The 57,671-nt window shown below is 70.1% G+C and carries 45 protein-coding genes, 2 tRNA genes and 1 riboswitch (2 of these 48 only partly in view); of the genes, 23 read left to right on the forward strand and 24 right to left on the reverse strand.

The window, feature by feature from the left end:
* A protein-coding gene (locus tag JNUCC0626_RS16240) for an alpha-amylase family glycosyl hydrolase (RefSeq protein ID WP_394620593.1) crosses the window boundary here: on the reverse strand, positions 1-645 show its beginning. It extends 864 nt beyond the left edge of the window; the window shows 645 of its 1,509 coding nt (coding positions 1-645); its start codon is at positions 643-645; its stop codon lies beyond the left edge, outside the window.
* Positions 642-1,601 carry a TIGR03885 family FMN-dependent LLM class oxidoreductase gene (locus tag JNUCC0626_RS16245; RefSeq protein WP_394620594.1) on the reverse strand — a complete coding sequence of 320 codons (960 nt, stop codon included), beginning with the start codon at positions 1,599-1,601 and terminating at the stop codon, positions 642-644. Before JNUCC0626_RS16245 ends, JNUCC0626_RS16240 begins: the two co-directional genes overlap by 4 nt.
* Positions 1,602-1,744: 143 nt before the next feature.
* Here JNUCC0626_RS16245 and JNUCC0626_RS16250 point away from each other — a divergent pair, with 143 nt between their 5' ends.
* Together JNUCC0626_RS16250 and JNUCC0626_RS16255 are read left to right on the forward strand one after the other, a co-directional pair.
* Positions 1,745-2,140 (forward strand): SsgA family sporulation/cell division regulator, encoded by a 396-nt coding sequence (locus JNUCC0626_RS16250; RefSeq protein ID WP_394620595.1) that lies wholly within the window; start codon positions 1,745-1,747, stop codon positions 2,138-2,140.
* A gap of 115 nt (positions 2,141-2,255) precedes the next feature.
* Positions 2,256-2,723, forward strand: a complete 468-nt coding sequence (locus JNUCC0626_RS16255) for a hypothetical protein (protein ID WP_394620596.1) — start codon at positions 2,256-2,258, stop codon at positions 2,721-2,723.
* On the opposite strand, the gene JNUCC0626_RS16260 is transcribed toward JNUCC0626_RS16255, so the two are convergent.
* The 3 genes from JNUCC0626_RS16260 to JNUCC0626_RS16270 are packed head-to-tail and all read right to left on the reverse strand — an operon-like array spanning position 2,717 to position 4,881.
* Positions 2,717-3,859, reverse strand: a complete 1,143-nt coding sequence (locus tag JNUCC0626_RS16260; protein ID WP_394620597.1) for a tetratricopeptide repeat protein — start codon at positions 3,857-3,859, stop codon at positions 2,717-2,719. The two genes, JNUCC0626_RS16255 and JNUCC0626_RS16260, sit on opposite strands and share 7 nt — an antisense overlap.
* Positions 3,860-4,420: a GNAT family N-acetyltransferase gene (locus tag JNUCC0626_RS16265; RefSeq protein WP_394620598.1), complete on the reverse strand. Its 561-nt coding sequence runs from the start codon at positions 4,418-4,420 to the stop codon at positions 3,860-3,862.
* Complete coding sequence (locus tag JNUCC0626_RS16270) at positions 4,417-4,881, reverse strand: FxsA family protein (protein WP_394620599.1); 465 nt, start codon at positions 4,879-4,881, stop codon at positions 4,417-4,419. The genes JNUCC0626_RS16265 and JNUCC0626_RS16270 overlap by 4 nt, the downstream gene beginning before the upstream one ends.
* 131 nt (positions 4,882-5,012) lie before the next feature.
* Between JNUCC0626_RS16270 and JNUCC0626_RS16275 the strand changes: the two genes are divergently transcribed.
* On the forward strand, positions 5,013-6,401 hold the full coding sequence (locus JNUCC0626_RS16275; RefSeq protein WP_394620600.1) for a KamA family radical SAM protein: 1,389 nt from the start codon (positions 5,013-5,015) through the stop codon (positions 6,399-6,401).
* A 92-nt stretch (positions 6,402-6,493) separates the two neighbouring features.
* Here JNUCC0626_RS16275 and JNUCC0626_RS16280 read toward each other — a convergent pair whose 3' ends face one another.
* The gene (locus JNUCC0626_RS16280) at positions 6,494-7,729 is read right to left on the reverse strand and encodes an MFS transporter (protein ID WP_394620601.1); all 1,236 of its coding nucleotides are present in this window, start codon (positions 7,727-7,729) and stop codon (positions 6,494-6,496) included.
* Between the two features lie 45 nt (positions 7,730-7,774).
* On the opposite strand from JNUCC0626_RS16280, the gene JNUCC0626_RS16285 reads away from it, so the two are divergent.
* From JNUCC0626_RS16285 to JNUCC0626_RS16305, 5 genes are all read left to right on the forward strand, one after another.
* Positions 7,775-8,419 carry a GNAT family N-acetyltransferase gene (locus JNUCC0626_RS16285; RefSeq protein WP_394620602.1) on the forward strand — a complete coding sequence of 215 codons (645 nt, stop codon included), beginning with the start codon at positions 7,775-7,777 and terminating at the stop codon, positions 8,417-8,419.
* Between the two features lie 37 nt (positions 8,420-8,456).
* Positions 8,457-8,530: transfer RNA gene (locus JNUCC0626_RS16290), tRNA-Gly, on the forward strand.
* A gap of 39 nt (positions 8,531-8,569) precedes the next feature.
* Positions 8,570-9,898 (forward strand): SDR family NAD(P)-dependent oxidoreductase, encoded by a 1,329-nt coding sequence (locus tag JNUCC0626_RS16295; RefSeq protein ID WP_394620603.1) that lies wholly within the window; start codon positions 8,570-8,572, stop codon positions 9,896-9,898.
* Positions 9,899-10,037: 139 nt separating this feature from the next.
* Positions 10,038-10,997 carry a ribonuclease inhibitor gene (locus JNUCC0626_RS16300; RefSeq protein WP_394620604.1) on the forward strand — a complete coding sequence of 320 codons (960 nt, stop codon included), beginning with the start codon at positions 10,038-10,040 and terminating at the stop codon, positions 10,995-10,997.
* An 81-nt stretch (positions 10,998-11,078) separates the two neighbouring features.
* Positions 11,079-11,852: a class I SAM-dependent methyltransferase gene (locus tag JNUCC0626_RS16305; protein WP_394620605.1), complete on the forward strand. Its 774-nt coding sequence runs from the start codon at positions 11,079-11,081 to the stop codon at positions 11,850-11,852.
* Positions 11,853-11,862: 10 nt separating this feature from the next.
* Here the strand turns inward: JNUCC0626_RS16305 and JNUCC0626_RS16310 are convergent, their stop codons facing one another.
* Together JNUCC0626_RS16310 and JNUCC0626_RS16315 are read right to left on the reverse strand one after the other, a co-directional pair.
* Entirely contained in the window at positions 11,863-13,617 is a 1,755-nt protein-coding gene (locus JNUCC0626_RS16310; RefSeq protein ID WP_394620606.1) for an AAA family ATPase, read from the reverse strand.
* Positions 13,614-14,999, reverse strand: coding sequence for a vWA domain-containing protein (locus tag JNUCC0626_RS16315; RefSeq protein ID WP_394620607.1), 1,386 nt, complete (start codon positions 14,997-14,999; stop codon positions 13,614-13,616). Before JNUCC0626_RS16315 ends, JNUCC0626_RS16310 begins: the two co-directional genes overlap by 4 nt.
* 24 nt (positions 15,000-15,023) lie before the next feature.
* Between JNUCC0626_RS16315 and JNUCC0626_RS16320 the strand changes: the two genes are divergently transcribed.
* A tRNA-Trp gene (locus JNUCC0626_RS16320) sits at positions 15,024-15,099 on the forward strand.
* Here JNUCC0626_RS16320 and JNUCC0626_RS16325 read toward each other — a convergent pair.
* The 7 genes from JNUCC0626_RS16325 to JNUCC0626_RS16355 are packed head-to-tail and all read right to left on the reverse strand — an operon-like array spanning position 15,097 to position 23,798.
* Complete coding sequence (locus JNUCC0626_RS16325) at positions 15,097-15,915, reverse strand: hypothetical protein (RefSeq protein WP_394620608.1); 819 nt, start codon at positions 15,913-15,915, stop codon at positions 15,097-15,099. The genes JNUCC0626_RS16320 and JNUCC0626_RS16325 overlap by 3 nt on opposite strands.
* Positions 15,916-15,970: 55 nt before the next feature.
* Positions 15,971-16,789, reverse strand: coding sequence for an ECF transporter S component (locus JNUCC0626_RS16330; protein WP_394620609.1), 819 nt, complete (start codon positions 16,787-16,789; stop codon positions 15,971-15,973).
* Positions 16,786-18,381 (reverse strand): ABC transporter ATP-binding protein, encoded by a 1,596-nt coding sequence (locus JNUCC0626_RS16335; protein ID WP_394620610.1) that lies wholly within the window; start codon positions 18,379-18,381, stop codon positions 16,786-16,788. The genes JNUCC0626_RS16330 and JNUCC0626_RS16335 overlap by 4 nt, the downstream gene beginning before the upstream one ends.
* Positions 18,378-19,487, reverse strand: a complete 1,110-nt coding sequence (locus JNUCC0626_RS16340) for an energy-coupling factor transporter transmembrane component T (protein ID WP_394620611.1) — start codon at positions 19,485-19,487, stop codon at positions 18,378-18,380. The genes JNUCC0626_RS16335 and JNUCC0626_RS16340 overlap by 4 nt, the downstream gene beginning before the upstream one ends.
* Positions 19,484-20,401 carry an ABC transporter substrate-binding protein gene (locus tag JNUCC0626_RS16345; protein ID WP_394620612.1) on the reverse strand — a complete coding sequence of 306 codons (918 nt, stop codon included), beginning with the start codon at positions 20,399-20,401 and terminating at the stop codon, positions 19,484-19,486. The genes JNUCC0626_RS16340 and JNUCC0626_RS16345 overlap by 4 nt, the downstream gene beginning before the upstream one ends.
* Positions 20,398-21,240, reverse strand: a complete 843-nt coding sequence (locus tag JNUCC0626_RS16350) for a hypothetical protein (protein ID WP_394620613.1) — start codon at positions 21,238-21,240, stop codon at positions 20,398-20,400. The genes JNUCC0626_RS16345 and JNUCC0626_RS16350 overlap by 4 nt, the downstream gene beginning before the upstream one ends.
* Positions 21,237-23,798: a hypothetical protein gene (locus JNUCC0626_RS16355; RefSeq protein ID WP_394620614.1), complete on the reverse strand. Its 2,562-nt coding sequence runs from the start codon at positions 23,796-23,798 to the stop codon at positions 21,237-21,239. The genes JNUCC0626_RS16350 and JNUCC0626_RS16355 overlap by 4 nt, the downstream gene beginning before the upstream one ends.
* 316 nt (positions 23,799-24,114) lie before the next feature.
* Positions 24,115-24,232: riboswitch (cobalamin riboswitch) on the forward strand.
* A gap of 31 nt (positions 24,233-24,263) precedes the next feature.
* Between JNUCC0626_RS16355 and JNUCC0626_RS16360 the strand changes: the two genes are divergently transcribed.
* Positions 24,264-25,268, forward strand: a complete 1,005-nt coding sequence (locus tag JNUCC0626_RS16360) for a prenyltransferase/squalene oxidase repeat-containing protein (protein WP_394620615.1) — start codon at positions 24,264-24,266, stop codon at positions 25,266-25,268.
* A 70-nt stretch (positions 25,269-25,338) separates the two neighbouring features.
* Here the strand turns inward: JNUCC0626_RS16360 and JNUCC0626_RS16365 are convergent, their stop codons facing one another.
* Complete coding sequence (locus tag JNUCC0626_RS16365) at positions 25,339-26,343, reverse strand: ADP-ribosylglycohydrolase family protein (protein WP_394620616.1); 1,005 nt, start codon at positions 26,341-26,343, stop codon at positions 25,339-25,341.
* 123 nt (positions 26,344-26,466) lie between these two features.
* Here JNUCC0626_RS16365 and JNUCC0626_RS16370 point away from each other — a divergent pair, with 123 nt between their 5' ends.
* The gene (locus tag JNUCC0626_RS16370) at positions 26,467-31,371 is read left to right on the forward strand and encodes a tetratricopeptide repeat protein (protein WP_394620617.1); all 4,905 of its coding nucleotides are present in this window, start codon (positions 26,467-26,469) and stop codon (positions 31,369-31,371) included.
* A gap of 193 nt (positions 31,372-31,564) precedes the next feature.
* On the forward strand, positions 31,565-32,740 hold the full coding sequence (locus JNUCC0626_RS16375; RefSeq protein WP_394620618.1) for a lipase/acyltransferase domain-containing protein: 1,176 nt from the start codon (positions 31,565-31,567) through the stop codon (positions 32,738-32,740).
* Positions 32,741-32,751: 11 nt separating this feature from the next.
* On the opposite strand, the gene JNUCC0626_RS16380 is transcribed toward JNUCC0626_RS16375, so the two are convergent.
* The 4 genes from JNUCC0626_RS16380 to JNUCC0626_RS16395 are packed head-to-tail and all read right to left on the reverse strand — an operon-like array spanning position 32,752 to position 36,902.
* Entirely contained in the window at positions 32,752-33,060 is a 309-nt protein-coding gene (locus tag JNUCC0626_RS16380; protein WP_394620619.1) for an aldehyde dehydrogenase family protein, read from the reverse strand.
* A gap of 32 nt (positions 33,061-33,092) precedes the next feature.
* A complete protein-coding gene (locus JNUCC0626_RS16385; RefSeq protein WP_394620620.1) occupies positions 33,093-35,105 on the reverse strand; it encodes an iron ABC transporter permease in 2,013 nt (670 codons plus the stop codon).
* Between the two features lie 2 nt (positions 35,106-35,107).
* Positions 35,108-36,061: an ABC transporter substrate-binding protein gene (locus tag JNUCC0626_RS16390; protein ID WP_394620621.1), complete on the reverse strand. Its 954-nt coding sequence runs from the start codon at positions 36,059-36,061 to the stop codon at positions 35,108-35,110.
* Between the two features lie 22 nt (positions 36,062-36,083).
* A complete protein-coding gene (locus JNUCC0626_RS16395) occupies positions 36,084-36,902 on the reverse strand; it encodes an ABC transporter ATP-binding protein (protein WP_394620622.1) in 819 nt (272 codons plus the stop codon).
* 184 nt (positions 36,903-37,086) lie between these two features.
* Here JNUCC0626_RS16395 and JNUCC0626_RS16400 point away from each other — a divergent pair, with 184 nt between their 5' ends.
* From JNUCC0626_RS16400 to JNUCC0626_RS16435, 8 genes are all read left to right on the forward strand, one after another.
* On the forward strand, positions 37,087-38,130 hold the full coding sequence (locus JNUCC0626_RS16400) for a DUF1996 domain-containing protein (RefSeq protein ID WP_394620623.1): 1,044 nt from the start codon (positions 37,087-37,089) through the stop codon (positions 38,128-38,130).
* Positions 38,130-38,645, forward strand: a complete 516-nt coding sequence (locus JNUCC0626_RS16405) for a DUF305 domain-containing protein (protein ID WP_394620624.1) — start codon at positions 38,130-38,132, stop codon at positions 38,643-38,645. The genes JNUCC0626_RS16400 and JNUCC0626_RS16405 overlap by 1 nt, the downstream gene beginning before the upstream one ends.
* Positions 38,646-38,791: 146 nt before the next feature.
* On the forward strand, positions 38,792-41,362 hold the full coding sequence (locus JNUCC0626_RS16410; protein ID WP_394620625.1) for a helix-turn-helix transcriptional regulator: 2,571 nt from the start codon (positions 38,792-38,794) through the stop codon (positions 41,360-41,362).
* Positions 41,359-43,617 (forward strand): helix-turn-helix transcriptional regulator, encoded by a 2,259-nt coding sequence (locus tag JNUCC0626_RS16415; protein WP_394620626.1) that lies wholly within the window; start codon positions 41,359-41,361, stop codon positions 43,615-43,617. The genes JNUCC0626_RS16410 and JNUCC0626_RS16415 overlap by 4 nt, the downstream gene beginning before the upstream one ends.
* 79 nt (positions 43,618-43,696) lie before the next feature.
* A complete protein-coding gene (locus tag JNUCC0626_RS16420; RefSeq protein ID WP_394620627.1) occupies positions 43,697-45,742 on the forward strand; it encodes a hypothetical protein in 2,046 nt (681 codons plus the stop codon).
* Between the two features lie 4 nt (positions 45,743-45,746).
* Complete coding sequence (locus JNUCC0626_RS16425) at positions 45,747-47,954, forward strand: helix-turn-helix transcriptional regulator (RefSeq protein WP_394620628.1); 2,208 nt, start codon at positions 45,747-45,749, stop codon at positions 47,952-47,954.
* A 343-nt stretch (positions 47,955-48,297) separates the two neighbouring features.
* Positions 48,298-49,506 (forward strand): MFS transporter, encoded by a 1,209-nt coding sequence (locus JNUCC0626_RS16430; RefSeq protein WP_394620629.1) that lies wholly within the window; start codon positions 48,298-48,300, stop codon positions 49,504-49,506.
* Between the two features lie 172 nt (positions 49,507-49,678).
* Entirely contained in the window at positions 49,679-49,993 is a 315-nt protein-coding gene (locus JNUCC0626_RS16435; RefSeq protein WP_394620630.1) for a LuxR C-terminal-related transcriptional regulator, read from the forward strand.
* 13 nt (positions 49,994-50,006) lie between these two features.
* Here the strand turns inward: JNUCC0626_RS16435 and ispG are convergent, their stop codons facing one another.
* The 3 genes from ispG to ispH are packed head-to-tail and all read right to left on the reverse strand — an operon-like array spanning position 50,007 to position 53,907.
* A complete protein-coding gene (gene ispG / locus JNUCC0626_RS16440; RefSeq protein WP_394620631.1) occupies positions 50,007-51,146 on the reverse strand; it encodes a flavodoxin-dependent (E)-4-hydroxy-3-methylbut-2-enyl-diphosphate synthase in 1,140 nt (379 codons plus the stop codon).
* On the reverse strand, positions 51,143-52,933 hold the full coding sequence (locus tag JNUCC0626_RS16445; protein ID WP_394620632.1) for a 1-deoxy-D-xylulose-5-phosphate synthase: 1,791 nt from the start codon (positions 52,931-52,933) through the stop codon (positions 51,143-51,145). Before JNUCC0626_RS16445 ends, ispG begins: the two co-directional genes overlap by 4 nt.
* Before the next feature lie 23 nt (positions 52,934-52,956).
* Positions 52,957-53,907, reverse strand: coding sequence for a 4-hydroxy-3-methylbut-2-enyl diphosphate reductase (gene ispH, locus JNUCC0626_RS16450; protein WP_394620633.1), 951 nt, complete (start codon positions 53,905-53,907; stop codon positions 52,957-52,959).
* A 268-nt stretch (positions 53,908-54,175) separates the two neighbouring features.
* Here ispH and JNUCC0626_RS16455 point away from each other — a divergent pair, with 268 nt between their 5' ends.
* Complete coding sequence (locus JNUCC0626_RS16455; protein ID WP_394620634.1) at positions 54,176-55,078, forward strand: SAM-dependent methyltransferase; 903 nt, start codon at positions 54,176-54,178, stop codon at positions 55,076-55,078.
* 99 nt (positions 55,079-55,177) lie between these two features.
* Positions 55,178-56,008, forward strand: coding sequence for a methyltransferase domain-containing protein (locus JNUCC0626_RS16460; RefSeq protein ID WP_394620635.1), 831 nt, complete (start codon positions 55,178-55,180; stop codon positions 56,006-56,008).
* A 52-nt stretch (positions 56,009-56,060) separates the two neighbouring features.
* Here JNUCC0626_RS16460 and JNUCC0626_RS16465 read toward each other — a convergent pair whose 3' ends face one another.
* A complete protein-coding gene (locus JNUCC0626_RS16465) occupies positions 56,061-57,281 on the reverse strand; it encodes a cytochrome P450 (RefSeq protein WP_394620636.1) in 1,221 nt (406 codons plus the stop codon).
* Positions 57,282-57,561: 280 nt separating this feature from the next.
* Here JNUCC0626_RS16465 and JNUCC0626_RS16470 point away from each other — a divergent pair, with 280 nt between their 5' ends.
* Positions 57,562-57,671: the 5' portion of a polyprenyl synthetase family protein gene (locus JNUCC0626_RS16470; RefSeq protein WP_394620637.1), read on the forward strand. The gene runs 919 nt beyond the window's last position; 110 of the gene's 1,029 nt are visible here — the first part of the coding sequence; the start codon lies at positions 57,562-57,564; its stop codon lies beyond the right edge, outside the window.

A 57,671-nucleotide genomic window follows, 5' to 3' on the forward strand; every position in this document is an offset into this window, starting at 1 on the left:
GAGGTAGTCGTGCGGATCGGGCAGCGAGAGAGCGTCCATCGGATCGTTGTGCTCCAGCAGGAACGGGACGGCGTCGACGCGGAACCCGCTCAGGCCCAGTTCCATCCAGAAGCCCATGATGCGGGCGATCTCGTCGCGGACCTGCGGGTTGGACACGTTGAGGTCGGGCTGGTGCTTGTAGAAGCGGTGCAGGTAGTACCTGCCGACCTCCTCGGAGTACTCCCACAGCGAGTTCTCCTTGTCGGGGAACGTGATCCCCTGCGGTCCGTCGTCCTGGGGTTCGTCTGCCCAGACGTACCAGTCGCGTTTCGACGGGTCGTGGAACCACGGGTGCTCGTCGGAGGTGTGGTTCACGACGAGGTCCGCGATCACGCGCAGGCCACGGTCCCGTGCGGCGCGCACGAACTCCACGAAGTCGCCGAGCGAACCGAGCCGTGGGTCGACGTTGTAGAAGTCGGTGATGTCGTAGCCGTCGTCGCGTTCGGCCGTTGGGTAGAAGGGCATCAACCACACACACGTGACGCCGAGTGCGTGAAGGTGGTCTAGGTGTTCGGTGGCGCCGCGGAAGCCATCGGGAGTGAAGGTCTCCACGTCGAGGCAGTAGAGGACGGCGTTCTTCCACCAGACGTCAGACGTGCGGATCACGCGGTCACCTCCGGTAAGACGTGCTCGCCGAACGCGTCGATGAACGCGGTGAGGTCCTGGCCGACGTGGTGCAGGTAGATCTCCTCGAAGCCGAGTTCGGCGTAGGTGTGGAGCTGCTCCGTGTGCCACTTCAGGTCCGATGACACGTTCACGACCTTGGCGACCTCTTCGGCCGTGACGTGCTCGGCGGCGATGTCGAAGTGTTCGGCCAGTTCGAGGTCCCAGCACACGGGCGGGCGGAACACGTTGGTGCGCCACTGCTCGTGGGCGGTCTTCGTCGCCGTGTTCTCGTCGGGGTCCCAGCTCAGGTGCACCTGGAGGTGCAACTTGCCGCGGCCACCGGCGTCGCGGTAGGCGTCGGCGAGCGTGCGCAACCGGTCCGGTGGCGCGTTGACGGTGATCAAGCCGTCGGCCCACTCCGCGCACCAGCGGGCGGTCTCGGGGCTGACGGCGGCGCCGATCAGCAGCGGCGCCTCGTCCGGCCGCGTCCACAGCTTCGCGCGGTCGACCGTGACCAGCCCGTCGTGGCTGACCTCCTCGCCTTCGAGGAGTGCGCGGATGACGTCGACGCACTCGCGCAGCCGTCGCGTGCGGACGTCCTTGCGCGGCCAGCCGTCGCCGGTGATGTGCTCGTTGCTCGCCTCACCGGTGCCCAGGGCGGCCCAGAACCGGCCGGGGTACATGGCGGCGAGGGTGCCGATCGCCTGGGCGGTGATCGCCGGGTGGTAGCGCTGGCCCGGCGCCGTGACCACGCCGAACGGCAGGTCCGTGGCCTGCAGCGCCGAGCCGAGCCAGGACCAGGCGAACCCGGACTCGCCCTGCCGCGCGCTCCACGGCGAGAAGTGGTCGGAGCTCATCGCGGCGCCGAACCCGGCCTGCTCGGCCCTCGTCACCGCGTCGAGCAGGCGGGCGGGACTAATCTGCTCATGTGACGCATGGATGCCGTAAACGGTCATGCGCTGCCAGGTACCCAGGAAGTCCGTGAGGGAAGCACGGCCAGGTCAGAGGGTCTCCGAAAAAATCTTCGACGAGTTCTTGAACCACCCCGAGACCACGTCCGTGTTGATGGCAGCACCCTCACCGCGGAGGAGGAACGGCGATGTTCAACGAGACTCGGGTTGGCACTGCCACCGTCGTTGAGTTCATCCGGCCGGACGGCTCGGTCGAACCGATGAGCGTCGACCTCCAGTACCGATCAGACGATCCGCACGCCGTGACCATGCGTTTCCAGGCGCGCGACCAGGAGTCGATCTGGCTCGTCGGCCGCGAACTGCTCGCCGACGGCATCCTGTCGCCGTCCGGGCTCGGCGACGTGCGGCTGCGGCCCGGCGACGGGGACGTGCTCGTGCTGGAGCTCTTCACCGAGGACTCGCACGCCGTGTTCCACCTGTCGGCGGCGGAGCTGCAGAAGTTCCTCGACTCGACGTACGCGGCGGTGCCGGCCGGGCGTGAGGTCCTCGACTTCGAACTGCTGATGAAGGACCTGCTCGGCTGAGCGTTCCGGCCTGTTCCGCGTCGTTCCGGAACAGGCGTTTCACCACGTCTCCTCGGGCAGGGTTCCGCCCGGCTCCGGAAGCACCGGGCCGTCGGAACGTCAAAGGGGAGATGGAATGCGGACCACCCTCCGCCGGGGGATCCCGGCACTCGCGGCGCTGTTCGGAGCGCTCGCGCTGGTACTCGGCCTGTCCGGCACGGCCTCGGCGTCGACCGAGTTCTGGGCGCCCTCCATTCCGTGGACGACCGCCACCAGCCCCAGCCAGCCTTGGACGAACTCCAAGAACATCTGCTTCGGCGGTGGGCACTGCGGTGGGGCCGGCAACAACGTCATCGTGCGGACGCCCGCGGCCTACATCAGCTCGGTGCACATGAACCTGCACGACAACGTCAGCTCGGTGAAGCAGGGCACGATCTACGTGTTCGTCGACGACGTGCTCGTGGGCTCCGCCGACGTGAAGGCCGCGAGCAGCATCCACGACTTCGCGGTCAACCGCGTGGGCTCGACGATCCGTCTCTCCCCCGCGCCGAACCCCGGTGCGTGGTCCGACGAGATCGTGTTGCTGGGCATGCTGATTCAGTAGTTCTGCAGGCCGAGGGCGTCCCGTGCCTCTTGCAGGAACGGGGCGGCCTCGGCCGTGTCGCCGGCGTTGATCGACCGGTGCAGCGCCAGTGCCTTGTAGGTGATGGCCACCGCCTCGTCGTGCCGTCCGAGGCCCGCGTAGGTGACTGCGAGACAGGCCATGACTTCGCCGCGACCGGTGTGGTCCTCGACGTCGGCGTAGCGGTCGCGGGCCTGCTCCAAGGCTTTGAGGGCCTCGTCGTGACGGCCGGCGTGGTTGAGGGCCGCGCCGAGGTGGGTCAGGACCCGGACGTCCGGCCCGCCCGCCACCAGAACGGCTTCCAGCACCTCGACGCTGTCCTTCGTCGTGGCGCCGCGTCGCCACCTCGTCCGGAACGCGTGCAGGAGTTCGTCGGGCGAGTTGATGAGGTTCTTGAGCAGTCGCACCGTGTCGTTCGGCGGCAAGGGGTCGAGCACGAGCCGTTGCGCGCCATAGCGGAGAAGGGCGTCGAGTGGATCGCGGCTCGTCACCACGACGACGGACTGCCCACTGCCCGGCAGCAGCGGCAACACCTCGTCGGCGTTGTGCACGTCGTCGAGCACGAGCAGCACGCGTCGCCGTGCGAGCGTGGAGCGGACGTCTGACGTTTTCAGCGCTTGCATCGCGGTTTGAGGCGTGGCGTTGTGCAGGATGCCGTCCGGGAACCTGGCTGCGGCGCGGTGCGCCCACCGGACTGCCAGCGCCGACTTGCCGATGCCCGGCGGTCCGGTGATGACGACGATCGGCGCGTTGATGGCTTCGAGTTCCTGCTCGCGACCTACGAAGCCCGGGATGTCCGGCGGCAGCTGCATGGGTGCGTCAGTGCCGACAGGGGTCCGCTTCGCCTCCTCGACGCGGTCGCGGGCGGTGGCGAGTGCGGCCTGTTCCTGTTTCGTGGCACCGAAGATGCCGACGAGCACGTCGAACCTGTCGGTCGGCGGCAGGGTCGTGCCGCTCAGGTACTCCGACACCCGGCCGACCGCGTACCCCGACTTGGCCGCGATCTCGCGGACCGTGAGTTCCCTGTCCTGCTGCGACCGGGCGTGCCTGCGGCGGAGCGCGCGCAGCAGCCCCGCGAGTTGCCCGGTCGTCGTCACGTCCTCGACGCCGTCGATCATCTAGAGACGCAGCCCCAGGACGAGCTTGTCCGCGGAGTCGATCACGCGGAACCCCAGGTGTTCCCAGAAACCGATCGCGTGTGTGTTGTGGTGCCGCACGTGGATGTGGACGCCCTTCTCCAGACGTTCGAGCACGCTGCGCACGAGCGTGCCGCCGAACCCCTTGCCCTTCGCGCGGGGCAACAGGTTCGCGTGCATGTGCGCCGGATAGTCCCTGACCAGGAACGGATCCACGCGCGGCGGGTGGTGGATGTGCTGCACGATCCGGTTCGGGTCCTTGGTCAGCGGGTAGCGCACCCGCAGGTCCGGCCACCAGTCGCGGTCGCAGCGGTCCTCGAACGCCTCGGTGTCGGCGGTCGCGAGCGCGTACCCGGCGATGCCCTCGTCGTCCTCGGCGACGAAAACCAGGTCGGGTTCGAACGCCGCGTACGGGCCCACGAAGGCGTGGCCCATGAGCTTCGGGTCCTCGAACAGGTGGCGCGCGCCGAGGCCGCCGTTGCCCGTGTCGAGGCAGATGTCGTAGAGCGCGTCCAGGTCAGGGAGCCGGTACGCGCGGATCACGTGAGCTCGCGCCGTTCCGTGATGACGACCGGGTCCGCGTCCACGTCGATGACTTCGCCCTCGACGACCTGACCGGCGCCGAAGCGGCGTTCGTGCTCGAACTTGAGCGCCGCGGCCTCCGCCTTGCGTGCGATCCGCCGGCTCACGAGCTTGCGCGTGGGCGGGAAGAGCAGGAACAACGCCACCACGTCGCTGATGAAGCCCGGCACCATGATCAACGCACCGGCCGTGGCGATCAGCACGCCGTCCGCCATCTCCTGGTGCGGCTGCTGGCGGTTGAACACCGACTCCCGGAACGCCGCCATGACCTGCGTCCCCTGCCTGCGCACGAGCGACAGACCGACGAGGGTGCCGACCAGGAGCAGGGCGATCATCCAGAGCCCGCCGATGGCGTTGCCGACGGCGACCATGACCGCGATCTCGGCGAACATCCCGAGCAGCAGCAGCGCGAAGAGGGGCATGTCCGTGTCAACGAACGAGGCCGCGTCTTTGCTCCCGACCACCCCTCCACCAGGCCTTGAGCTGAAATATTTACGGCAAGCTAGCGATGTGACAGGATATCTTTACGCGACCTCGACGCTGAGGAGTACGGATGACCGCGCTGCACGACGCCCCCACGGCGCTGGAGCGGCTGGACCGCCAGCCGTACACGTACGTCCGCCGAGAGCTGGTCGAACCGGACTGGCGACGGTTCCCCGGCTGGTCCCACGTGACCGAAGCGCAGTGGCGCGACGCCCAGTGGCAACGCGTGAACTGCGTGAAGAACGTGAAGCAGCTCCGCAAGGTCGCGGGTGACCTGCTCACCGACAAGTTCTACGACGACCTCGCCGCCGACCAGTCGGCTTTCGCGACGATGTCGATGCTGATCCCACCGCAGATGTTCAACACCATGGCGGTCGACGCCTCACTCTCCCCGGACGCCTTCACCGAGGCGTTCCTGGCGGACCCGATCCGCCGCTACATGCTTCCGGTCGCCTCGGACCGCGACCCCGACTGGCCCTCGCACCCGCACTCCGAGCGCGACTCGCTGCACGAGGCGGAGATGTGGGTCGTCGAAGGCCTCACCCACCGCTACCCCACCAAGGTCCTGGCGGAGATGGTCTCGACCTGCCCGCAGTACTGCGGCCACTGCACCCGCATGGACCTGGTGGGCAACAGCACGCCGTTGATCGACAAGCACAAGCTCTCGCTGAAGCCGGTCGACCGCCAGGACCAGATGATCGAGTACCTGAAGAAGACCCCGGGCGTCCGCGACGTGGTGGTCTCCGGCGGCGACGTGGCCAACGTGCCGTGGCCGCAGCTCGAGTCGTTCCTGATGCGCCTGCTGGACATCGACACGGTCCGCGACATCCGCCTGGCCACCAAGGCTCTCGCGGGTTTGCCGCAGCACTGGCTCCAGCCGCGCGTCGTCGAGGGCCTGGAGCGGGTGGCCCGCACGGCGTCGCGTCGCGGCGTCAACCTCGCCATCCACACGCACGTGAACCACGCTCAGTCCGTGACGCCGCTGGTGGCCGAGGCCGCCCGGACGGCTCTCGAGGTCGGCGTGCGGGACGTGCGCAACCAGGGCGTGCTGATGAAGGGCGTCAACGCCACCTCGGACGACCTGCTGGACCTTTGCTTTGCGCTGCAAGGGGAAGCGAACATCCTTCCCTACTACTTCTACATGTGCGACATGATCCCGAACTCCGAGCACTGGAGGGTGTCGGTCGCGGAGGCTCAGGAACTCCAGCACTCGATCATGGGCTACCTCCCTGGGTACGCGACGCCGCGGATCGTGTGCGACGTGCCGTACGTGGGCAAGCGGTGGGTCAACCAGCTCGAGGAGTACGACCGTGAGCTCGGGATTTCCTACTGGACGAAGAACTACCGGACCGGGATCGAGCTCGAAGATCCCGAGGCGTTGAACCGCCGCTACCCGTACTACGACCCGATTTCCACGCTGGGTGCGACCGGCCAGAAGTGGTGGTCCGAGCAGAGCTGACCTGACGACGGGGGTCGCGGATGGGGCCGTTTTCGGGGCATCTCCCAAAAACGGCCCCATCGGCATTTCCGCCTGCCGCCTTGGGAGCGCTCTCACGAAGTCGCCCTCGCCAGGGCGCGGTTGTTCAGCACGGGGTAGAAAGCCAGCGCCACCAGGACGAGGAACGCGCCGGCGACGACGTACGTGACCTGAACGCCGAACGCGCTCGCGAGCACGCCGCCGAGTGCCGCTCCGACCGGTCCCCCGACCATCACCACCAGCCTGCTCGACGACAGCACCCTCCCCAGGAGCTCAGCGGGCACGATCTGCTGGCGCAGCGTGCTCACCACGACTTTCTCGGCGGTCATCAACGCGCCGGTCACCGTCATCATCGCCGCCGCCACCCACGGGTCGGCGACGAACCCCAGCACCAGAATCGCCGCGCCCACACCGGCTTTGCCCGTGAGCATCACCGTGCCGGGGCCGATTCGCCTGGTGACGGCCGCGGCGGCCAGTCCCCCGATCGTCGCGCCGACCGCCGTGGCCGTCAGCAGCAGGCCGAAGCCGAAGTCCGGCAGGGCGAGGACCTCCTTGGCCAGCAGGGCGAGCATCGCGAACTGGGCGGTGGCGGAGACGTTGCCGAGGCAGGAGACCACGGCCAGCGCCCGCAAAGTCCGGTTCGCGAACAACCACCGGATGCCCTCGGCGATGTCGCCGCGCGCGCTCCTGCGTGGAGCCCGGGACGGCTTGGCGTCCGTCCGGATCGAGAGGATCAGCAGGCCGCTGGCGGCGAACGAGAGGGCGTTGCCGGCGAACGGCAGGAAGTTCCACACGCCGAACAGGGCGGAGCCGAGCGGTGGTCCCACGAAGTCCTCGCCGTTGCTCTCCGCGGCGACGATCCGGCCGTTCGCCGTCGCGAGTTTGCGCGGGTCCCGGGACACGAAGTCCGGGATGGCCGACTGGGCGGCGATGTCGAAGAAGACCTGGCCGACGCCCAGCAGGAACGCCGCCACCACCAGCGACACGAGGCTCACCCGCCCGGTCAGGATCAGCACCGCGAGCCCGACCAGGACGGCGAACCGGGCCAGGTCGGCCTGCACCATCACCCGGCGCCGGTCCAGCCGGTCCACCGCGACCCCGGCGTGCAGCGAGAGCAGCACCCAGGGAATCTCGGCGGCCACGACGACGGCGCTCAACGCCAGCGGGCTGCTGGTGGTCTGCAACGCCAGCAGGGGCAACGCGGCGGCGTGCATGCCGGTGCCGACGGACGACACGAGCGTGGCGCCGAAGAGCCGGTGGAAGCGACTCCCCAGCCTCACCTTCGCGTCGCCGGATTCCTTCGCGGGCACGTTCAGCACTCCTCGGCCGGACCGTCTCCAGTAGGGTTGGTCGCGATGATCGCGCGTCCACCGGCCAACGCACCCGTCCGCACCTCGATGCACCCCTCCCTGACCTGGTCAGGCAGGAAGGTGTGGTTGCGCGAGGTCGCACCCTCCGACCGGAACACGCTGACCAGGTTCGACCGCGACGGGCATCCACCGCTGGTGGGCGGTTACCGGCACTGGGCGGCGCACCGCGCGGACACCACCGGTGAGGACCTGCAGCTCGCGATCGTGAGCCTGCGCAGTCGTGTGGTCGTCGGGTCGCTGGCCACCGTGCGGATGGACTCGGGCCCCGGCTGCTTCAGCTACGGGGTCGGGATCGGGTCCCTGCACTCGAGGTGCGGTTACGCGGCGGACGCGATCACCGTGCTGCTGGCGTTGATGTTCAGCCAGCGGGGCTACCGCGCGTGCGAGATCAGCATCTACGGCGGCAACTTCGCTTCGCAGAGCCTGCACACCCGGCTCGGCTTCCGGGAGACCGGGCGCATCGCCGACCCCGGCAGCTCGCTCGGGTGTCTGGTGATGATGGCCATCACCTCGGCCGAGTTCGCCGCGCGGCATCCCGGGCTGGCCCTGCCGCTGGAGGGCGACGATTCAGGACGTGGGCGGCACTGGCGGCGGCTGCGGGGGCGGCACCGGCAGCGCACCGCCTGGTAAAACCGTTCGGCGCCGCTGGTTAGGATGGCCGCAATGCCGGGGCCGTAGCGCAGAGGCAGGCGCGCCACACTGCCAATGTGGAGCACGCCGGTTCGAATCCGGCCGCCCCGGCAGGCCAGGTCCTGTAGCGCAGAGGCAGCCGCCCACACCATGACGGACAGCACCATCACTGAGGCAGACCTCGCGGCGTTCCACGAGACCGTCGCGCGGTTGCGCGCGCTCCCCGCCGACGACCCGGTGCGGTTGCTGGCCGAACGGGTCGCGGAGTCGTTCGCCCGCGAAGGTCGCAAGAGCCGCAAGAAGGTCCGCGACGAGGGCAACGCGCGGGCCGACGCGGCGGTGGAAGCCGCGACGGCGACCGGTGCGCTCGACCGCCGGGAGGACGCGCCGCTGGAGGCCGTTGACGGGCAGGCCCGGGAACTCGTGCGGGCGCGGCACTGCTACGTCTGCAAGGAGCAGTACCGGCAGGTCGACGCCTTCTACCACCGGCTGTGCCCGGCGTGCGCGGCGGAGAACACCGCGCGGCGCAGCGCGCGTACCGATCTGCGCGGACGGCGCGTGCTGCTCACCGGTGGGCGGGTGAAGATCGGGTTCCAGCTCGCGTTGATGGTGTTGCGGGATGGGGCCGAACTGCTGGTGACGACGCGGTTTCCGCGTGATGCTCAGCGGCGGTTCGAGGAGGCCGCCGGGAGTGCGGAGTGGCTGGGGCGGTTGACGATCGTCGGGATCGACCTGCGGGATCCTCGGCAGGTGCTCGGGTTCGCCGAGTCGCTGCGCGCGGACGGGCGGCCGCTCGACGTGCTGATCAACAACGCCGCGCAGACCGTGCGCAGGCCGCCGGAGTCCTACGCGGCGCTCGTCGCCGGTGAGGGTGGGGTGTTGCCGGGAAACGCCGTGCTGGCGCCTGGGTTCAGTCCCATGCTCGCGTTGGAGCAGAACGGCGGTGCGTTGGCGCTCGCGGAGCTCGACGAGGCCGGGCTGGTGCCGGACATGGCACCGGTGAACTCCTGGTCGGCTCGCGTCGGCGAGCTGGACGCGGCCGAAGTGCTGGAGACCCATCTCGTCAACGCGTTCGCACCCACGTTGTTGTGCGACAAGCTGTTGCCGTTGTTGCTGGCGTCGCCGCACGAACGCAAGTACGTCATCAACGTGACGGCCGTCGAGGGGCGGTTCACGGTGCGCCACAAGACTTCCGGGCATCCGCACACCAACATGGCCAAGGCGGCGCTCAACATGCTGACCCGCACGAGCGGGCCCGAACTCGCCGAGCAGGGTGTGTACATGTGCTCGGTCGACACCGGGTGGATCACGGACGAGAACCCGGCGCCGAAGAAGGCACGCCTTGCGCGCGAAGGGTTTCGCACGCCACTCGACGTCGTGGACGGGGCCGCTCGGGTGTACGACCCGATCGTGCGCGGCGAGGCGGGCTCGCCGGTGGCCGGGGTGTTCCTCAAGGACTACCGGAAGGCGGCGTGGTGAGCTCGCTCGACCCGTTGCTGGCCTGGCTGCGCACCGGTGCGACGACGGGCGAGCGGCTCGACTTCCCCACCGGCACGGCGCTCCGGACGGCAGGCTCGACCTGTGCAAGCAGGACCTCGGACCTGCGGGCGCGGCGCTCGTGGCTCAGTCGTTGCGGCCTGGTGTGGTCCAGCACCTGCTGCTCGGCACCGACGGGCTCGGCGACGGCGCGGCGGACGTGGCCGGCGAGGCGGCGCGGCGCGAGGTCGAGACGCTTTACCTGGGCTGCAACGGGATCACGGCGGGAGGCGCGTGCCGTCTCGCCGACAACCTGCGGATGTCACCGCAGGCCAGCCGGGTGACCGGCATCTGGCTCAAGCGCAACCCCATCGGTGACGGGGACGCGGCGGCCGCGCTCGTAGAGTCCGCGAAGTCGTTGCGCACGCTCGATCTCGTGCAGACCGATCTGGACGCCGACGCGGTGCGGCGGCTGGTGGCGGCCGTGCTCGTCGCGGCCGCGCAGGGCAGGCCGGTGGAACGGCTCTACGTCGGTGGGAACCCGCTCGGCCCGGCCGGTGCCGTGCACCTCGCGGCGCTGCTGGCCGCCGACGCGGTGAGCGAGTTGTACGTGTCCGCGGCCGGGCTCGGTGACGAGGGCGCGCACACCCTCGCGGACGCGCTCGTGCCCGGCAGGCTCCGGCGGATCTCGGTGGCCAGCAACGGCATCGGGCCGCAGGCCGCGGCCAGGTTGGTCACCGCGGCCGTGCGAGCCGGGGTCGAAGTGTGCGACCTCGGCCGGGTCAAGGCCGCCGGGGTGCTGGGCGCGCGGGACAACAGTCTGGACGCCGCGGCGGCGACGGTCATCGCGGAGGAACTGGCCGCCGGACCGCACCGGTTGCGGCACCTGGTGCTGAGCAACACCGGGATGCGCAGCCAGGCCGCGCACCGGTTGCTCGACGGCGCCCAGCGCGCGGTCACGCCCACGCGTTTCGTGCTGGGCAAGGGAGTCGCGGACAGCGTGCGGCGCAGGCTCGACGCGGTGAGCGGCGCGATTCCCGCGACGCCGCCGGTGCACGCGGACGTGGCGGCGGTGCGCAGCGTTCACCGCCAGCCTATGTGAGCGGGCGAGTTGCCCCCGCGAAAACCATTGGTGAGGCGGCTTGCTCCGCTGATGTACTGAATGTGCCAATGTGAATGCCGCGTGACGGGGGTAGTGGTTGTGACGGGTTATGGCGAGCTCGCCGAGGTGTACGAGTGGCTCATCTCCGACGTGAAGCTGACTCCGGCCGAGTTCGCCGCGTCGTTCGACGACGTCCTCACCCTCCTGCCGCCCAACGCTCACGTCCTCGATTGTTCGTGCGGAACCGGGCAGTTGGCGGTGGGCCTCGCCGGTCTTGGCATGCAGGTGGTCGCCACTGACGCCAGCGCGGCGATGGTGCGTCGGACCGCGGAGTTGGCCGGAGAGCACGGGGCATCGGTCCGGACGGTGCGAGCAGACTGGGAGGAGTTGCCCGGCCACTTCGACGACGCCACGTTCGACATGGTGTTCTGCGTCGGCAACTCGCTGCACCACGCCGTGGGCGCGAAAGGCAGGGTTGCCGCTCTGGAGTCGATGTCACGGCTGCTGCGCCCCGGCGGGCGGTTGGTGCTCACCTCCCGCACGTGGGAACTCGTGCGAGCCAGAGGTTCCCGGCTGGACATCAGCGACCGGCTCGTCCGCCGGAACGGCCGCGATGCCGTCGTGGTCTACCGCTGGGACATCGCGCCGAACTGGGAGGACGAGCACCACATCGAGATCGCGGTCGCGCAGCTGGATGCGGCCGGGCCGGTTTCTGTCCGCTCGGAACTGCTGTCTTGCTGGCCCTACCGATACGACGAACTCGAAGCCGAGTTGCGCCGGGTGGGACTTCGGACGGAAATGAGCACGTTCAACCCCGAGGCCGAGAACTACCTGGTGGTGGCGAGCAAGGTGTAGACGCGCGCCACTAGCGCGGGATCGACGCGAAGACCTCCATCCAGAACCGTTGCCGGTCCTCCGCCACGCCGACCAGGTAGGTGGCCCGCAGTTTGGGCGGCAGCAGCGCGACCAGGCGCGTGATCACCTCGCGGTGCTTGCGCAACTGGGACAGCTCGGCGTTCGCCAGCACCTGGTGCACGACATCGCCGTGGTGGCCGCCCTCGGGCGACTCGCGTTCGTCGCGCAACCGTTGCTCCCACAGGCCCGCCTGCAGCGCGATCTCACCGAGGCCGGTCACCTTGCGGTTCGCCAGCCGGTCGAGCAACGCGGTCAGCGGCACGGGCGCGTACTCGCCCTCGCCGAGGTAGATCGTGGCCAGCTCGAGCGGCAGGCCCCGCTCGTGCAGTTTGACCAACCGTTCGATGGTGCGCTTGGTGATCCACTCCCTGCCCTCGTCGTCGATGTCGTGCTTCCACCACTCCAGCACGGTTTCCGCGACGCCGCCGTACCGGCTGATCAGCCACTCGTTCGCGGGGATGTCGGCCGGGTCGACGACGAGCGAGCAGGTGAACCGGGTCGCCTGCGCGATGTTGTTGCGCGCCACCAGGAGTTTGCGGCCCAGGTGGTACGGCGGGTTCTGGATCGCGACCTGGGCACGCAGGTTCTCGATCCGCTGCCCCGCGAGCGACCACTCCTGCGTGATCTCCATCAGCCGGGCGAACGCGGCCTTGTCCTTGGGGCGGTTGTACTCGTCCCACACGATGGCCTTGGGCTCACGACCGGTGAACGGCCGCGCCATCAGGTTCTCCAGCGTGCCGTCGGCAGTCGGCAACGGCGCGCAGAGGTCCTCGACGTTGGTGACCGGCAACGAGAAGTACAGCGGGTCGCGGCCGAGTTCGGTGCGGATCGTCTCGCGCACGAGTTCGGTCTTGCCGCAGCCGGGCGGGCCCTGCAGCAGCACGCTCCACCGGTTGCGCAGCGCGGCTTTCAGGACCTGCCGCACCGGATCCGGCACGGTGGAAGGATTGCGCACGCCTAGTGCGGTCGCGAGCCGGTCCAGGATCTCCGCCGTGCGGTCGCCGCGCTCGTCCTGCAGGCGCAGCCGCTCGCCGTTGACGAGCGGAAGTGCCCAGCGCAACGGGAAACCCTCGCGGGCGTTCGCGAGGACGTGCTCCATCGTCCGCGGCGACAACAGCTCCCGCACTTCCGGCCCGAGCGAGTTCCACACGCCGAAGAACGCGCTCAGGTCCCACTCGCGGTAGCGCGCCGACAGGGTGGAGCGCCAGGCCGTGTCGTTCGCGGTCATCCGCACGGTCACCATGCGGTCGAGGATCGCGAGGTCGCTGCGCCGCGCGGACGTTTCGGCGAGCGACTCGTTGTCGGTGAGGAACACGCCGATGCAGCCGAGCGCGCGCAGGTCGTACTCCCCCAGCGTCCAGTTGCACGCGACCTGCATCAGCTGCGACTGGATCGTCTCGCCCGCCTGCAGCGAGTCGTCGATGAGCAGCACGAACTTCCGGCCGGGCCGCAGCTGGCTCATCACGAGCTGGCGCAGCACCAGCTCGCCGTCCTCGCGCACCGGGGCGTTGATCAGCAGGTCGTCCGGCGTGAGGTTGGCCGCCGGCACGAACACGAGTGCGGCGTCCGGGTAGGCCTGCGCGACGTGGGAGAAGAACGTCGCGGTCTTGCCGATGCCGTGCGGGCCGAAGATCTGGCCGGTCTGGCCGATGTCGATCATCGCGTCGATGAACTCGGTCAACTTCGGTTTCGTCGTGGTCGTCATCCGGTTCGTCCTGTCACAGGCCGCACGCGGTGGCAGGCCATCGGTGGTGTGTGGTGGTCGGGCCAGTCGTCGCCGTTCTCGGTGATCAGCCAGATCCACTTGTCCGGCTCGGCGGGCGTCACGTGCGGGGCGTAGCCGTCGGTCACCATGACCACGGCGTCCACGTGCTCCTCGAAGTGCTCCCCCTCCACTGTGGACCGTCCCTCGACGTAGTCCACGACGGACTGGAAGCTGGTGCCGCCACCGCCGTACACGGCCGCACCCGGTTGGAACGGCATGACCACGCCGTCGAACGCGAGCCAGTGCGCCTGCACGCCGTCGATCCCGCCGACCAGATCGATCATCCACGCGACGACGCCCGCCGGCATCGAGCCGGACGTGTCGTACGCGATGACCAGCACCTTGTCCCGCACCGGACCGCGGCGCGACAGCATCGGGTCGTGCCCGAGCACGCTGAGCACCGCGCCGCGCTTCTTCGGGTACACCAGCCGTTCACCCTCGCGCAGCTTCGAGCCGAGCACGTCGACGAGCCACCGCTGCCACCAGTCGACCTTGCCGCTGCGCGCCGTCGTGCCGCGCAGGATCCCCGCGCCCAGCCTGCCCCACGTCCTGCCCGCCACGTCCTCGGTGCGGTTCATCAGGTCGAGCACCTCGGACTCGGCGTTGCCGTTGCCGCGCCGGGCGGCCAGCAGCGTGTTGAGCAACGCCGACGTGACGACCGCGTCGACCGCCTCCTGGTCCAGCGGGATCGCGTGCGTCACGTGCACGCACAACGGCGCGGGCACGGGCGGGTGCGCCATCCGCTTGAGTTCGGAGTAGACACTCGTGTCGGTGATGATGAAGTCCGCGTACGCCAACGGAACGAGCCCGCGCCCGGTGAGGTCGTCGGCATAGGCCTGGTAGACCTCGGCCGGATCGATGCCGATCGGTTTCCCGTCCCGCACCGGCAGCCCGCGCCCGAGCCGCACCTGCGCGACGTGGTTGATCACCACCTCGGCCGCCGTCGTGAACACCGGGTCGTCCCGCATCTCCTGCTCCACGAACAGATGCCGGTGCACGAGGTGCCGAGCCTCGTGGAACAGCACGAACTTCACGCCCTCCAGCCCGATGCGGACGAAGAAGTCCGGGTTGAACAGGAGCAGGCACGTGCCGTCACCGGACGCGACGACGGCCGCCGTGTCGATCGCCGTCGTCGCGATCTGGTGCGGGCACTTCGAGTAGAGCCACGACGCGACCGCGGAGTCGGTGAGTCCGAAGTCGAGCAGCGCGGCCTCCTTGAGCCGCGTGGCCTCGGCGATCACCTCTTCCGCCGCCGGACGCCAGCCCAGCAACGCCCGCCGGTCCGTCAGGTCGACGACCGGAGTCCGTGTGCGATGTCCCATTTCCCCACCAGTAAGATCGGCGCCGACGGGCCGTAGCGCAGAGGTAGACGCACCGGTCTCCAGAACCGGGACACGCTGGTTCGAATCCAGCCGCCCGTCACCTTCCGGCGTGGGCGACCGCCGCGCTCGTGTGCACCAACTCCGCCACAGTTCCCAGGAACGTCGGCAACAGCTGCGCCATCACCGCCCACGAGTCCGGATCCACGCCGATCTCGTCGCGCACCAACGGCGCCAGCACCGCGGCGGCCTCTCGCGTCCGGCGCGGGAACAACTGGCGGCCGAAGTGGAGCACCCCCAGCACCTGCCGCGCCGGCTTGGTCTGTTCGGCGTACTCGGCGGGCTCGACGACACCGGCCTCCCGCACCCGGCGGGTGAACTTGACGTGCGAACCGAACTGCGCGCGCACCTCACCCGGACAGTCGGCCCTCTCCGTCAACGCCCACCGCGCGTACCCCGGCAACGGCTCGTCGAGATCCGCCTCGGCCAGCACGGCCCAGTCCTGCTGCCCCACGACCCGTGCCGCGGACCGGGCGGTCTTGATGGTTCTCGCCTCGCGCAACCCGGCCACCACACCACGCGGACTGACCAGGACCTGCGGCTCCTCCGCCCGCACCAGCGTGGGCAGCACCCCTCGCGCACCACCGAACGGCACGCCGCGCAGGATGTCGCGCCGCGTGACGTCGAGTGTGTCGGCGTAGTGGAACACGACCTGGTTGATCGCGGGGTCGTCCTCCTCGAGCATCCACAACAGCGCGGACTTCGGCGGCCGCAGACCGTCGAGCCACTTCCCCGCGACGTCGGCCGTGAGCTGCTCCGGCTCCCCGATGCCGAGGCGGTGCCGCACGACGGCCGCGTCCTCCTGCTCGATCAGCGAGAGCAGGAAGTGCACGGCTGGTCGGTCGTTCCCCCTGTTCACAGCGGGGAGTATCGCAGAGGTGGTGGTGCGGCCGCGCCGGAATTCCCGCCGGCGGTCAGCGGTCCGCGAACGTCGGGATCGCACCGTACGAGGCCTTGCGCGACGCACGCCGCAACGTCGCGAGCACCGCCGGCCCGATCACCAGGATCGCGACCGTGTTGGTGATGGCCCGCCCGGTGTCCCAGCCCGCCGTCGAGGTCAGCAACGTGAACACGGCGAACCGGTGCAGGTTGTCGAGCACCGAATCCCCTGGCACGTAAGAGATGTGGCCATCGTGGTACGGCACCTCGGCGTCGGTGATGAACGGCCAGAACCACAGGTTCATCAGGAACCCGAAGACGTACGCCACGACAATGCCGTACCCGACCAACATGGCGATCTCCGCCTTGCCGGTGACGCGCTTGGGCAGCAGGCCCGCGCCCATGCCGATCCACGCCGAGCACATCATCTGGAACGGCAGCCACGGCCCGACGCCCGCCGTCAGCAGGGCCGAGGCGAACAGCGAGGTGCAGCCGAGCACGTAACCAAAGCCGGGCCCGAACACACGTCCGGCCAGGATCAGCATGAAGAACACGGTCTCGATGCCCGCGGTGCCCGCCCCCAGCGGCCGCAGAGCCGCGTTCACGGCCGACAGCACGCCGAGCATCGCGAGCGCCTTGGAGTCCATGCCTCCTTCGGACAGTTCGGCGAGGACGATGATGATCAGGATGGGCAGGATTCCGATGAACACGAACGGCGCGTCCGGGCCGTGTTGCATCGACTGCGGTTCGACGCGGACCAGCAGCGGCCAGACGAACATCATCAGGCTGGCGATCGAGGCCAGCGACAGCACTACCGCCGAGCGCTTGCCGATGGTCACCGCGGACGTGTTCACCGCACCTCCTGGGGCAGGGCCGCGCGGACGTCGTCGACGGTGAGCCAGGGTTCGCCGAGGATCTTGGCCACCTGGGTGGCGAACGCCGGTGAGCCGCCGAGGACTTCGGCGGTCGGACCGTCGGAGACGACCTCGCCCTCGGCCATGACGACCACGCGGTGGGCGATCGTCGCGACGAACTCGACGTCGTGGGTGGCGACCACGACGGCGCGGCCCTCGGCGGTCAGCTGGGCGATCATCTGGGCCAGCGCGGCTTTGGCGGTGTAGTCGAGGCCTCGGGTGGGTTCGTCGAGCAGCATGATCCGCGGTGCGGCGGAGAGCTGGACGGCGAGGACCAGCGAGAGTCGTTGGCCCTCCGAGAGGTCACGGGGGTGGGCGGCGGGGTCGATGCCCGGTGCGAGGCGGTCGAGCAGGCCGCGGCACACGCCTGGCTCCGCGCCGGATTCCGCGTCGGCGGCGTCGCACTCGGCCGCGACGGTCTGGAGGTACAGCAGGTCGCTCGCGGTCTGCGGGACCATGCCGACGAGCTTGCGACCCTCGGAGCTGCTCAGCGACTTCGGGTCGGCGTCGCCCACGCGGACGGTGCCGCCCTGGCGAGGGCCGGAGCCCTGGACGGCCCAGAGCAACGACGACTTGCCGGAACCGTTGCGGCCCATCATGGCCAGCACTTCGCCCGCGCGCAGGTCGAGGTCGACTTCGCGGACGGCGACCTTCGGCCCGTAGCGCACCACGACTCCAGACGCGGAGAGCAGGACGTCGCCGGTGGTCGTGGTCCTGGCAGGCGGGCTGCCGAGAACGAGAGTGGACGCGCGGCGGCGGGCGTCGCGGACCGACATCGGCAACGGGTCCCAGCCCACCAACCGTCCCAGTTGGACGATCGGCGGTGCGATCGGGGTTTCCCGCAGGACTTCCGGCGGGGTGCCGTCCAGGACGCCGCCGGTGCCCGGCAGGTAGATCATCCGGTCGGCGAACGGGATCACGCGTTCCATCCGGTGCTCGGCCATCAGCACGGTGGTGCCGAGGTCCTGCACCAGGCGGGCGAGGGTGGCGAGGACGTCCTCGGCGGCGGTCGGGTCCAGCGCGGACGTCGGTTCGTCCAGCACCAGGACCTTGGGATGGGTGGTGAGCACCGAGCCGATCGCGACGCGTTGTTGCTGGCCGCCGGACAACGTGCGCAGCGCTCGCCTGCGCAGTTCCGCGATGCCGAGCAGGTCGAGGGTTTCCTCGACGCGGCGGCGCATCACCTGCGGGGCAAGGCCCAGCTGCTCCATGCCGTAGGCGAGTTCGTCCTCGACGGTGTCGGTGACGAAGCCCGCCAACGGGTCCTGGCCCACGACGCCGACCAGGTGCGCGAACTCACGGGGCGGGCGGGAGCGGGTGGACACGCCGTCGACCGAGACGTCGCCCTCGAGGTGGCCGCCGGTGAAGTGCGGGACGAGGCCGTTGATCGTGCCGAGCAACGTCGACTTGCCGGCGCCGGTCTGGCCGGCGAACAGCACGAGTTCGCCCTCGCCGATGGACACCGTGATGTCGCGCAGCACCGGCTCGGACTGGCCCGCGTACCAGAAGCTGACGCGGTCGATTTCGATCATGCGGCCACTTCTTCTTCCAGCGCGGCGAACGGCGGTTCGGGAATCGGGGTGAGGAAGGCGGGCAGGACGCCGATCAGCACGCCCAGCAACGGTTCCCAGGACAGCAACGGCCAGGACAGCTGGATCAGCGACGGGTTGAGGTTCGTCGGGTCCACACTGGACGTCACGAACAGCACGGCCGCGACGCCCAGACCGCTCAGCGCCACCACGATCTCGGGAAGGTGCCAGCGGTCCGGGCGGTACCGCGTGCGCTGGACTCTCCTGCCCGCCATCCGGAATCCGATCAGGCCGATGAGCAGGCCGACGGACAGCACCGGCGCCGCGAGGAACCGAGGCGTGGAACCGTCGAGCGTCGCGTAGATGCCGACGCAGACGCCGATCAGGCCGACGATCATCATCGTGCCGGTCAGCACCCGTTGGCGTGCCTCGACGAGCCCCGCCCGGCCGTAGCCGCGGGAGTCCATGGACGCGGCGAGCTGCAACGAGCGCGACAGCGCGTCCTCCAGGATCGGGATCATGACGGAGTGCAGGACCTGGGTGCGCTTTCCGGTGCCACCGCGCAACTTCCGCGCGCGCCGCACCCGCAGCACGCTCTCGGCCAGCTGCGGGAAAACCGACAGGGCGACGATCACCGCCGTACCCACCTCGTACAGAGCCGGTGGCATGGCCTTGAGCAGTCGCTTCGGGTTCGCCAGCGCGTTCGCCGCGCCGAGGCAGATCACCATCGTCGCGAGGCGCAGGCCGTCGTAGAAGCCGCCGAGCAGCGACTCCGCCGAGACGTCCCCGAACAGCCGGATGCCCGCCGCCCACTCCGGCAGCGGGATCTCGGGCAGCCGCAGGACGATCGTCGATCCTTCGGCGCCACCGAACACGAGCCGGAAGAACACCCGGATCACCACGATCCAGACGCCCAGGATCAGGTAGAGCCGGAACGCCAGCGCCCACGGCGCCTCGGAGCGGCGGGCCACCACGACGTAGCCCGCCACCGCGATGATCGTGAGCAGCAGCCACGGGTTGGTGGTGCGGGTCGCCGCGACCGCGAGGCCGAGCGCCCACACCCACCACGCCGCCGGGTGCAGGTCGCGCGGCAGGAAGTACGCCGTCACGACTCGTTGACCCGCTTGCGGCGCCGGGCCACGAAGAACCCCGCGGCGAGCAGCACCAGCACGGCCCCACCCGCGGCCCACGGCGCGTAGTCACTCGCACCGGACGTCCGCTTGATCACCTCGTTGACGTCCTCGGCGTTCTCGCCGCCGCTGAACGCCACGTTGCTCGACGGGTCCTTCGCCTGCGGACGAGGACTCGCGCTGGCACGGGGTTTCGGAGGTGGCAGCGCTCCGGTTTCCGCGCCGGGCGGAGGCACGTTCTCCTGGGTCTCCCCCGCTTCCGGTGTGGCGTTCGGTTGCCTGCCCTGCACCGGTGCCTGCTGCTCATTGGGATCGTTCGTGACCGGCTTCGGTTCCTCGACCGCGTTGCACGGCCTGTTCTCCGTGCCGGGACGGACGGCGGCGACGCGCGGGATCGGGTTGGTGTCCGCGGTCGCGTTGAGCGAGAACGACCAGCCCTCGAAACCGCCCATGATGAAGTCGCGGTTCTTCACGCCCCACTGGCTGTAGTCCCACGCGCAGTTGTTCGCGGCGTGCCAGTACGACCAGTAGGCCGCTGCCGGAGGTGTGTCGATGCACATCTCGCGGTAGTTCGCGCGGCCGGTGATCGGGATGACGTCGGCGGCGGCAGGCTTGTTCTCGACGCGGCAGATGAACGCCTCACCCCAGCGTTGCACGCCCGCGATCTGGAACCCGGCACCCTTCAACGCGTCCAGGCCGGTGCCGCGGGTGGTCTGCGGGTTGCAGCGCACGTAGGTCTCGCCGCCCAACTGCTGAAAGTCGATGACGACCGTGACGCCCTTGTCGTCCTTGCAGAAACCGGGATGGCCCTTGCTCTGGTCGATCGCGGACGACGCCGGTGCCGCGCCCACGATCAGGGCGACGGCACCGGCGAACGCGAAGAGCGTCCTCATTGGACGGTGAGGGTGGCGGACGTGTACACCGTCACCCCGTTCCCGGTCGCGGAGATGATGTAGGTGTAGACGCCGGTCGCGGTGGGCGTGACGTTCTGCGTGCCGCCGGGCGTGGCCAGCGCGCCGGTCCACGAGCCGCCGCCGCTCGCCGGGCTGACCGAGCTCGCGCTGACCGACGTGGCGTTGGTCGACGTCCAGGTCAGCGAGGTGGTCTGGCCGAGGGTGATCTTGCGGTCCAGGTCGTTGATCGACAGGCCGATCGTGGGGTTGTTCGCGTTCACGGCCGGGTTCGTCGGCGTCACGCCGGGCACCGGGTTCGTGGAGGCGGACTTGTTGAGGGAGAACGACCAGCCCTCGAAACCGCCGGGGATCACGTTGCGGTTCAACGCGCCGTAGCTGCTGTACGTCCAGGTGCTGCCCGCGCCGTCGGCGTGCCAGTAACCCCAGTACGCGGCAGCGGGCGGCGTGTTGAAGCACGCTTCCTTGTACGTCGGGTTGCCGGTGACCGGGATGTTCTCGGTCGAGGACGGGCGGACGTTCAACCGGCACACGAAACCGAGACCCCAGCGAGTGGTGCCCGCGACCGGGATGCCCGCGTCCTGCAACGCCTTGACGCCCGTGCGGTCGGTACCGGGGTTGGCGTTCGGCGAACACCGCGTGATCGTCGGCGCGGCGGTTCCCCCGTTGCCGTCCAACTCCTGGAAGTCGACCACGATCGTCGTGCCGGTCAGCGCGTCCGAGCCCGTGCAGATGCCGTCGTAGCCGGCTGCCTGTGCGGGCGCGGCGAGACCGATCGTCAGTCCGATCAGGACGGACGAGACGGCGAGCGTCTTTCTCACGGTGTGACCCCCTTGTTGTCGAGCAAACGGCGAAGTACCAGGAAGAGCAGGACCGCGACGAGGAGCAGCAGGCCACCGATGGCGATCAGGCTCCAGGCGAGCCACTGCGGCTGCACGGCCTGGGCGGCGGCCTGCGGCTGGGTGGCGACGTCCGTCGGCTGCACGTCGGCGAGCGGCAGTCGCACCGCCGCCGACAACGGCGAACCCGGTGCGGTGAGCCAGGACCTGCCCGCGACGCCCTGCGCGGCGGCGAGGCTCGTGGGGAAGTCGGTCCTGCCGTCGCTCGCGGCGACGGATCCCCTGGTCATGCCGCCGTCCGCCAGCACCAGCTCTCCCAGCGAACGCGCGGTGTCGCCGGCGTCCAGCCCGGCGAACTGGCGGGCGGTCGCGACGGCGGCGCTGAGCACCGCGTCGGGCTCCCCCGCCTCGCCGGTGACGATGCCCTTGCCGTTCGACCTGGTGCTCAGTGCGGTCACGGCCTTGACGAAGGCCGCGGCGCGGTCGTCCGACCAGCCTTCGGGCTTCTTGCTCGGCGGTGCGTCGTCGGTGTGCGTGCGGGCCGCCAGTGCCGTCACCGCGGCCGCCGTGGCGCCGACGTCACCCGACTCGCACTTGCCGGCGTCGAGGTGCTCGGGGAACGTGCCGTCGGCGCACTGGCTGTGCAGCAACGCGTCCACGGACTTCCCGGGGTCCGTGGCGGTGGCGAGCATCGCCCACGCGTGGCGCTTCACGGTCGCGTCCGCGTCCGCGAAGTCGCCCTTGTCGGTGAACGTGCCGTCGTCGCCGCGCAGTTTCAGCAAATCGGCGCGCAGTTGGCGGACCTGCTCGGAGGCCTCGGCGAACTCGGCGATGACCACCAGTTTGGCGAGCGGTTCGGCGTAGGCGGCGTCGCCCTGTTCGTAGGGAGCGCCGTGGGCATAGGCCTTGATCGCGTCCGGGGTCAGCAGGAACTTCGTGGCCCGGTCGACGGAGTCGGGCTGCTCGCCCAACGCCCGCAGCGCGAGCACCAGGTCGGCGGTGGCGTCGTAGTCGACGTACTTCTGGTCGGCCTCGGTGACCTCGACGCGGTTGCCGCCCGCCATCCGGTTCACCAGGTAGGCGGCGAGCTTGGCCGCCGGGGTCGTGGTGCTCGGGCGCACGGCGGCCTGCACCGGCGGCTGCACCTGGCGGCTGACCGCCTTGGGGGTGTTGGTCCTGGGCGAAGCCGTCGTGGTCGTGGGTGCCGGGGTCGTCGTCTCGGTCCCGGCCTCTGGTGAGGTGGTGGTCGTGGCGGCCGTCGTGGTCGACGAGCTGGAACTTGTGGTGCTGGTCGTCGTGGTGGTGGTGGTGGTGGTGGTCGTGGTCGAACTGGTCGGCTCGGGCCCAACACCCTTGGCGAGGGCGTAGAACCCGACCTGCGACAACCCGAGCGACGCCTGCGCACTCGCCCGGATCCACGTGTCGAGCCCACCGATGCCGCTGCCGCGCGCCGCGACGTAGGACTCCGGGTTGTACGCGATGGCGCCGATCTCGCCGGCGAGCGAGTTCCCGGCGTCCGCGGCCGCGGTCGCCTGTGCGGACTTCAGGAAGCTCAGGCCACGGTCGACGGCGGCGTTCGCACCGCCGTTGTCCGCGAGCGCCTGCACGATGAGTCCTGTGCTGTTGGTGTTCGGGGCCTCGGTCCCGACACCACCGCCCCAGCCGCCACCGGCCGTCTGGTTGCCGACGAGCCACGAGACCGCGCGGCCGATGGGCTCGTCGAGGTTCTGCGCACCGGCCCGTTTCGCGGCCAGCAGCGCCGACAACGCGAGGCCGGTCGTGTCACCGTCGGGAGAAGCCGCGCCCGACGCCTTGCCTTCGTCGCACGACGAGACCTTGTAGCCGTCGGGGGTGACGTGATCACCCGTCTCGTCGGTCTTGACGAGGCCGAAGAAGATCCGGAAGTAGCCCTCGGAACACTGCTGCGTCAGCATCTTGTCGATGGCGAGCTGGTCGTTCTCCCCCGCCACCGCCAGGCCGATCACGCCGAGCGCCTGCCCGAACATGTTGGCGTTGTTGCTGACGTAGTCCGCGTACTCGGGGTTCTTCGAGTAGTCGCTGACGCGACCGATGTCCGGGCCGGACCGCCTGATCGCGCCCTTGGTCTCGGCGACCATGTCGTGACCGTCGAAGTTGCGCGGGTCGCGTCCGGAGATCTGCGCGGCGACCAGCGTCTTCGCCGCCGCGCCACCGGTGATGATGGCGTCGAATCCGCTGTCCGGGATCAGGCCGTCCCACGTGAAGTAGTCCGTGGCGTGCCCTTGGTCGTCGAGGTACTTCACGATCGGTTCGGCGAGCGCGCCGTCACCGGAGGCGTAGGCGGCGAACAGCACGTCGACCATCAAGCCGTGATCAGGAAGAACGCCACCGTTGGGATTTTCCAGGGTGCCGTCGGCGCGCAGTTTTGTGGCGAGCCATACCGAGTTCTGATGGGCGGCATTGCGATCGCTCGCCGCGGAGGCGGTACCTGCGATCAATGCGGCGATCAGGCCGGCGCTGACGGCGAACGACAAAGCGGCCACGATCCTGCGGCGTCGCATGCACTCCTCCTTTGCTCACGCTCGGGAGGACAGGCGCAGAACGCCGATGTCACCCCTGCTCTCGCGACAGCGGGTTGATCTGTTCATCCACCCGTTCGGTAACCCGACTCGCCACTTCGCAGTGGCCCACGGTTGCGCGACAGCGCCGGAATTCGACCGGCTTCCCCGTCACGGGCAGCGGTGTTCAGTTGTGATGGCGGCCGAGGTTAACACCCGATCACGTCCCCGGGGCACCGCTGACCAGGTCGGTTAGCAGGGTCACATCGGTCCGGTGGCGGTGCCGCGGTCCGGTTCGGCGTGAGAGCCTCTGCTCCGTCCAACTCCATCCAGCGTGGGTGCGGGGGAAGTCCGGTGAAAGTCCGGCGCTGTCCCGCAACGGTGTGCCTCCTGATTCGAGGCGAGCCCGGTCACCCGCCCCACGCGGTGCAGCCAGATCCTGTCGAGGAAGTGCGGGAAAGGTTTCTCATGAGACGTTTGGTGCTCGCTGTCGCCCTGTTGTGCGGCATCGGCATGGCCACCGCTCCGGCGGCCGCCGCCACCCAGAACAAAGCCGACGCCGCCGCGGGCTGGCTCGCCCGTCAAATGGTCGACGGTGAACGGTTCGAGGTCGACTTCGGCGGCACGAAGTACCCGGACCAGGGCCTCACGATCGACGCGATCTTCGCGTTCGCCGCCGCCAAGGCCTCCGACACCAACGCGGACAAGGCGATCACCTGGCTCGCCAAGCCGGAGATCACCACGGGCTACGTCGGCAGCGGCACCGAGGCGTACGCGGGCGCGCACGCCAAGCTGATGCTCGCCGCCCAGGTCCGCGGCAAGAACCCGTCGTCGTTCGGCGGCGTGGACCTCAAGGCGGGCCTGCTCTCGCTGCTCACGCCGTCCGGCCGGTTCTCCGACCGCTCCGACTTCGGCGACTTCTCCAACGCCTTCACCCAGTCCTTGGCGTTGCTGGCGCTCGACCGCACGCCGAGCGGTGCGCCGGCGTCCGCGAAGACGTTCCTGGCGGGCACCCAGTGCCCCGACGGCGGATTCCCGCTCGACTTCGGCCAGACGCCGTGCGCGAGCGACGTCGACTCGACCGCCATGGTGGTGCAGGCGTTGCGCGCCGTCGGTGACAACGTCAACGCCGCCGAAGGCACGACCTGGCTGGTGTCCAAGCAGAACACCGACGGCGGTTTCTCCGTGGGCGCCAACGCATCCAATGCCAACAGCACCGGTCTCGCGGCCGAGGCGCTGGCCGGTCACCGTCCGGCCGCGGCGGTGCAGGCGCGGCAGTTCCTGCGTTCCCTGCAGGTCGGCTGCTCGGGTGCGGTCGCGGACCGTGGCGCGATCGCTTACGACGCAACGGGTTTCGACCAGTCGACCGCGCCTCGTGCTTCGGCACAGGCGATTCTGGGGATGACCGGGGTCAAGCTGTCCGCGTTGACGGGCGGCGGCAAGCCGCAGGCGCCGGTGCTGGCCTGCCCGTGATCTGAGTCGGTGGGCGGTGGTTTCCTTCGCTGTGGCAACGGAAACCACCGCACGCCGCTACCGGGATGTGCTAGTTCCCGTCGTTGCCACGCAGGTGTGACGCGAGCGCTGCCAGTTCGTCCGTGTGCTCGATGCGGTCGACCCAGTCCGAGGGCCACGCGTCCAGGCCGTGCGCGGCCCCCACGAACGCGCCGGCGATGGCGGCGATCGAGTCGGAGTCGCCGCTCGTCCTGGCACCCCGCACGATGGACCGCACCGGGTCGTCGGCGTGCCGGACCGCGCAGTACAGGCCGCTGGCGAGCGCCTCCTCGGCGATCCAGCCCTCACCGGTGGCGAGGCTCGCGTCGAGGCCGTCGTCGGGCCGGGCGAGAGCAGCCACCAGGTGCTCGAGCACCGCCTTGCACTCGTCCCAACCACGCGCGATGAAGTCGGCAGGCGTGGTGGCGCCCGGCGACCTCCACAGCGCGCCGAGCCAGTCCTCCCGGTAGATCTCGCGCTGGTCCGCGCACCGCGCCAGCAACTTGCCGGGCACGTCGGCCAGTGCGCAGCCGTCCACCACCAGCCGCGTCGCGTAGGCGGTGAGCTCGGACGCCGCCAGCGCCGTGGGGTGACCGTGCGTCATCGCGGCCTGGAGCTGCGAGACGCCGGCGAGCACGTCCAGATCGAGGCCGGGAATCAGACCGACCGGGGTCACGCGCATGTTCGCGCCGCACCCCTTGGACCCGGCCACGGTCGCCTCCACCCACGGCATACCCTCCGCAAGCCCGCCAACCGCACGCAGGCACGTCATACCGGGCGCGCGGTCGTTCTCCGGACTGTGCGCCCACGCCACGAACCGCTTGCGCAGCTGGGGTTCCAGGGCGTCCGGGGTGAGGTCGACGGCGTCGTGCAGGGCCCAGCCCACGGCCAGCGCCATCTGCGTGTCGTCGGTGAACAGGGCGGGGTCGCCCTCGAGGTCGTCCGGCCCGGCGGGGCCGAACTGCTCGTCGATCTCGGCGACGGTCAGGAACTCCGTCGGCTTGCCGAGTGCGTCCCCGAAGGCCAGCCCGTACAACGATCCCCCGATGCGATCCATACGACTGACCCTATGTCACCCGGCCGCTGTACACGGTCAGTAACGACCTGGGTCGTGGCGGCGACTGAAAGTGGGCGACGTGGCAGAGATGTCCGAGCGTTCGCAGAACGAGGGAGTGGCGCAGTGCGGCGTGATGTGTTTGTCGGTGTGGGGATCGACCGCTACTCCGCGGACTTGCCCGATCTCGACCACGCGGTCGCTGACGTCAAGGCGGTGGCGGAGGCGCTGTCCCCGGCGTTCACGGGCGAGCCGTTGACCAATGCCGATCACGCTGCGGTGGACGGGTACCTGCAGTCGGTTCACGGCAGCGCGGACGGCGGGACCCTGCTGCTGATGTGGAGTGGCCACGGTCAGGACCTGGGTGGGCTTCGGTTGGCCACCAGCGACCGGGCCGATGGTGTGGCCGCGGCAGAAGTGATCCGCACCTGCGTGCTGTCCGGCGCGAGTCAGTTGTTCCTGGTGATCGATGCCTGCCAGGCCGGTGCCGCACTGGATTCCGGCGCGATGGCCCGGCGGTTGCTGGAACAGATCCCTCCCTCGGGCGACCGGGTGTGGCTGGGGATGCTGGTGTCGTGTTCCGCAGCGGACATCGGCGCGCGGGACGGAGAGTTCGGCCGGTTGCTGGTGAAGCTGCTGACCGAGGGACCGGATTCGGCGGATCAGCGTCGGCGGTGGTCCAGGCACAACGACCGCGTTCTGGGCGAGGACCTGGGGTGGGCGTTGCAGGAGGAGTGGCAGGGCATCGACCAGAAGCCCGAGTTCCTCAGGGACGGACACCCTCTGCCCGTCGTGCCCAACCCCCTCTACGACGAGGGCGCACCCGAGGAGGTCGTTGAGCACCTCCTGCGGGCGGCTCGGGGTGGCGGGCCCGGTGAGCTGCGGTCTTGGTTCACCGGACGGACCGCAGAGGTGGACACGGTGGTGTCCTGGGTTCTGGCCGGTGATCCCGGGGTGCGAGTGGTCAAGGGCTCTGCGGGCACGGGGAAGTCGGCTGTCGTCGGCCGGGTGGTGTCGGTGTCGAACCCGCACGAGCGGGAACGGCTTCAGGACGCGGGCGAGGTGTGGACGCATGCAGATCCTGGTGTCGGGTCGGTGGCGGCGCATGTCCACCTGCGGGGTCTGACCGTCGAACGGGTCGCCGAAGCACTCGACGGGCAGCTGGTTCGCAAGCGCGTCCTCGAACCTGGCCCGGATGGTCGGCGCAACGCTGCGGAACTGGTGGGTGCCCTGCAGCGCGTGGCGGAGGCCGAGGCTGCCCCGCCGGTTGTGGTGCTGGACGGCTTGGACGAGGCCCGCGGCCACGCTTTTGGCATCGCCGAGGACCTCATCGCCAGGCTGGCACCGTTCGCCATCGTGGTGATCTCGACTCGGCCGTTGACGCACCAGGACGGGTCCGCCTTGGTGGACACGCTACTGCCGGTCGAAGAGCTGAATCTGGACAGTGCGGAGTGCCTGGAGTCCGCTCGGGCCGCCATTGGCGCCTATGTGCGCGAACGCCTCACCGGCGTGCATACGGACATGGACTCCTCCGTGATGGCCGAGCATCTGACCGGTGAGGCGCTAGCCGCTGCGGATCGGCCGTTCCTGCTGGCCAGGGTCATCACAGACCAACTTCGAGCAAGGCCTGTGAGCACCCTCCTACCGCAGTGGCAGGACCTGATCTCGCATTCGATCGAGGACGCCTTCGACGCCGACCTCGCGAGAGTCGAACCACAGCCGGGTCGCGACAGTGGCGCATCCGCCGCACGTGAGGTAGCTCGTGCCATGTTGACCGCTCTGACCTGGGCGCTTGGCGCGGGCTTCCCCGAACAGGAGTGGCTGACTGTGGCTTCTGTCCTGGCCGACACCGAGGTGGGGCGGGACGACGTGAGCTGGGTGCTCGACCAGTTGGGTCGCTACGTGGTGCAGGACGGTGACTCAGGTGTCGCGGTGTATCGGCTGGCCCATCAGAGTTTCGCTGATCATCTGCGGCCTCCCTTCCGTCCCACCGGTGAGGATCCCTTCAACCCCACCGCTCGCACCGTCACCGCGGCGCTCTTGCAGCAGTACAAACAACTACTGGCCGAAGGAGTGCCTGCTAGAACGCCCATGTATCTCTGGCGGTACGCCTGGATACATGCGGCCAACGCGGGCTTCCAGGGACTTACCGGTCTGCGTCATATCGCATCTACGCACTTCGAACTCCAGTCCGATGTCGCGCTCGCCGCACTCCAGGTGGCCGAGACAGCAGCAGCCTGGGGTCGACGTGTGGAGGCGGTGGCGCCGACCGAGGAAGCTGTCACCACATACCGAGCACTCGCCGAGGAAAACCCCACCTACCTACCCGACCTCGCCATGGCACTGAACAACCTCGCTATCGGCTACGGCAAGGCAGGTCGGGACGTAGAGGCGGTTGCTCCAGCCGAGGAAGCTGTCACCACATACCAAGCACTGACCGCGAAGAACCCTACCCACCTGCCCAACCTCGCCGGCGCATTGAACAACCTCGGCGGCCACTACAGCGCAGTGGGCCGATGGGCAGAGGCCGTGGCTCCAGCAGAGGAAGCCGTCACCACATACCGAGCACTCGCCGCGAAGAACCCCACCTACCTACCCGACCTCGCCATGGCACTGAACAACCTCGGCATCCGCTACAGCGAGGTGGGGCAGCTCGCAGAAGCCGTGGCTCCGGTCGACGAGGCCGTCACCACATACCGAGCACTCGCCGAGGAAAACCCCGCCCACCTACCCGACCTCGCCGGCGCATTGAACAACCTCGGCAACCGCTACAGCACCATGGGGCGGCACGCAGAAGCCGTGGCTCCAGTCAAGGAAGCTGTCACCTTGCGCCGAACACAGGCCAAGGAAAACCCCGCCTACACACCCGACCTCGCCGCTGTCTTGAACAACCTCAGCAACCGCTACAGCGATGTGGGACAGCTCGCAGAAGCCGTGGCTCCGGTCGAGGAAGCTGTCACCACATACCGAGCACTCGCCGAGGAAAACCCCGCATACCTGCCCAACCTCGCTAGCGCCTTGAACAACCTCGGCAACCGCTACAGCGCAGTGGGGCGGCGCTCAGAGGCCACGACGCTGACCGAGGAAGCTGTCACCTTGCGCCGGGCGCTCGCCGAGGAAAACTCCGCATACCTACCCGACCTCGCCATGGCACTGAACAACCTCGGCGGCTGCTACAACGAAGTGGGTCGGCACACAGAAGCCATGGCTCGAGTCGAGGAAGCCGTCACCACATACCGAGCACTCGCCGAGGAAAACCACGCCTACCTACCCGACCTCGCCATGGCACTGAACAACCTCGCCGGCTGCTACAACGCGATGAATCGGCACACAGAAGCCATGGCTCGAGTCGAGGAAGCCGTCACCACATACCGAGCACTCGCCGAGGAAAACCACGCCTACCTACCCGACCTCGCCATGGCACTGAACAACCTCGCCAGCTGCTACAACGCGATGGGCCAGCTCGCAGAAGCCTTGGTTCCAGCCGAGGAAGCTGTCACCTTGCGCCGAACACAGGCCAAGGAAAACCCCGCCTACCTACCCAACCTCGCCTTGGCACTGAACAACCTCGGTAGCCGCTACAGCGCCATTGGGCGGCACGCAGAGGGCGTGACTCTAATAGAGGAAGCTGTCACCTTGCGCCGAACACAGGCCAAGGAAAACCCCGCCTACCATCCCAACCTCGCCTTGGCATTGAACAACCTCGGCAGCTGCTACAACGAGCTGAGTCGATACGCAGAGGCCGTAGCACTAACCAAGGAAGCTGTCACCACATACCGAGCACTCGCCGAGGAAAACCACGCCTACCTACCCGACCTCGCCATGGCACTGAACAACCTCGCCAGCTGCTACAACGCGATGGGCCAGCTCGCAGAAGCCTTGGCTCCGGCCAAGGAAGCCGTCACTAAATACCTGACACTCGCTGAAGAGAACCCGACCCACCTGCCCCACCTCGCCTCCTCGTTGAACAACCTGTCTCTATATCGAGAAGAGAACAATGGCCCTGACGCAGCCAACGAGGTATGGCTGGTTGCCTTGGCGTCAGCCAGCAAGCAAAACCAGCTTTCACTCCTCGTCTTTCGGGCCGCTTTCGCACACCGCGGTGATCCGCGAACCGCAGTGTGGTTGTACCAGGGCACACAGGCAGAAGACCGAGGCTTGTCAGGCGCTGCACGTTCGGCGGCAAGGCTTCACTGGGCAGCCAACCCGGACCCATGGGCGCAGGCGTGGACCGACATCGATGGTTCACCGTTGCCTCCTTGGCTCATCCTTGATCCTGAAATGCTTGAAGTCGCCTCCGGCTGGATAGAAACCCGCACCTATGAGGACGAGTGCCACTATCTGACGGCACACCCAGAAATTCTGGATGGCGCGTTCGACGTAGCGGTGGATGAGTCGCTGCTCGAACTCTCGGAGGCTGATGCCTTCCGCTTCACAGAACTGCGCACCACCGCACAGTCCGACGGGATCGAGGTGGCCTACAAACCTCTACTCCTCGCCGTGTTGATCCATGAGTTCGTCCACTCTTCCTTCCGCGGGCAGCAGGAACTTCTGTTGGATCGACGAGCAGACCTGCTTGACAGCATGTCCTTCGCCTACCTGGACAAGGTTCTCGACGAGGTACAGGAGAGAGACAAAGCCGAGGTGGCGCTGGCGCTGCTGCACCTAGCGAAGGCCACGTCTGATGACTTCCTGGCCGAGGTCTTCACCGTGCTCAACGAGGCCGGATCGTTCGCTGATCTCCTGCACACCACCGCCAGAGAGTCGGACGCCATGATCGTCCGCGCTCTCGCTGTAATCACCATGTACGCAGCCCAAACGGCTAACGAGGCCGCTGATGCCTTGTTCTACTTCGCCGTGGCCAACGCGATCGACGGCGACGACAGCGCGCCATCGCTGCTCAACAAAGCAGTCCAGCAGGCGCCGGACAACCGCAATGTCTGGATCTCGCGGCTTGCCGGGCTCGGCGCCACCCGTCCCGCCGTGCTGACGCTCATTCCGACCCTGACCGAGGCGGATCCTGATGCCTGACAACGACCTCGTCGTGATGCTTCCCGGTATCACCGGCAGCACCCTGATCCGGAATGGCACACCCGTCTGGGCGCCGTCTGCCGGTGCCATCGTCCGCGCGATCGGCACCCTCGGCCGCAGCCTCAACCGGCTGAAGCTGCCCGACGGGATCGGGGACGAGCACCCCGAGGACGGTGTCGAGCCTGGTGTGCTCATGCCGGACCTGCACGTCATCCCCGGCGTCTGGACGCCGATTCGCGGCTACACGGAGCTGCGCAAACGGTTGCGGGCGCTGGGGTTCAAGGAAGAGCTCGGCAACCTGTTGCCCATCGCGTACGACTGGCGACTGTCCAATCGGTACAACGCGCGGCGGGTGGCCACCATCGTCGAGCCTGCGCTTGAGCGGTGGCGGGCTGCCTCGCCGGACAACCGGGACGCGCGACTGGTGTTCGTTGCTCACTCGATGGGTGGGCTTGTTGCGCGGTGGTACGTCGAGCGTTGTGGTGGTGCTGAGGTCACTCGCAAGCTCGTGACGCTGGGTACGCCCTATCGCGGCTCTGCCAAAGCCTTGGTACAGCTGGTGAACGGTGTTCGGAAGGACTTTGGCCCACTCACCGCGGACCTCACCGCCTTCGCCCGCAGCATGCCCTCGCTGCATCAACTGCTTCCCACCTACGCCTGCGTCGACCGGCCGGAAGGGCTGGCCACGCTTGCCGAGGCCGGGTTGCCCGGGCTCGACGTCGGGATGGCCGCGGACGCGGGCGCGTTCCACGAAGAACTCGCTCGCGCCGAGGCTGGGCGGGCGGGCAGTTTGGCCATGACGCACGCCATCATCGGTGCGCGGCAGCCCACGGTCACGACCGTTCGCATTGTTGGTGGGCGGGCCGAAGGTCTGAACACCATCGAAGGGGACAACGACTTCGGTGACGGGACGGTCGCACTCGCCGGCGCTATCGGGCACGACCTGTCGATGGACACCAACGTCGTGAGTCGCGTCATCGACATTCATGGCAGTTTGCAGGCCAATCCGTATGCCCTCGACCAGATCGAGGAGGTGCTCACCACCGTTCCGGTCAGGCGTAGGGCACCGGCGACTGTGCCGGTTCAGGTCACCGTGCCGGACTTCGTGTTGGCCGGCGAGCACGTTCCGATCGCGGTTCAGTTGCCGGTGGAGACCCGGGACTCGGTCCTGGTCACCGTCGTCGACGAGCGAGGACAGTCGGTGTTCTCGCGCCGTCCGCCCAACCGCGGTGGGTTGCTCAGCACGGACGTGCCCGCGCTTCCGCCTGGTGGGTATGAGGTTCGGGTCACGGGGACCCGGCCCGGTTCACCTGTCACGCCGGTGACTGCCCCGGTGCTCGTGTGGGACCCCGCGGCCGGCGAACCGTGACGGCCCAAGCGTCAGATGCCGATGGCTCGTTGTTCGGTGAAGCTCAGGATTCCTTCTACGCCGCCGAGTTCGCGGCCGGTGCCGGACAGCTTGAAGCCGCCGTAGGGGGCTCGAAGTCGAAGTCGATTGCGCTGTTGACGGTGAGGGCGGCCTGCTCGGAGTCTGCGGGCCACGGCGACGGCTGCGGCTTTGTCGGTGCCGAAGACGGCTCCGGAGAGGCCGAACGGGGAGTCGTTGGCGATCTGAACGGCCTCGTCGACGGTGTCGTAGTCGATGATCGTGATGACTGGGCCGAAGATCTCCTCCTGGACCGTCCGCACGCTGCTGGACGGCCTGCGTCCCCGGAACTGAGTCAGGTGCGCGTGCGCCAGAGCACCAGGACGAAGTAGGGCGTGCCGATCAGGGCGATGACCAGGCCCGCGGGGATCTGCGCGGGAGCGATCACGGTGCGTCCGAGGGTGTCGGCGGCGCTGACCAGGATCGCGCCGATCGCCGCGGCCACCGGGACGACGCGGGCGTGCCGGCCGCCCACCAGGGAACGGGCCAGGTGTGGCGCGATGAGGCCGACGAAGGCCACCACGCCGATCGCGGCCACGGCCGTCGACGCGAGGACGCCGCACGCGGCGAGGATCACCAGGCGGGAGCGTTCCAGGGGCAGGCCGAGCAGGCGCGGGGTGTCGTCGTCGATGGTGTGCAGGTCGAGTTCGCGGTGCCGGGACCACAGCAGCGGCACCAGGATCGCGAGCGCGAGCAGGCCCGGTACGACCTGGTCGAGCGTCCGGCCGTAGGTGGAGCCGGAGAGCCAGGTGAGCGCCTTGGCCGTGTTCCACGGGTCGGAGGTCACGATGATCAACGTGATCAGCGCCATCCCGCCGGACCACAGGCCGATGCCGATGATCACCAGCCGGTCGGAGTCCAGGCCCGACCGCCAGGCCAGGACGTAGACCAGCACGAACGCCAGCGCGGCGCCCGCTCCGGCCGCGCCCGCGATCTGCCACGCGCCGGCCAGCGGCACGAAGGTGATCAGGCCGATCGCGCCGAGTCCCGCACCGGCGGTGATGCCGAGCAGGCCGGGTTCGGCGAGGGGGTTGCGGCTCACCGCCTGGATGCCGCAGCCGGACACCGCCAGCGCCGCACCGGCGGTCAGCGCGGCGAGGACGCGCGGCAGGCGTTGGTCGAGCACGAACGTCAGCGCGGTGCCGGTGCGGCCGGACAGCCAGTTCGCGAGGTCGCCGAACAGCACCAGCCGGTCACCCAGCAGCATGCCGACGAGTGGCGCGGCCACCAGCAACGCCGCGACGGCGGCACCCGTGACGACGAGACGCCGACGTGATCCGGCCACGCCGACACGGCCCGCCGGTGCCTGCCTGCGGGTGCCGCCCGGCCGGCTGCGACGGGCCAGCCACACCAGCACGACCGCGCCGACGACCGTGGTGATCACGCCGGTCGGCACGCGCAGTGCGGCGGCGGACCCCATCACGGCGCGCAGCACCACGTCCGCGCCGAGCACCAGCACGACGCCCAGAAGTCCGGACAGGGGAAGCAGAACGCGATGGCGGCCACCGGCGGACATGAGCAGGCGGGTGATCACCGGCGCGCAGAGGCCCACGAACCCGACAGGTCCGGCCACCGTCACCGCCGCAGCGGTGAGCGCCACGGTCAGCAGCACCGCGCCGACACGGGTGCGGCGCACGTTCAGGCCGAGGACGGTCGCGTTGTCGTCGCCCAGCGCGAGGACGTCCAGCGACCGGCTCATGGCCAGCAACGCGATGATCGCCGCGAGCACGATCGGCGCCATCTGGGCGGTGGCGTCGAGGTTCGCGACGCTCAGCGAGCCGCTCCCCCACGCGAACATGCCCGCCGTTTCCTGTTCGTAGAACAGCAGGAGCAGGATCGTGATGGACTGCAACGCCAGCGTCACGGCCGAGCCGACCAGGACCAGGCGCGGGGTCGCCGACGCCGCACCGGACAGGCCCAGCACCACGGCCGCGGCGGCCAATGCCCCGACGAACGCCGTCGCACCGGCGGGCAACGTCGGCAGCGTCACGCCGAACGCGGACACCGCGACGACCGCCAGGTAGGCACCGGCGTTCACGGCGAGCGTGTCCGGTGCCGCCAACGGGTTGCGCGCCACGGACTGCATGCCCGCACCGGCGACACCGAGTGCCACGCCGAGCAGCAGAGCGGTGAGCAGCCGCGGCATCCGGGAGCCGGTCAGGACGGCGTAGGTCTGCTCGTCACCGGCTCCGACGACGGCGCGCAGCACGTCGAGGACGCCGGTGTCGGCAGTGCCCTGGGTGAGGTGGACGGCGGCGAGCAGTGCGATCAGCACCACGCTCGCCGCCGCGACGACGACGTTGCGCACGGTCAGGCGACGGCTTTCACGATCTGGTCGGCGATGTGCCCGACGGACTTCGGACCACCGAACGTCCAGGTGCCCGGCTCCAGCTTGTGGACCTTCTTGGCCACCACGAAGGGAAGTCGCTGCCACACCGGGTTCTGGGCGAGGCCGGTGGTGAACACGTCGTCCTCCGACGCGCTGTAGAACAGCACGGTGTTCGGGTCGGTCAGCGCGGTCAGCCCCTCGACGTCGGTCTGGCCGAGACCCCACTGCGGGTCGACCTGCCCGGTCCACGCGTTCTTGAGCCCCAACTGTTCCGCGGTGTCGGAGACCAGGGATCCCTTGCCGAACGGCCGGATGCTGACGGTGCTGCCCTCGAGCCAGCCGTCGGCCATGAAGAACGGTGTGCCCGCCTTGGCCGCCAACGCCTTCTTGCCGTCGGCCAGCTTGGTGTCCATTTCGGACAGCAGCTTGTCCGCCTCCGCCGTCTTGCCCACGGCCTGCGCGATCATCTTCAGGTCCTCGCGCAACCGGTCGAAGTTGCGGGCGGCGTCACTGGACTTCGTGACCACGACCGGCACGTACTTCTCCAGCTGCGGCACCACGGTCGAGTCGCGTTCGGCCGCCATGATCACGACCTCCGGGTTGAGCGCGACGATCGCGTCCACGCTCGGTTCGCCGCGCTTGCCGACGTCCTTGACCGAGGCGTCGAGCGGAACGGCCGTGGCCCACGTCTTGTAACCGGCCGTGTCTGCGACTCCGACGGGCATCACGCCCAGCGACGCGACCATCTCGGCCTCGCCCCACTCGAGCACGACGACGCGCTTCGCGGCGGACTTCAACTCCACCGCCTTGCCGCGCGAGTCGGTGACCGTGACCGGGCCACCCGTGTTCTCACTGGGCTGGTTTTGCGGTGTTTCCGTTGTACCGCAAGCGGTCAGAGCGATCGCGACGACCGCGACCAGGACGGGGAAACGCATGACGAGCCTTCCGAGTAGTGGTTCAGACGCGCGGGGTGTGCCGGCCGACGGGGCGGCAGTGCAGGGTTCCGGTGACCGGGTCGTCCGCGACGTGCACGACCACGCCGTACGCCTCGGTCAGGTGCTCGGCCGTGAGCACCTCCTTGACCGCGCCGGCGGCGAGGGCCCGCCCTTCCGCCAGCAGGACGACGCGGTCGGCGATGATCGCCGCGTGGTCGAGGTCGTGCAGCACGACCCCGACGGCGACGCCGTGGTCGTCGGCGAGATCGCGCACGACGTCGAGGATCTCGACCTGGTAGCGCAGGTCGAGGTGGTTGGTCGGCTCGTCGAGCAGCAGCACGGACGTCTCCTGGGCCAGGCACGACGCGAGCCACACCCGTTGCAGTTCGCCACCGGACAGCTCGTCCACGCCGCGACCGGCCATCTCCGCGACACCGGTCATCGCCATCGCCTTGGTGACGGCGGCCTTGCCGTCCGGGTCGGTGCCCCGCCAGCCCTGGCGGTACGGGTGGCGCCCGTAGCCCACGACGTCCTCGACCGACACCCCCGAAGGCGTCGGCCGCTGCTGGGTGAGCAACGTGACCTGGCGCGCGAACTCCTTGCCCGACAACGGGGAACCGCGCCAGACGGTGCGCTCGCCGAGGTGCACCTCGCCGACCTTCGGCCGGTGCAGGCGGGCGAGCGACCGCAGGATCGTCGACTTGCCGGACCCGTTGGGGCCGACGAGCGCCGTGACGGTGCCCGGCGTGAGCTCGACCGACACACCGTGCACGACCTCGTGCTCCTGGTGTGCCAGCACCAGGGCCCGCCCGGCCAGCACGTCACCTTCACCCGTCGACATGAGGGGAGCCTAACCTAAGTGCACATCTCCGGAAGCCACCGGAACTGAGCGGTAGGTCACGGCACTCCACTCAGGACGGGAAACTCGTCGCGGAGTTTCTGTTATCTCCTGGTGACCTGGGCATCTCCTGAGCAGAAGACACCGGACCGGCCTGTGCCGGTTCGCCCTGCCCGGAAGGAAGTCAATGCCCCTCGTCCCCAGTTCACGGGTGCGGCGTCGCGTGTGGATCGCCGCGCTCGCCGTGGCGGGTGTCGCGGCCTCCGCCGTGACCGCGAACGCGATGTTCTTCACCCCGCCCGCGATTCCTCACGCCGATCAGGCGTTCTCGACCACCGTCGTGCCGCCCTCGCTCGCGAGCACGACGACGACCAGCACGGCGGCAGCGCCCGCCGTGACGTCCTCGGCGCCGGCCGAGACCACGCAGGCCGCCGTCGCACCGGTCCGGCCGCAGGAACCGATTCCGCCGAACGCCGTGCGCGTGGCGGAGTTCGTCGCGGAGTGTCCTTTCACGCACCGGCTTCCCGACGACCCGATCGTGCTGCCCAACCTGCCCGGCGCCTCGCACATGCACAGCTTCTTCGGCAACGACTCCACGAACGCCCGCTCGGACGTGGGCAGCCTGGAGAAGGGGCGCAGCAGCTGCAACCCCAAGGCCGACCTGTCGTCGTACTGGGTGCCCACGCTGCTGGTCGACGGCCAGCCCGTCGAGCCGACCGGCACCACGTTCTACTACCTCGGCGAGGGTGTGCGCGACGACGTGACGGCGCGCATTCAGCCGTTGCCGCACGGGTTGCGCATCGTCGCGGGCAACGCCAAGGCGACCGCGCCGGACGGCTCCACGATGTCGCGGTGGTCGTGTCTGCACGCAGGCCACGTCGGCGCGTCCAAGGACTTCGTGAACTGCCCGTCCGGCACGATGATGGAGTCCTATTTGGACTTCCCGCAGTGCTGGAACGGCAAGGACCTCGACTCCGCCGACCACAAGAGCCACATGGCGTACCCGGTCAACGCCGAGTGCCCCGCCACGCACCCGGTGCCCGTGCCGAAGTTGCGGCAGGTGCTGCGGTACCCGGTCAGCGGTGACCCGGCGCGGTTCAAGTTGTCGTCCGGGCCCGGGTTCACCATGCACGGCGACTTCTTCAACGTGTGGCCGGAAGCCGAGATGGCGCAACGGGTACGTGACTGCATCAACCGGATCGTCAAGTGCGGGCCGGACGGACGCCCGTAGTGCGAGCACTCCTCATCGCGGCACTCCTCGCGGTGACGGCCTGTGGTGCCCCGGCCGCAGCTCCGGCCGGGGCACCACCGGTCACGTTGTCCGCCACCGATCTGGCGTTCGCGGACCTGCTGATCCCGCAGAACGAGTCCGCACTCGCCGCGCTCGCCCTCACCGCGAGCCGTCCGGACTCGGCGTTGCGACCGTTGGCGGGGAAGGTGGAAGCGCTCTACCGGAACGAGCTGACCCAGGTGCGGGCGGTGCTCGCGGAGGCGGGCAAGCCGGAGAGCGACCAGCACGACGGGCACGACATGCCCGGCATGATCACGGCCGCCGAACTGGCCGCCGCCGCGCACGCGGACCCGGCCGCCTTCGACGGGCAGCTGGCGGCGTTGCTGCGCGGCCAGTTCGAGGAGGCACGCACGGTGGCTCGCGCGGAACGGGAGGCGGGCACGAGTGCGGCGCTGCTGGAGTTGAGCTCGCGCATCGACCGCACGCGGGCGGAGTTCCTCGCGGAACTGGGCTGACGGCGGGGCCGCTGTCCGTTCCGGGAATTTTGTTCCCCCTCGCGGAGCTTGCGTCACTCGTATTGGTTACGGAAAGGTGCCGATCGAACGCGAATCGTGACATGGCGAAGTGGCTCGGGCCTCGTCCGAGTGATCGGGGAGCGGCTGTGACTGACCTGGTCGGTCGAGAGGTGGAGTGCGAGAGCCTGGTCCGGCTGGCGGTGGTCGGCCGGCACGAGGGCGTGCGCCTGGCGTTCGTGCGCGGGTCGCGCGGGGCGGGCAAGAGCACTCTGCTGGCCGCCGTGCGGGACGAGCTCGCAGCTCACGACGTGACGGTGTGGTGGGGTGCGCCGGACGTCGAGGTGGGCGACTACGCGGCGTTGTCCGAGTTGCACCGGATCGCCGTGGAGCTGATGGCGCAACGGCCGCTCGTCGTGCTCCTCGACGACGTGGACGCCGTGACGTCGCGATGGGTCGGGTTCCTGGTGCGGCGGGCCGCCGAGCTGCCGTTGGTGGTGGTGCTGGCCGGCGCGGCTGACCCGGTCCGCGCGGAACTCGCCGAACTCGGGCCCGTGACGGTGGTGGATCTCGCGCCGCTGGCCGGGGCCGACGTGCTGGAGGTCGTCGAGCGGGCGTTCGATTCCCCGGTCGCTCCGGCGTTCGCGCTGGCGTGCGAACGAGCGAGCGGCGGGAACCCCTTGCTGCTGCGGAGGTTGCTGGACGCACTGGCCGAGCGGCAGGTGCGACCGGACGCGCGCGGGGTCGAGGTGGCCGGTGAGATCGGGCGGCGGATGGCGACCGGGTGTCTGCCGCACCTGCTGGAGGAACCCCACGTGCCGGAGGTGGCTCGGGCCATCGCGGTGCTCGGGACGGCCGACGCCCGGACCGTGGGGCGGTTGCTGAGACTGCCGGAGCCGTTCGTCGCCGGGGCGGTGGACTCGTTGCGGCGCAGGGACGTGCTGGCCGGGTCGGCGTTCCGGCACGAGGACGTCTCCGGGGCCGTGCTGTCGGCCGTGCCCACGGCCGCGCTGGCGGAGTTGCGGCGGCGGGCCGCCGTGCTGCTGGCCGACGAGGGGCGGCCGGTCGAGGAGGTCGCGGGGCAGCTCGTGTGGTTGCCGGAGTTGCCCGAGGCGTGGATGTGGTGTGCGTTGCGGGAAGCGGCGGCCGCGGCGGTGCGGCGCGGGGACCTGGACACGGCCGAGCGGTATCTGACGCGGGTGCTCGAGCAGGTGCCGGACCACGCGGCCGCGGTGGTGGAACTGGCCGACGTGCTGGTCCTGATGGGCGCCGACGTGGCGGTCCCCCGGCTCGCCGAGGTGGTCGACCAGCTCTCCGACATCGGCGAGAAGGTGCGGATCCTGTGCCGGGTGGGACTGCTCGCCGTGGCGGGCACGTGGTGCGAGAACGCGTTCGAACGGCTCGCGCTGATCATGGACCAGGGCGAGGCGGCCGGGGTCGACGACGAGTTGCTGCCGCAGGTGCACGCGGTGCTGCTCACGGTCGGGCTGGGTGAGCGGGACAGCACGGCGCGGGTGCTCGAACGGTACCGCCTGTCGTCGCGGCGGGTGGCCGACACCGCGTCCGGGCGCCTGGTCGCCGGGGTGGCCGCCCAGGCGGAGATGCTGGCCGGTGAGTCCGTCGCGGAGACCGTGGCGCTGGCCCGGCTGGGACTGCTGCCGGGGCCGATGGCGCACGCCGGGCCCGCGGTGACGGCGGCCGCGGTGCTCGGGGTGTGCGGGGCGTCGGCCGAGGGGCTGGCCGCGCTGGACCGGGTGATCGGCACGGCGGGATCGCTCGACGCGGTGGCGCTCGCGACCAAGGCCGGGCTGCTGGAACGGATCGGGGACATCGCGCAGGCCCACGCCGTGGCGCGGAGTGCGTTCGAGGTCGCGGAACCGGCGGAGGTCTCGCTGCTCTGCGCGGCCATGGCCTCGGTGCTGCTCAAGCGCGGCGAACTCGCCGAGGCCGAGGTGTACCTCGACCGGGCCGGGGAGCCCAGGTTCGGCTGGACGTACGGGCCGGTGATGATCCACAAGGCGACCGCGCGACGGGCCCGCGGTGACCTCCACGGCGCGGTGGACCTGCTGCTGGAGTGCGGGCGGCAGCTGATGGACGCGGGCGTGCACAACCCGGTGTGGGCTCCCTGGTGGCTCGACGCCGCGTGCCTGCTGGTGCGGCTGGAACTGCGGGAGGAGGCCGCCGACCTCGCCGCGTACGGGGTGCGGTGCGCGCAACGGTGGGACACCCCTGAGGCGACGGGGCTCAGCCTGATGGCGAGCGGCGTGGCGGCCGGGGGCGAGGCGGCGGTCGCGTTGCTGGAGAGCGCGATCACGGAACTGGCCGAGACGTCCGCACGGCCGTTGCACGCGCGCGCCGTGCGGTTGCTGGGCGAGTCGCTGCTGGCGGACGGCGATGCGAAGGGCGCGCGCGAACACCTGCGGGCCGCGGTCAACCTGTCCCTCCGGCTCGGTGACCGGGCGGCGGCACAGGAGGCGCGGGACCTGCTCGTGCTCGCCGGTGGCCGCATGCCGAAGCTGGGCGCGCGACCCGCGGACGCGTTGAGCGGGCAGGAACGGCGGGTGGCCGAACTCGCCGCCGCGGGCGCCACCAACCGGGAGATCGCCGGCGAGCTGTTCGTCACGCTGCGCACCGTCGAAAGCCACCTGTCCAACGTGTACCGCAAGCTCGGGGTGGAGTTGCGGGCGGACCTCGAGACCAGCCTGCGCACCACGGCATGACCGGGCTCGACGTCATCGCGGCGGCGCTCAGGTCCGGCACCGGGTCGCTCGTGGTGGTGCGGGGACCGTTGGGGTGCGGGCGTTCCGCGGTGCTCAAGGACGCGCGCGGGCTCGCGGAAGGGCTCGGCCTCCCGGCGCTGCGGGCGTGGGGGGCGAGGCAGGAGAAGGACTTCCCGTTCGGGGTGGTCCGTCAGCTCACCGGCGGAGCGGACGACCTGCCCGCCGCCGCCGGCCTGATCTGCGTGGACGACCTGCAGTGGGCGGACGACGAGTCGTTGCGGGTGCTGGCGCGGGCGGCGGGCCGGATCCGGGCGGTGCTGGTGGTCTGCGTGCGCGACGGCGACGTGGGTTCCGACTCGGTGCTGGTGGAGGAGGTCGTCCGGCAGGCCGATCACGTGGTGGCGCTGCGGCCTCCGCACCTCGACGAGAACGCGCGGCCGAAGGTCGTCGCCTGTCTGCGGGCACAACCGGCGCGGGTGCGGGCCGTGCTGGACGCGATGGCGGTCCTGGGTGACGACGCGGACGCCCGGTCGATCGCGGCACTCGCCGGGGTGGACGAGGTCGGGTGCGCGACCGCGGTACGGGCGTTGGACCTGCTCGGGCTCGTCGACCGGTGGGCGTTCCTGTTCACGCACGACGTCGTGCGGGAGGCGGTCGAGGAGACGATGGCGCCCGCCGACCGTGCGCGGTTGCAGGCCGGGGCGGTCCGGCTGCTGCACGACGCGGGCGCGCCGGCCGAGGTCGTGGCCGGGCGGTTGCTGGCGATCACGTCCGCGCAGGGGTGGTGGGCCGTGGAGGTGCTGCGGCTCGCGGCGGAGGTGGCGTTGCGGCGGGGTGCGCCGGAGGTCGCGGTCGAGTACCTGCGGCGGGCGGTGCTCGAACAGCCGGAGCCGGGCCCGCGGCGGGCGGCGTTGCTCACCGACCTCGCCACCGCCGAACGGGGTGTCGACGGCGCGGCGGCCGTGGCGCACCTGGCGATGGCGGCGCGGACGGTGCCCGGTCTGCGGGAACGGGCGGCGATCGTCGCCCGGTTCGTGCCGGGAGCGCTGGCCGAGGCTCCTGCGGCGGTGCGGGAACTCGTCGAGGGCGTCGAGGAGGAACTGCGCGCGGCACCGCACGACGACGTGCTGCGGGACCTCGCGCTGCGGATCTCGGCGCGGTCGCACCACGCGCATTGCCTGGCCCCGCGCGGGGCCTGCTTCGACCGGCTCGACGAGACCTTCCCCGCGACGAGCGCCGGCCGTGAGGTGCGGGCGGCGCGGCTGCACTGCGCGACGATCAGGTCGGTGTGGCGGGCGGACGACGTCGCGGCGGCGGCTCGACGGCTGCTGGCCGAGACGCCCGCGGCCTCCGATCACGTCCACACGCCGATCGCGAGCCTGGTGACGACGTTGTGCGCGGCCGGGGCGGTGGACCTCGCGGCCGGGTGGCTGGCCGAACGCGCAGGAGTCCTCGTCGAGGCCGAGCAGGTGCTGGTGCACCTGCACAGCGGCCGGATCACGGCGGCGCGCGCTCTTGCGGAGAGCGTTCTCACCAGCCCGTGGCTCGCGCCCGAGGTGCTGGTGACGCTCGCCTCGCTCGCTTGCGACACGCAGGACGACAGGCTCGTGCACCGGCTGGTCCCGCTGCTGGAGCACCGCGCGCACGTACCGGCGGTGTCGGTGGCGCACCGGATGCTGTGCGGCGCGGCCGGGGTGGCGGCCGTGGACCTGCGCGCGGCGCTCGCCTCGTTCCGCGAGGCCGGGTGCCAGGCGGAGGACCTCGGCTGGCGCAACCCCGTGCTGTTCGGGTGGCGGACGGAGGCGGCACGGGTGCTGTGGCGGCTCGGCGACGTCGCCCAGGCCCGTGACCTGGCGGCCGAACAGCACGCGCTCGCGACGGAGTGGGGTGCGGCGGCCGGGATCGGCAAGGCGTTGTGCCACCTCGGTTCGATGACCGGCGGGCAGGCCGGTGTCACGATGCTGCGCCAGGCCGTGGCAGTGCTGGAGGAGGCGGGCAACCGGTTCGAGCTGGCCAGGGCGTGGTGGCAGCTGGAACGGCGGACGGCGGACCGGCAGCGCGACAGTGGTCCCGCTCTCACCGGGGCGCAGCAACGGGTCGTGGAACTCGCGCTGGCCGGTCGGTCCAACCAGGAGATCGCCGAGCACATGCGGGTCGGCGTGCGGGTCGTCGAGAAACACCTGACGAACGCTTACCGAAAGCTCGGCGTCCAGGGCCGCGGTGAGCTGTCGACGGCCCTCGCCCACCTGACCTGACATCGTTGACGTGTCACTGAGCTCGCAATAGCCTCACGTCCGTGACCAGCGATCTGCCTCAGCAGGCCCGAACTCCCGCGTGAGCAGGAGGATCACCGAACAGGAACTCGTCACCGAACTCGACCGAGGTCTGCGTCGCGGTGGCGGTGCCGTGTTCGAGGTGACCGGGCCGCCGGGATCCGGTCGCACGGCGGTGCTGCGGCGCGTCGCCCGGCACATGACCGGTGCCCGCGTGGTCACCGCCCGCACCTCGCCGTTCGAGTCCGATGTGGACGGTTCGGTGCACCGCCTGGTCACCGCGGATCTCACGGCCGGGCCCCTCTTGCTCGTGCTCGACGACGCGCAGTGGCTGGACTCGACCTCCAGCGGACTGCTGCGGGCGTTGCTGCGCAGGATTCACCGCTTCCCGGTCGCGGTGGTGCTGTCCACCGCCGGGCTCGGCACGCCGGCCGAGGAGGTGCTCGCGGGGGTCGCCGAGGACGGCGCGATCACCACGCCACCCTGGTACGTGGTCCGGCTGCCCGAGCCCGCCACCGACGAGGACCTGGTCGCGCGCACCCTGCACCTGCTGCCGTCGCGGGACCTCGAGGTGTTGCGGGCGTTGGCGGTGTGCGGCTCACGGTCGTTGGCCCGGGAGCTCACTTCGGTCGAGGACCTCGACCAGGTGCTCGCCCGGGCGCAGTTCCTCGGCCTGGTCAGCGGTGACCAGTTGGCCGGTGGGGTCGCTCGTGCCGTGCTCGCGGGGATGAGCGGGGAACAGCGTGACGAGTTGCGGGCGCGGGCGGCGGTGCTCGCGCATCGTGCCGCGCTGGGGTTCTCGCGGGTGAGCGCGATCCTGCTCGACGCTCCCCCCACCGGGACGGCGTGGGCTCTGCCGGTGTTGCGGCGTGAGGCTGCGGTGCGGGCGTTGGACCAGCCCGCGGTGGCGGCGCGGTTGCTGGCCAGGGCGGTGCGTGAGTCGGTGTCCGAGGCTGCTCGGGCGGATCTTCTGGTGCGGCTGGCGTTGTGCGAGCTCGACGAGGCACCGGAGGCTGCGGATCGGCGGCTTGCGTCGGTGCTGCACCTGGGTGGGGCCTCGGTGGCGGGCGCTCGGGTGCGGGCGGCGGACGTGCTGGCGTGCCGGGAGCGGTTCGGTGCGTCTCGGCGGGCCTTGGAGAGTGCGCTCTCACGTCCTGAGGTGGGCTCGGAGGAGCGGGCGGTGTTGACGGCGCTCTGCTGGTACGTGGAGAGCGTCGAGCCCGGCGAGCTGGGAGTGCCTCGGGACCCGACCGTGCCGGCAGACCCTGCCGGCCAAGGGGTGACGGCCTGGTTGCTGGCGCGTGGCGCGAACAGCGAGGCGGTGGCGCTGGCGGAACGGGCGCTGGCGGTGCGTGGGCCTGGGCCGTTCACGCCTCGGCTGGTGGCGGCTGACGTGCTGTCCTGGGCCGCGCGGTACGAGAGCGCTCTCGCCGGGGTCGGGGCCGTGCTGGTGGACGCTCGGCGGTGCGGTGCTCGGGTGGCGGTCGCCGAGGCGATGTTGTTGCGGTGTGCGGTGCTGCTGCGGCAGGGGCGGGTGGTCGAGGCGGCGGAGGATCTGGCCGGGGTGGAGGCGGAACTGCCTCGGCGCAGCTGGTCGCCGCTGTTCGTCGCTCGGCACCTGGTGCTGGAGGTGGTGCTGCTGCTCGCGGCCGGGATGGTGGAGGAGGCACGCCTCGCGCTGGCCCGCGGGACCGTGGAGGGCGGGCCCGAGCTGGGCCGCGAGGCGGTCGAGGGCGGGCACGGATTTGGGCGGGCGTGGACGTTGTTCGCGCACGGGCTGGTTGCGCTGGTGACCGAGCCTGCGAGCGCGGCCGCGGTGTTCGTCGAGTGCGGGCGGCAGCTGCGGGACGTCGGGGTGGTCAGCAACGCGGTGTTGCCGTGGCGGTTGCTGGCGGCGATGAGTTGCCGGGCCGCCGGTGAGGTGGAGCGGGCCGAGGTGTTGATCGGCGAGGCCTGCGAGTTGGCCGGTCGGTGGGGGTTTCCGCAGATCGTCGAGGACACGCTCGGGTTCGTGGAGGTCGTGCGCGCGATGCCTGTCGGGGAGGGTGCGCGGCCGTTTGTGGAGCGGTTCTTCCCGTCGTACCTCAATCGGCCTCCTCATGGGTGAGGTGGTGTCCGGCAGAGCGGCCGGGGCGGAGCACCTCGCGACGGCGCTGCGGGCCGGGGTCGGCTCGTTCGTGACGGTTCGGGGGCCCATGGGCTCGGGGAAGTCGGAACTGCTGCGGGGTGTTGCCGCGCAGGCCGGTGGGGTGGTCGTGCTGCGCGCCAGCGGTGATCCCGCTGAGCGCGGCTGGGACTACGGGGTGGTGGAGCAGCTTCGGCCCGTGCCGGACGGGTTCGTCGTCGTGCTGGTGGACGATCTGCAGTGGGCGGATCCGTCGTCGGTGCGGTGGTTGATCGGGCTTGCCTCGCGGGCGCTCGTGGTGGCGGCGCTCAGGGAGGGCGAACCCGGTGCCGGTGCGTTGCCCGGGTCGGTAGTGCGGTTGCCCGCGTTGCCGTCGGTGGTGTGGTCGGCGCGGCGGGTGGCTGAGTGCATGCGGCGGCAACCCGAGTCGGTGCGGGACGTGGCGCGGGCGGTGGCTGTGCTCGGGCGGCATGCCGAGGTCGAGCTGGTCAGTGCGTTGACCGGGCTGGACGAGGGCGTGTGCGGGTCGGCGGTGCGGACGTTGCGGGCGCTCGGGTTCGTGACGGCGCAGGGACGTCCGCAGTTCGTGGCGCAGGCCGTGGCGGACGCTGTCGTCTTGGAAAGCGCCGACGACTGTCATCGGGCGGCCGCCGTGTTGTTGCACGAGCGGGGACGGCCGGTCGCGCACGTCGCGGACCATCTCGTCGCTTCCGGGGCGCCGCTGGACGAGTGGGCCGTCGAGGTGTTGCGGGAGGCAGCGCGAACCGGGCCGAACGCGGTCACCTACCTGCGGCGGGCCGTCGTGGGGCCAGGGCGGGCCGCGACGCTGGTCGACCTCGCGGTCGCCGAGTGCGGGACGAACACGCTGCTCGCCTTGCAGCACCTGTGTTACGCGGTCGAGTTGCTGCCGGCGGGGCGCGCGCGAGCTGAAGCTGTGCTGAAGATTCCCGTCACGGCACTCGGCACCGCGCTGCCCCTCGTGCGGGACGTCCTCGACGACGTCGGGCGGGATGTGCGCGAGCCCGACCTGGTGGTGCGCCTCGAAGCACGCGCGCGGTACGCCGGGCACACCGATCCCTCCGAGCTCGTCGACGCCACCGCGAGGCTGAAGGCGGTCGGGCCGGACAGCGACGCGGAACGGGAACTGCTCGCGGTGCTCGCGCACTCGGCGACGTTGCAGGCCCGCACCCCCGCGCACGAGATCGCCGCGCTGGCCGAGCACCTGCTCGCCCGCTCGCCGACGGCCGAGATGACGCGTCTGCTCGTGAAGGTCCTGTGCGCGGCCGACTCCCCGCCCGCAGCCGTCACCGACGGGCTGGTGGCGGCCCACGTCGGAGACCTCGCCGAAGCGCGACGGCTGACCGCACGAGCGCTGGACGGGCCGGTCGGCCAGGACGCCCTGCTCGACCTCGCCGCGGTGGCGCTCAAGCTCCAGGACGAGCAGCTGTGCGCACGGCTGCTGGCCGCCGTTCCGTCCGAAGTGGACAACCCGGGGACCGCCGCCGCACTCGACCTGGTGCGCGGCGCCGACGCGGCCGCCAGGGGCGACTCCCCCGGTGGCCTGCGGCTGCTGCTCGACGCGGGCGCGCGGCTGGACCGGCTGGGCTGGCGCAACGTCGTGCTCTTCCCGTGGCGCACGGCGGCGGCCCGGCTGCACCAGCAGCTCGGGAACGTCGACGCGGCCAGGATTCTCGCCGAGGAGAACCTCGAACGCGCGCTCGAGTGGGGTGCCCCGGCGGGGATCGGGCGGGCGCGCAGGGTGCTCGGCGGACTGACCGACGGCGCCGAGAGCCTGGACCTGTTGCAGTCGGCTATGGATGCGCTCTCACAATCGGCCAACCGGGTAGAACTCGCCCGCACCCACCTGACACTGGGACTGCGCCTGCGGGAACGCTCCGGGCCGGCCGCCGCCGCGCATCTCCAGGCGTGCCACGACATCGCGCTCACCTGCGGAGATCATCGTCTGGCCAGGCAGGCGGCCACGCACCTGCGCGGGGACGTCCGCCGCGCGGACCTCACCCGCACCGAACGGAAAGTCGTCGCGCTGGCCGCTCAGGGCCGGTCGAACCAGGAGATCGCGGAAGCGCTCTCAGTGGGCACGCGGACGGTGGAGAAACACCTGACGAACTCGTACCGCAAGCTCGGCGTGGTGAGCAGGGCCGACCTGGCGAGTGCGTTCAACCACCCGTTTTAAACTTGCCTTAAGACTCGAAATGCCCGAGATTGTGACCGGGAAGCGCCCGAGTCGGCTCGGAGTGTGTTTGAATTCCGTCCGGTCTGCAAAGGCAACTGTTTCGCTTGCGAAGCAAGGCGCGGGCCGCATCTCAACTGGCCCGTACCTTCCGTCGGTGTCCTGTCGCCCTTACCGCACCCGAACCCCTGCGGGACCACAGTATTAGCGGTGTGCGCCGGTCTGCGGTTGACCGCCGGCGGAGGTCTTTCGTAGCGTCGGACGAGGCCGGGGAATTGTCAGTCCGCCGGTGGCCAAAGGCGAGTATCCGTCCTTTTTGGACAATGACAGGAATGGACTGGTTCGCGTGAATGGTTCCAACCGGTGGGTGGTGCTCATCGGCTCGTTCGTCGCGTACATGTTCGACGCGCTGGAGATCCTGCTGCTGTCGTTCGCACTCCCCGTGATCCGGGCTGATCTGCAACTCACGACCACGCAGGGCGGCCTGCTCGCCACGGCCACGTTGCTCGGCATCGGCGTGAGCAGCGTGACCGTCGGCTGGCTCGCCGACAACTACGGCCGCAAGCGGGCGCTGATGCTGTCGCTCGCGGTGTTCGGCGTGTTCACCGCGGCGATCGCGGTGGTGCCGACCTTCACGTTGTTCGTGGCGCTGCGGTTCCTCGCGGGCATGGGTCTCGGCGGCGTGTGGGGTGTGGTGTCGGCGTACGTGGTCGAGACCTGGCCCGCCGCGCAACGGGGCCGGGCCGTCGCGTTCGTGCTGAGCTCCTTCCCCGTCGGCGGCATCGTCGCCGCAGTGATGTCGGGCGCGCTGCTGCCGGACTGGCGCCTGCTGTTCTTCCTCGGCGGCGCCGGCGTGGTGATCCCGCTGCTGATCGTCGGGCTGTTCTTCCGCGAGTCGGCCGAGTGGGCCCAGCAGAAGACCACGCCGGTGAAGGTGAGCGAGATCTTCTCCCCCGAACTGCGCAGGCGCACGACGCTCGGCGTGATCGTGACCAGCTTCGCGATGTTCGGGGCGTGGGGCGCGTCCACGTGGCTGCCCACCTACCTCCAGGGCGACAAGGGCATCCCCGCCACCACGGTCGCGTTGTTCCTGACGGTGCTCAACATCGGCATGTTCGTGGGCTACAACGTCTTCGGCATCATCGCCGACCGGATCGGCCGCAAGAACGCGCTGGTCCTGTCGCTCGCCGGGGTCGCGGTCACCCTGCCGCTGTACGTGGTGGCGGCCGACCAGACGGCGCTGCTGTGGCTGGGCCCGCTGTTCGCGTTCTTCGCGGCCTACGCGGGCATCTTCGGGGCGTACCTCGGCGAGCTGTTCCCGACGCGGGTGCGCACGACCGGCGCCGGCTTCTGCTTCAACATCGGCCGTGGCGTGTCGGCGTTCGCGCCACTCACGCTGGGCGCGCTGGCGGCCGGGTCGGGCTTCGGCGCGGGTCTGCTGGTGTGCGCGGGTTTCATGGCCTGCGCCGCGATCGTGATGACCTTCCTGCCCGACCTGCGGGAGAAGGCCGCGGTGCGAACACCGGCGGGAGGTGCGGCTCCCGCGGCGTCCTGACACGGTCACTCCGGTTCGCGGGCCCGCCACGGGTGGGCCCGCGAACCTGGCAGGCACGACACCGCGTCGCGCGCTGCCAACGTTGTCACCGCCGCCCGCACAAGTTGTTCCACTGTGGACACAAGACTGAATCCCCTTTCCGGTCAGAGCTGTACGGGAATGGACGGGTGCCATGTACTCCGGGCAGAAGAACTGCGAACCCCACTCGGGCTGCGTCCGCAAGCACGAACCGCACGACCCGGTCGGCTGTCTGATGCTGAGCTCCACCCAGGCGAGGATCCTGGAAGGCGTCGCGGCCGGGTTCTCCAGCGGGCGGTTGTCGCGGGAGCTGTACCTCAGTTCGAAGACCATCGACTACCACGTGCGCGTGCTGTCCGACAAGCTCCAGGCACCGAACCGGGTCGCGTTGATCTCGCGGGCGTTCGTGCTGGAAATCCTGCGCACGGACTCGTGGCCCCCGCGGGTCGCGGTGGAAACCGTGGACTGACCCAGCCTGCTTCTCAGGTGGCGGCCTCGACGTCGACGCCCATCTCCTCGGCGATGCGGGCCGCCTCGTTCAGCAGGGTCTCCACGATCTGCGACTCCGGGACCGTGCGGATCACCTCGCCCTTCACGAAGATCTGCCCCTTGCCGTTGCCGGCGGCGACCCCGAGGTCGGCCTCCCGCGCCTCGCCCGGGCCGTTCACCACGCACCCCATCACCGCCACCCGCAACGGCACGGGGAACCCCTCGAGCGCGGCGGTGACCTGCTCGGCCAGCGTGTGCACGTCCACCTGGGCACGGCCGCACGACGGGCACGACACGATGTCGAGTCCGCGCGGCCGCAACCCCAGCGACTCCAGGATCTGGTTGCCCACCTTGACTTCCTCGACGGGCGGGGCGGACAGCGAGACGCGGATGGTGTCGCCGATCCCCTCCGCGAGCAGCGCGCCGAACGCGACCGACGACTTGATCGTGCCCTGGAACCGCGGCCCGGCCTCGGTGACGCCGAGGTGCAACGGGTAGTCGCAGCGCGCGGCGAGCTTGCGGTACGCCTCGATCATCACCACCGGGTCGTTGTGCTTCACCGAGATCTTCAGATCGGTGTAGCCGTGCTCCTCGAACAACGAGCACTCCCACAAAGCCGACTCCACCAACGCGTCCGGCGTGACTCCCCCGTGCTTCGCCAGCAGCCGCTTGTCCAGCGAACCGGCGTTCACGCCGATCCGGATCGGCACGCCCGCGTCCCCGGCCGCACGGGCGATCGCGCCGACCTGGTCGTCGAACTGGCGGATGTTGCCGGGGTTCACCCGCACCGCCGCGCAGCCTGCGTCGATCGCGGCGAACACGTACTTGGGCTGGAAGTGGATGTCGGCGATCACCGGGATGCCGGACTTGCGCGCGATCACGGGCAACGCGGCCGCGTCGTCGGCCGACGGCACCGCCACCCGCACGATCTCGCAGCCCGCCGCCGTGAGCTCGGCGATCTGCTGCAACGTGGCGTCGACGTCGGCGGTCGGCGTGGTGGTCATCGACTGCACCGACACCGGCGCGTCCCCGCCGACCGCCACCGGACCCACCATGATCTTCCGCGAGGTCCGGCGGGTGGCCACCGAGAGCACTTCCTTGCGCGGCACGGGCATTCCCAGGGCGACGGTCATAGTTCCACTCCTGAACCGACGGGCTCGCGCGCGTCCAGATCGGTGATCAGTCCTGTCACAGCCTTGGTGACGTCCTGCGCGGTCAGCCCGCACGCGGCGAGCACCTCGGCCCTCGACCCGTGCTGCAGGAACCGGCGCGGGATGCCGAACTCGCGCAACGGCGTGCGCACGTCGTGGTCCCGCAACGTCTGCGCGATCGCGGACCCGACCCCGCCCGCGCGGCTGTTGTCCTCCACGGTGATCACGAGCCGGTGCCGGCGGGCGATGTCGGCCAGCGCGGGGTTGACCGGGTTGACCCAGCGCGGATCCACCACCGTCACCCCGAGTCCCTGTGCCACCAGGTCCTCGGCGGCCAGCAACGCGAGTCCCGCGAGCGCGCCGATCGAGACGATCAGCACGTCGGACGGCCCGGTGCGGCGCAGCACGTCCAGTCCGTTGAACACGGCCACGGCGGGCACGTCGTCGCCCACGGGTCCCTTGGGGAACCGCACCAGCGTCGGACCTTCCTGCCACGCCACGGCTTCGGTCAGCAGTTCGCCGAGCCGGGTGCCGTCGCGCGGCGCGGCGATCCGCAGCCCCGGCACGACCTGGAGCACCGACAGGTCCCACATGCCGTTGTGGCTCGGCCCGTCGTCGCCGGTCACGCCGGAGCGGTCGAGCACGAACGTCACCGGGCGCCGGTGCAGCGCGACGTCCATCAGCAGCTGGTCCAGCGCGCGGTTCACGAACGTCGAGTAGATCGCCACGACCGGGTGCACCCCGCCCAGCGACAACCCGGCGGCCATGGTGACCGCGTGCTGCTCGGCGATGCCGACGTCGATCACCCGGCCGGGATGCTTGCGCTGCAACGGGAGCAGGCCCGTCGGCTCGGTCATCGCGGCCGTGATCGCCATCAGGTCGGCGCGTTGTTCGGCCAGTTCCACCAGCTTCTCGCCGAACACCGCCGTGAACGACCGGCCGGACGACCCGAGCGGCAGCCCGGTCGCCGGGTCCATCGGTTTGACGGCGTGCCCGAGGTCCAGCTCGTTGCTCTCGGTGTGCGGGTATCCCTTGCCCTTGGCGGTGATCACGTGCACCACCACCGGCCCCTCCAACGCCACGGCCTGGCGCAGGGCGTCCTGGACGGCGGCGATGTCGTGCCCGTCGACCGGCCCGAGGTAGAGCAGGCCGAGCTGTTCGAACAGGGTCGCCCCGTGCCCGGAACGCAGGTCGGCGAGGTGCTCGGCGAGACCACCGACCGTGGGCGCGTAGGAACGACCGTTGTCGTTGAGCACGATGACCAACGGCCGGTCGGGCCCACCCGCGATGTTGTTGAGCGCCTCCCACGCCATGCCACCGGTCATGGCGCCGTCGCCGATGATCGCGACGGTCGCGCGGTCACGGCGTCCCAGGTGGGCGTCCGCACGGGCCAGACCGTCCGCATAGGACAGTGCGGTGGACGCGTGGGAGTTCTCCACGAGGTCGTGCTCGGACTCGTCCCGGCTCGGATAACCCGAGACGCCACCGGACTTGCGCAGCCGGTCGAACCCGGCCTGCCGCCCGGTGAGGATCTTGTGCACGTACGACTGGTGCCCGGTGTCCCACAGCAGCCGGTCGCGCGGGGACTCGAAGACCGTGTGCAGCGCGATGGTCAGCTCGACCACGCCGAGGTTGGGCCCGAGGTGTCCCCCGCTCGCGCAGACGCGGTCGATCAGGAACGCGCGGATCTCCTCCGCCAGGTCGCGGAGTTGCGCCGCGGTCAGCTCCCGCAGCCGGGCCGGGTCGCGCACGGTGTCCAGCAGCGCCATGTCGAACAGCTCCTCACGGTCGGTCAGCGCGCGTCGGGCACGCCGGTGAGTCGTGCGGGCGGGGTGAACACGACGTCCTCGGTCGCCACCCGGTGCACGGCCACGTCCCCGTACCCGAGCGAGGCGAGCTTCGCGACGACCTCGTCGACGAGGATCTCGGGCGCGCTCGCCCCGGCGCTCACGCCGACGGTCCGCACGCCGTCGAGCCACGCGGTGTCGAAGTGCGTCACGTCCGGCACGAGTTCGGCCCGCCCGCCGTGCCTGCGCGCCACCTCGACCATCCGGATCGAGTTGCTGGAGTTGGTGGAGCCCACCACCAGCACGAGGTCGCAGTCGTTCACGATCGCCCTGATGGCGTCCTGACGGTTCTGGCTCGCGTAGCAGATGTCGTCGGTGCCGGGCCCGCGCAGATCGGTGAACCTGCGTTCCAGCACGGCGATGATGTCCCTGGTGTCGTCCACCGAGAGCGTGGTCTGGGTCAGCAACGCCACCGGCGCGTCGGCCGGCAGGTCGAGCGCCTCGGCGTCGGCGACGGACTCGACGATGATCGTCTGGTCGGGGGCGTGCCCGAACGTGCCCTCGACCTCCTCGTGGTCCGCGTGGCCGACGAGCAGCACCGTGCGTCCGTCGCGGGCGAACCGGCGGGCCTCCTGGTGCACCTTGGCCACCAGCGGACAGGTCGCGTCGAGCACGTCCAGTCCGCGCGCCGCCGCGTTCTCCCGCACCTGAGGCGAAACTCCGTGCGCGGAGAACACGCACACCGCGCCCTCGGGCACTTCTTCTTCGGAGTCGACGAAGCGCACACCGCGTTGTTGGAACTCGCGCACGACGTAGTGGTTGTGCACGATCTCCTTGCGGACGTAGATCGGTGCGCCGTGCCGTTCCAGCGCGAGGTCGATGATGGCGATCGCCCGGCGCACCCCGGCGCACAGACTCCGCGGCTCGGCCAGCACGATCTGCTTGTCACCGCTCATTTGCCTCACTCCGTTCCGCGCGAAGACCCGGCAGCCACCAATCCGGAGATTAGTGCAGACAGCGCTATTCGCCGCGCCCTTTGGGGTTTTTCCCAAAGTCGAACGAGCGCCCTCCGCGTCGTTGACACGGCCCTGTGTGCCACCCCAGGATGGAATCCGATGGCCGCCACCCATATTTCGGGGCGAATCAGGATTCCGGATCGTGAGGCGGCAACGAATTTAGAACGAGTCGCTGCTTGCGAGAAATCCGAGCCCTGGAGAAGTGACCGTGTCAAATCTTGCAAGTTCACCTCTGGCAGCACTGGACCCTCAGGACGAGGTCCGGGTCGTCGGCCAGTATTACGACGACAAAACCGCCAAACTCGTTCGCAAATACGGGCCCGGCCCCCGGATCCACTACCACGTGGGCTACTACCCGGGTTCCGAGGTGCCGAGCTACCCCGCGAACGCGACGGCGGACGACATCCGCGCGAGCATCCGGCTGCACCAGGAAGGTCTGCTGCGGTACGGGGCCAAGATCTGGGGCGCCGAGCACCGCCTGTCGGGCAAGGTCCTCGACGTCGGCTGCGGTCTCGGCGGCGGGTCGCTGTTCTGGGCCCAGGAGTACGGCGCCGAGGTCACGTCGGTGACGAACGCGCCGGAGCACGCTCCGATCGTCGAGGGGTTCGCGCGCGAGTGCGGGCTCGACGGCAAGGTCAAGGCGCTGATCTGCGACGCGAACAAGCTCACCGTCGACGACGGCCCGTACGACGCGGCGGTGGCGATCGAGAGCAGCGGGTACTTCAACCGCCCGCAGTGGTTCGAACGCCTGGCGCACGTGCTCAGGCCGGGTGCGAGCGTGTGCGTCGAGGAGGTCTTCACGACGCGCCCGCACGGCGCGGACGTGTGGGCCGAGTACTTCTACTGCAAGCCGGTGACCGTCCGCGAGTACGAGGAAGCCGCGAACGCCGCCGGGTTCGAACTGGTCGACGACGTGGACGCGACGGCGGAGACCGCGCCGTTCTGGGACGAGAGCGCCGCCTGGACGCAGGCGGGACTCGACCACGACCACGGTCTCTCCGCGGTGGAACGCAGGCAGATGCGGATCTCCCTGCTCGCGAACAGGGCGCTGGGCGCCGAGTGGAAGGCGGGCGGCCTGAAGCTGGGTTTCCTGCGCTTCGAGAAGAAGTGACCCACGCGGTCACCACGCAGTGCACGCGGGCGCTCGGCTGGACTCCAGCCGAGCGCCCGCTCTTTTCCCGCCCTTTCAAGAACGATGCGGAGTTTCTCCATGACGCTCGGCCAGTCCCCTGCTCCCGGCGACGTCGCGGACGTCTACGACGGGATCGGTCAGATCTACGATGCCGCGTGGGGCCCCAACCACCACTACGGCTACTGGGACGACGACGCCGACCAGGCCTCGATCGAGGCGGCCACCGACCGCCTCACCGACATGATGATCGACGGGCTGCGCTGGCGGGCGGGCCAGCGCGTGCTCGACGTGGGCTGCGGCATCGGCCACCCCGCGTTGCGCCTGGTCCGGAGGTCGGGCGTGGACGTCGTGGGCATCTCCGTCAGCCACGTCCAGGTGGCGCGGGCCAACGCGCTCGCGGTCGGCGCCGGGCTCGCGGACCGGGCGACGTTCCAGTTCATCGACGCGATGGACATGCCGTTCCCGGACGACTCGTTCGACTCCGCCTGGGCGTTCGAGTCGATGTGGCACATGCCCGACCGCGCCCAGGTGCTGTCGGAGATCTCCCGCGTCGTGCGTCCCGGCGGACGGCTCGCGATCGCCGACGTCATCGAACGCGGCCCGGTGAGCCCGCAGGGCCGCGAGGTTCTCGACCACATCAGCGCGAACTACGCGGTGAACTCGCTCGGCACGATCGAGGAGTACCGGGAGGCGCTGGCCGCCACCGGGTTCGTCGACGTGGAACTCCGCGACCTGACGGCGCACTGCAACCGCACGCTCACGGTCATGGCCGAGGCCGTGCAGACCCGGCGGGACGAGCTGAACGCCCTGGTCGGCGAGGTGCAGGCCCAGTCGTTGCTCGACTTCATGCGGCTGTCGGCAGTCACCCCGGAGCAGGGTTACGTGTTCCTGACCGCGACCCGCGCCTAGACGCGACTGAGCCCCCGGCCAATGGTTCTGGCCGGGGGCTCCTTCGTGCCTGTCAGTGCCGTACGCGCAGCTCGGACAGCGCCCGCAGCGGGAACACCGGGCGGTGCTTCGGTGCCTGGCCCGGCACCAGCGTCAGGCCGGGCATCCGGGCGGCGACGGCCTGCACCGCGACCTCCAGTTCGGCGCGGGCGAACCCGGCGCCGAGGCAGAAGTGGATGCCGTGCCCGAACGCGAGGTGCGAGGAGGACTTCGTGTTCGGGGCGAACGCGGCGGGGCACGCGTGCGCGCGGCTGTCGCGTCCGGCGGCGCCGTAGAGCAGCAGCAACCGGCTGCCCTCGGCCAGGGGCACGTCACCGACGACGACGTCCCTCGTCGCCGTGCGGTACATGCCGGCCAGCGGGCTGTCGAACCGCAGCCCCTCCTCGACGAGTTCGCGCGTCGCGACCGTGCCGTCGACGACGGACTGCCAGCCGTCCGGCGTCAGCAGCTGCTGGTAGAAGATCGTGCCCAACGCCTCGGCGCAGGTCATGTGGCCCGCGAAGATCAGCGTCGGGATCTGCACGGCGACCTCGGCGGCGGTCAGCGTGGTGCCCGCCTTGCCGTCGTGCAGCAGCTCGCTGATCAGGTCGTCCTGCGGTGAGGCGAGCCGGTCCTGCGCGATCGCGCGGGCGAACGCGCCGAACTCCATCAACCCCTGGGCGTGCTCGCGCAGCAGGTCGGGGTCGGTGTCCTGCTGGAGCATCATGAGTTCGATGCGCTGCTCGGACCACAGCCGGCAGCGGTCGTAGTACTCCTCGGGGATGCCGAGCCGCCGGCACATCACCTCCAGCGCGTACGGGACGGCGAACGCGGCGATGAAGTCGAACTCCTCGTCCTTCGCGGCCCGTTGTGCCAGGTCGGCGGCGATCTCGCGCATGGTCGGCTCGAACGCCCTGACCCGCGCCGGGGTGAACCCGGTGTTGAGGACCTCGCGGATGCGGGTGTGCTCGGGCGGGTCGAGCGAGCCGACGGCCACGGCACCGGCGCCGCGCCAGGTCTTGAACATCTTCGCCACGTCGTCGGGCAGCGCGACCTTGGGCCGCGGGTTGTGGTCGCGCGCGGAGAAACCGCCGTCGTCCTTCAGCACGGCGAGCATGTCCTCGCGCCGGGTCACGCACCACGCGTCGAGCAAAGGGGCGTAGAACACCGGCTCGTCGTCCCCGATGCCGGCCAGGAATGAGTACGGGTCGTCGCGGTGTTCGCCGTACGGGTCGAACGGCCTGCCTTCGCGCAATTTCCCAGAATCGGCCGATACAGCCATTTAACGTCTCCAGCTCTCGGGGCACCATTCCCCGGCGCTGACCAGCACCGCCCGGCGCCACCCAGCAGCCACCAATCCCCAGATTAGTGCCATCCGGGTGAACTGCCGCCCGGATTGGGGTTTTTCCCAAAGTCGCAGGAGGGCGTGAGGGCGTCGTTGACACGAACGAGAGGGGTCCCGCAGGATGCTGAGAGGAACTGCTGCCCGAATTATTTCGGTTTCAATTCGCGAACGTCAGGTGCGGAGAATCCCGATGAGCACACTCGACACGTCGGTGACCGGGCTCGCGTCGCCGAGGACCGTGCGGTCCGAGGTGCTGCCCGTCGTGCGGCAGCAGGTCTCCGCGCTGGAACCGACCCTGGC

This window comes from Lentzea sp. JNUCC 0626 (assembly GCF_043632865.1).
GTDB lineage: Bacteria > Actinomycetota > Actinomycetes > Mycobacteriales > Pseudonocardiaceae > Lentzea.

Excerpts from the sequence above, each read along its gene's own strand:
- JNUCC0626_RS16415 (WP_394620626.1), top strand. The coding sequence starts at position 41,359 with ATGACCGGGCTCGACGTCATCGCGGCGGCGCTCAGGTCCGGCACCGGG.
- JNUCC0626_RS16395 (WP_394620622.1), bottom strand. The coding sequence starts at position 36,902 with ATGTCGACGGGTGAAGGTGACGTGCTGGCCGGGCGGGCCCTGGTGCTG.
- ispG (WP_394620631.1), bottom strand. The coding sequence starts at position 51,146 with ATGACCGTCGCCCTGGGAATGCCCGTGCCGCGCAAGGAAGTGCTCTCG.
- JNUCC0626_RS16310 (WP_394620606.1), bottom strand. The coding sequence starts at position 13,617 with ATGACGACCACGACGAAACCGAAGTTGACCGAGTTCATCGACGCGATG.
- JNUCC0626_RS16460 (WP_394620635.1), top strand. The coding sequence starts at position 55,178 with ATGACGCTCGGCCAGTCCCCTGCTCCCGGCGACGTCGCGGACGTCTAC.
- JNUCC0626_RS16245 (WP_394620594.1), bottom strand. The coding sequence starts at position 1,601 with ATGACCGTTTACGGCATCCATGCGTCACATGAGCAGATTAGTCCCGCC.
- JNUCC0626_RS16315 (WP_394620607.1), bottom strand. The coding sequence starts at position 14,999 with ATGGGACATCGCACACGGACTCCGGTCGTCGACCTGACGGACCGGCGG.
- JNUCC0626_RS16375 (WP_394620618.1), top strand. The coding sequence starts at position 31,565 with ATGCCGGACCTGCACGTCATCCCCGGCGTCTGGACGCCGATTCGCGGC.
- JNUCC0626_RS16270 (WP_394620599.1), bottom strand. The coding sequence starts at position 4,881 with ATGCCCCTCTTCGCGCTGCTGCTGCTCGGGATGTTCGCCGAGATCGCG.
- JNUCC0626_RS16285 (WP_394620602.1), top strand. The coding sequence starts at position 7,775 with ATGATCGCGCGTCCACCGGCCAACGCACCCGTCCGCACCTCGATGCAC.
- JNUCC0626_RS16360 (WP_394620615.1), top strand. The coding sequence starts at position 24,264 with ATGAGACGTTTGGTGCTCGCTGTCGCCCTGTTGTGCGGCATCGGCATG.
- JNUCC0626_RS16345 (WP_394620612.1), bottom strand. The coding sequence starts at position 20,401 with ATGAGGACGCTCTTCGCGTTCGCCGGTGCCGTCGCCCTGATCGTGGGC.
- JNUCC0626_RS16365 (WP_394620616.1), bottom strand. The coding sequence starts at position 26,343 with ATGGATCGCATCGGGGGATCGTTGTACGGGCTGGCCTTCGGGGACGCA.
- ispH (WP_394620633.1), bottom strand. The coding sequence starts at position 53,907 with ATGAGCGGTGACAAGCAGATCGTGCTGGCCGAGCCGCGGAGTCTGTGC.
- JNUCC0626_RS16390 (WP_394620621.1), bottom strand. The coding sequence starts at position 36,061 with ATGCGTTTCCCCGTCCTGGTCGCGGTCGTCGCGATCGCTCTGACCGCT.
- JNUCC0626_RS16295 (WP_394620603.1), top strand. The coding sequence starts at position 8,570 with ATGACGGACAGCACCATCACTGAGGCAGACCTCGCGGCGTTCCACGAG.
- JNUCC0626_RS16255 (WP_394620596.1), top strand. The coding sequence starts at position 2,256 with ATGCGGACCACCCTCCGCCGGGGGATCCCGGCACTCGCGGCGCTGTTC.
- JNUCC0626_RS16400 (WP_394620623.1), top strand. The coding sequence starts at position 37,087 with ATGCCCCTCGTCCCCAGTTCACGGGTGCGGCGTCGCGTGTGGATCGCC.
- JNUCC0626_RS16335 (WP_394620610.1), bottom strand. The coding sequence starts at position 18,381 with ATGATCGAAATCGACCGCGTCAGCTTCTGGTACGCGGGCCAGTCCGAG.
- JNUCC0626_RS16445 (WP_394620632.1), bottom strand. The coding sequence starts at position 52,933 with ATGGCGCTGCTGGACACCGTGCGCGACCCGGCCCGGCTGCGGGAGCTG.
- JNUCC0626_RS16260 (WP_394620597.1), bottom strand. The coding sequence starts at position 3,859 with ATGATCGACGGCGTCGAGGACGTGACGACGACCGGGCAACTCGCGGGG.
- JNUCC0626_RS16250 (WP_394620595.1), top strand. The coding sequence starts at position 1,745 with ATGTTCAACGAGACTCGGGTTGGCACTGCCACCGTCGTTGAGTTCATC.
- JNUCC0626_RS16355 (WP_394620614.1), bottom strand. The coding sequence starts at position 23,798 with ATGCGACGCCGCAGGATCGTGGCCGCTTTGTCGTTCGCCGTCAGCGCC.
- JNUCC0626_RS16435 (WP_394620630.1), top strand. The coding sequence starts at position 49,679 with ATGTACTCCGGGCAGAAGAACTGCGAACCCCACTCGGGCTGCGTCCGC.
- JNUCC0626_RS16275 (WP_394620600.1), top strand. The coding sequence starts at position 5,013 with ATGACCGCGCTGCACGACGCCCCCACGGCGCTGGAGCGGCTGGACCGC.